The 45,034-nt window shown below is 72.9% G+C and carries 44 protein-coding genes and 1 tRNA gene; 19 read left to right on the top strand and 26 right to left on the bottom strand.

What is annotated here, in order from left to right:
* The 4 genes from ACERUN_RS08625 to ACERUN_RS08640 form a co-directional block, all read right to left on the bottom strand.
* Nucleotides 1–1,264, bottom strand: a 1,264-nt coding sequence (locus ACERUN_RS08625) for a methyl-accepting chemotaxis protein (RefSeq protein WP_370289485.1), incomplete at its 3' end; no start/stop codon positions are given.
* Entirely contained in the window at nt 1,261–1,815 is a 555-nt protein-coding gene (locus ACERUN_RS08630; RefSeq protein WP_370289486.1) for a PAS domain-containing protein, read from the bottom strand. The genes ACERUN_RS08625 and ACERUN_RS08630, both read right to left, overlap by 4 nt.
* 171 nt (nt 1,816–1,986) lie before the next feature.
* On the bottom strand, nt 1,987–3,747 hold the full coding sequence (locus ACERUN_RS08635; protein WP_370289487.1) for a GMC oxidoreductase: 1,761 nt from the start codon (nt 3,745–3,747) through the stop codon (nt 1,987–1,989).
* Complete coding sequence (locus ACERUN_RS08640; protein WP_370289488.1) at nt 3,744–5,222, bottom strand: flavin-containing monooxygenase; 1,479 nt, start codon at nt 5,220–5,222, stop codon at nt 3,744–3,746. Before ACERUN_RS08640 ends, ACERUN_RS08635 begins: the two co-directional genes overlap by 4 nt.
* A 70-nt stretch (nt 5,223–5,292) precedes the next feature.
* Here ACERUN_RS08640 and ACERUN_RS08645 point away from each other — a divergent pair, with 70 nt between their 5' ends.
* Nucleotides 5,293–6,420: an AraC family transcriptional regulator gene (locus ACERUN_RS08645; protein WP_370289489.1), complete on the top strand. Its 1,128-nt coding sequence runs from the start codon at nt 5,293–5,295 to the stop codon at nt 6,418–6,420.
* A gap of 49 nt (nt 6,421–6,469) precedes the next feature.
* Nucleotides 6,470–8,536 (top strand): acyltransferase family protein, encoded by a 2,067-nt coding sequence (locus ACERUN_RS08650; RefSeq protein WP_370289490.1) that lies wholly within the window; start codon nt 6,470–6,472, stop codon nt 8,534–8,536.
* Between the two features lie 9 nt (nt 8,537–8,545).
* On the opposite strand, the gene ACERUN_RS08655 is transcribed toward ACERUN_RS08650, so the two are convergent.
* Complete coding sequence (locus tag ACERUN_RS08655; RefSeq protein WP_370289491.1) at nt 8,546–8,836, bottom strand: hypothetical protein; 291 nt, start codon at nt 8,834–8,836, stop codon at nt 8,546–8,548.
* 136 nt (nt 8,837–8,972) lie between these two features.
* Nucleotides 8,973–9,058, bottom strand: a tRNA-Leu gene (locus ACERUN_RS08660).
* Nucleotides 9,059–9,232: 174 nt separating this feature from the next.
* Between ACERUN_RS08660 and ACERUN_RS08665 the strand changes: the two genes are divergently transcribed.
* A complete protein-coding gene (locus ACERUN_RS08665) occupies nt 9,233–9,517 on the top strand; it encodes a HesB/IscA family protein (protein ID WP_370289492.1) in 285 nt (94 codons plus the stop codon).
* Between the two features lie 42 nt (nt 9,518–9,559).
* Nucleotides 9,560–10,162 (top strand): LysR substrate-binding domain-containing protein, encoded by a 603-nt coding sequence (locus tag ACERUN_RS08670; protein WP_370289493.1) that lies wholly within the window; start codon nt 9,560–9,562, stop codon nt 10,160–10,162.
* 16 nt (nt 10,163–10,178) lie between these two features.
* Here ACERUN_RS08670 and ACERUN_RS08675 read toward each other — a convergent pair whose 3' ends face one another.
* Entirely contained in the window at nt 10,179–10,748 is a 570-nt protein-coding gene (locus tag ACERUN_RS08675) for a nucleosidase (protein WP_370289494.1), read from the bottom strand.
* Between the two features lie 50 nt (nt 10,749–10,798).
* On the opposite strand from ACERUN_RS08675, the gene galK reads away from it, so the two are divergent.
* On the top strand, nt 10,799–11,926 hold the full coding sequence (gene galK, locus ACERUN_RS08680; protein ID WP_370289495.1) for a galactokinase: 1,128 nt from the start codon (nt 10,799–10,801) through the stop codon (nt 11,924–11,926).
* Between the two features lie 25 nt (nt 11,927–11,951).
* Here the strand turns inward: galK and ACERUN_RS08685 are convergent, their stop codons facing one another.
* Both ACERUN_RS08685 and ACERUN_RS08690 read right to left on the bottom strand, forming a co-directional pair.
* Entirely contained in the window at nt 11,952–13,169 is a 1,218-nt protein-coding gene (locus tag ACERUN_RS08685) for an acyl-CoA dehydrogenase family protein (protein WP_370289496.1), read from the bottom strand.
* On the bottom strand, nt 13,169–14,533 hold the full coding sequence (locus tag ACERUN_RS08690; RefSeq protein ID WP_370289497.1) for an acyl-CoA dehydrogenase family protein: 1,365 nt from the start codon (nt 14,531–14,533) through the stop codon (nt 13,169–13,171). Before ACERUN_RS08690 ends, ACERUN_RS08685 begins: the two co-directional genes overlap by 1 nt.
* 100 nt (nt 14,534–14,633) lie before the next feature.
* On the opposite strand from ACERUN_RS08690, the gene def reads away from it, so the two are divergent.
* Nucleotides 14,634–15,227, top strand: coding sequence for a peptide deformylase (gene def / locus ACERUN_RS08695; protein ID WP_370289498.1), 594 nt, complete (start codon nt 14,634–14,636; stop codon nt 15,225–15,227).
* Between the two features lie 35 nt (nt 15,228–15,262).
* Nucleotides 15,263–16,177, top strand: coding sequence for an alpha/beta hydrolase (locus tag ACERUN_RS08700; RefSeq protein ID WP_370289499.1), 915 nt, complete (start codon nt 15,263–15,265; stop codon nt 16,175–16,177).
* Between the two features lie 18 nt (nt 16,178–16,195).
* On the opposite strand, the gene ACERUN_RS08705 is transcribed toward ACERUN_RS08700, so the two are convergent.
* The 4 genes from ACERUN_RS08705 to ACERUN_RS08720 form a co-directional block, all read right to left on the bottom strand.
* Nucleotides 16,196–17,008: a TrmH family RNA methyltransferase gene (locus tag ACERUN_RS08705; protein WP_370289500.1), complete on the bottom strand. Its 813-nt coding sequence runs from the start codon at nt 17,006–17,008 to the stop codon at nt 16,196–16,198.
* A 15-nt stretch (nt 17,009–17,023) separates the two neighbouring features.
* Nucleotides 17,024–18,265, bottom strand: a complete 1,242-nt coding sequence (cobA, locus tag ACERUN_RS08710; RefSeq protein ID WP_370289501.1) for a uroporphyrinogen-III C-methyltransferase — start codon at nt 18,263–18,265, stop codon at nt 17,024–17,026.
* An 84-nt stretch (nt 18,266–18,349) separates the two neighbouring features.
* Nucleotides 18,350–19,501 (bottom strand): acyl-CoA dehydrogenase family protein, encoded by a 1,152-nt coding sequence (locus tag ACERUN_RS08715; protein WP_370289502.1) that lies wholly within the window; start codon nt 19,499–19,501, stop codon nt 18,350–18,352.
* Between the two features lie 89 nt (nt 19,502–19,590).
* Nucleotides 19,591–20,388 carry a PP2C family protein-serine/threonine phosphatase gene (locus tag ACERUN_RS08720; RefSeq protein WP_370289503.1) on the bottom strand — a complete coding sequence of 266 codons (798 nt, stop codon included), beginning with the start codon at nt 20,386–20,388 and terminating at the stop codon, nt 19,591–19,593.
* A 121-nt stretch (nt 20,389–20,509) separates the two neighbouring features.
* Between ACERUN_RS08720 and ACERUN_RS08725 the strand changes: the two genes are divergently transcribed.
* Entirely contained in the window at nt 20,510–21,490 is a 981-nt protein-coding gene (locus ACERUN_RS08725) for an alpha/beta hydrolase (protein WP_370289504.1), read from the top strand.
* Nucleotides 21,491–21,499: 9 nt separating this feature from the next.
* Nucleotides 21,500–21,988, top strand: coding sequence for a DUF4267 domain-containing protein (locus tag ACERUN_RS08730; RefSeq protein WP_370289505.1), 489 nt, complete (start codon nt 21,500–21,502; stop codon nt 21,986–21,988).
* 5 nt (nt 21,989–21,993) lie between these two features.
* Here ACERUN_RS08730 and ACERUN_RS08735 read toward each other — a convergent pair whose 3' ends face one another.
* Together ACERUN_RS08735 and ACERUN_RS08740 are read right to left on the bottom strand one after the other, a co-directional pair.
* A complete protein-coding gene (locus ACERUN_RS08735) occupies nt 21,994–22,791 on the bottom strand; it encodes a sulfite exporter TauE/SafE family protein (protein ID WP_370289506.1) in 798 nt (265 codons plus the stop codon).
* On the bottom strand, nt 22,788–23,597 hold the full coding sequence (locus ACERUN_RS08740; protein WP_370289507.1) for an ABC transporter ATP-binding protein: 810 nt from the start codon (nt 23,595–23,597) through the stop codon (nt 22,788–22,790). The genes ACERUN_RS08735 and ACERUN_RS08740 overlap by 4 nt, the downstream gene beginning before the upstream one ends.
* A 68-nt stretch (nt 23,598–23,665) precedes the next feature.
* On the opposite strand from ACERUN_RS08740, the gene ACERUN_RS08745 reads away from it, so the two are divergent.
* Together ACERUN_RS08745 and serB are read left to right on the top strand one after the other, a co-directional pair.
* Complete coding sequence (locus ACERUN_RS08745; RefSeq protein WP_370289508.1) at nt 23,666–24,421, top strand: hypothetical protein; 756 nt, start codon at nt 23,666–23,668, stop codon at nt 24,419–24,421.
* A gap of 31 nt (nt 24,422–24,452) precedes the next feature.
* Nucleotides 24,453–25,685: a phosphoserine phosphatase SerB gene (gene serB, locus ACERUN_RS08750; RefSeq protein ID WP_370289509.1), complete on the top strand. Its 1,233-nt coding sequence runs from the start codon at nt 24,453–24,455 to the stop codon at nt 25,683–25,685.
* Nucleotides 25,686–25,713: 28 nt separating this feature from the next.
* Here the strand turns inward: serB and ACERUN_RS08755 are convergent, their stop codons facing one another.
* From ACERUN_RS08755 to ACERUN_RS08770, 4 genes are all read right to left on the bottom strand, one after another.
* Nucleotides 25,714–26,220: a histidine phosphatase family protein gene (locus tag ACERUN_RS08755; RefSeq protein WP_370289510.1), complete on the bottom strand. Its 507-nt coding sequence runs from the start codon at nt 26,218–26,220 to the stop codon at nt 25,714–25,716.
* Nucleotides 26,221–26,281: 61 nt separating this feature from the next.
* On the bottom strand, nt 26,282–27,100 hold the full coding sequence (fabI, locus tag ACERUN_RS08760) for an enoyl-ACP reductase FabI (protein ID WP_370289511.1): 819 nt from the start codon (nt 27,098–27,100) through the stop codon (nt 26,282–26,284).
* A gap of 1 nt (nt 27,101) precedes the next feature.
* On the bottom strand, nt 27,102–27,812 hold the full coding sequence (locus ACERUN_RS08765) for a beta-ketoacyl-ACP reductase (protein WP_370289512.1): 711 nt from the start codon (nt 27,810–27,812) through the stop codon (nt 27,102–27,104).
* A gap of 106 nt (nt 27,813–27,918) precedes the next feature.
* A complete protein-coding gene (locus tag ACERUN_RS08770; protein WP_370289513.1) occupies nt 27,919–28,134 on the bottom strand; it encodes a dodecin in 216 nt (71 codons plus the stop codon).
* Nucleotides 28,135–28,194: 60 nt separating this feature from the next.
* Between ACERUN_RS08770 and ACERUN_RS08775 the strand changes: the two genes are divergently transcribed.
* Both ACERUN_RS08775 and ACERUN_RS08780 read left to right on the top strand, forming a co-directional pair.
* Nucleotides 28,195–28,521, top strand: coding sequence for a DUF3099 domain-containing protein (locus tag ACERUN_RS08775; protein ID WP_370289514.1), 327 nt, complete (start codon nt 28,195–28,197; stop codon nt 28,519–28,521).
* Nucleotides 28,514–28,720, top strand: a complete 207-nt coding sequence (locus tag ACERUN_RS08780) for an acetone carboxylase (protein WP_370289516.1) — start codon at nt 28,514–28,516, stop codon at nt 28,718–28,720. The genes ACERUN_RS08775 and ACERUN_RS08780 overlap by 8 nt, the downstream gene beginning before the upstream one ends.
* Before the next feature lie 18 nt (nt 28,721–28,738).
* On the opposite strand, the gene moaA is transcribed toward ACERUN_RS08780, so the two are convergent.
* Nucleotides 28,739–29,731 carry a GTP 3',8-cyclase MoaA gene (moaA, locus tag ACERUN_RS08785; protein WP_370289517.1) on the bottom strand — a complete coding sequence of 331 codons (993 nt, stop codon included), beginning with the start codon at nt 29,729–29,731 and terminating at the stop codon, nt 28,739–28,741.
* 73 nt (nt 29,732–29,804) lie between these two features.
* Here moaA and ACERUN_RS08790 point away from each other — a divergent pair, with 73 nt between their 5' ends.
* Both ACERUN_RS08790 and ACERUN_RS08795 read left to right on the top strand, forming a co-directional pair.
* Nucleotides 29,805–30,674: an SURF1 family protein gene (locus ACERUN_RS08790; protein WP_370289518.1), complete on the top strand. Its 870-nt coding sequence runs from the start codon at nt 29,805–29,807 to the stop codon at nt 30,672–30,674.
* A 94-nt stretch (nt 30,675–30,768) separates the two neighbouring features.
* Nucleotides 30,769–32,148 (top strand): CARDB domain-containing protein, encoded by a 1,380-nt coding sequence (locus ACERUN_RS08795; RefSeq protein WP_370289519.1) that lies wholly within the window; start codon nt 30,769–30,771, stop codon nt 32,146–32,148.
* A gap of 10 nt (nt 32,149–32,158) precedes the next feature.
* Here the strand turns inward: ACERUN_RS08795 and ACERUN_RS08800 are convergent, their stop codons facing one another.
* From ACERUN_RS08800 to glpK, 3 genes are read right to left on the bottom strand one after another with little or no spacing between them, the layout of a single operon-like run.
* Nucleotides 32,159–32,935: an SDR family NAD(P)-dependent oxidoreductase gene (locus tag ACERUN_RS08800; RefSeq protein WP_370289520.1), complete on the bottom strand. Its 777-nt coding sequence runs from the start codon at nt 32,933–32,935 to the stop codon at nt 32,159–32,161.
* Nucleotides 32,935–34,704, bottom strand: coding sequence for a glycerol-3-phosphate dehydrogenase/oxidase (locus ACERUN_RS08805; protein ID WP_370289521.1), 1,770 nt, complete (start codon nt 34,702–34,704; stop codon nt 32,935–32,937). The genes ACERUN_RS08800 and ACERUN_RS08805 overlap by 1 nt, the downstream gene beginning before the upstream one ends.
* Nucleotide 34,705: 1 nt before the next feature.
* Nucleotides 34,706–36,235, bottom strand: a complete 1,530-nt coding sequence (gene glpK / locus ACERUN_RS08810) for a glycerol kinase GlpK (protein ID WP_370289522.1) — start codon at nt 36,233–36,235, stop codon at nt 34,706–34,708.
* Nucleotides 36,236–36,318: 83 nt separating this feature from the next.
* On the opposite strand from glpK, the gene ACERUN_RS08815 reads away from it, so the two are divergent.
* On the top strand, nt 36,319–37,110 hold the full coding sequence (locus tag ACERUN_RS08815) for an ABC transporter ATP-binding protein (RefSeq protein WP_370289523.1): 792 nt from the start codon (nt 36,319–36,321) through the stop codon (nt 37,108–37,110).
* A gap of 1 nt (nt 37,111) precedes the next feature.
* Entirely contained in the window at nt 37,112–39,694 is a 2,583-nt protein-coding gene (locus ACERUN_RS08820) for an ABC transporter permease (protein ID WP_370289524.1), read from the top strand.
* 15 nt (nt 39,695–39,709) lie between these two features.
* Here the strand turns inward: ACERUN_RS08820 and abc-f are convergent, their stop codons facing one another.
* Nucleotides 39,710–41,308, bottom strand: coding sequence for a ribosomal protection-like ABC-F family protein (gene abc-f, locus ACERUN_RS08825; protein WP_370289525.1), 1,599 nt, complete (start codon nt 41,306–41,308; stop codon nt 39,710–39,712).
* 108 nt (nt 41,309–41,416) lie between these two features.
* Here abc-f and ACERUN_RS08830 point away from each other — a divergent pair, with 108 nt between their 5' ends.
* On the top strand, nt 41,417–42,364 hold the full coding sequence (locus ACERUN_RS08830; RefSeq protein WP_370289526.1) for a neutral zinc metallopeptidase: 948 nt from the start codon (nt 41,417–41,419) through the stop codon (nt 42,362–42,364).
* Nucleotides 42,365–42,374: 10 nt separating this feature from the next.
* Here ACERUN_RS08830 and ACERUN_RS08835 read toward each other — a convergent pair whose 3' ends face one another.
* The gene (locus tag ACERUN_RS08835) at nt 42,375–43,307 is read right to left on the bottom strand and encodes a phosphotransferase (RefSeq protein WP_370289527.1); all 933 of its coding nucleotides are present in this window, start codon (nt 43,305–43,307) and stop codon (nt 42,375–42,377) included.
* A 262-nt stretch (nt 43,308–43,569) separates the two neighbouring features.
* On the opposite strand from ACERUN_RS08835, the gene ACERUN_RS08840 reads away from it, so the two are divergent.
* Nucleotides 43,570–44,058, top strand: coding sequence for a GNAT family N-acetyltransferase (locus tag ACERUN_RS08840; protein ID WP_370289528.1), 489 nt, complete (start codon nt 43,570–43,572; stop codon nt 44,056–44,058).
* Here ACERUN_RS08840 and ACERUN_RS08845 read toward each other — a convergent pair.
* Nucleotides 44,059–45,034: HNH endonuclease signature motif containing protein (locus ACERUN_RS08845; RefSeq protein WP_370289529.1), on the bottom strand; the 976-nt coding region annotated here is incomplete at its 5' end.

Raw genomic sequence — 45,034 nt, forward strand, 5'->3', positions numbered from 1 at the left:
AGCGGATCTGCTCGAGGAAGCCCGCCACGTGCATGCGCAGATCGGCCGAGAGGCGGGAGAGCTCGAGCGATGCACCGGTCATCTCCGATGCTCCGGTCGAGGTCGCGATGGTGGCCTCGCCGATCGCGGTGATGTCGCCGCTCACCGCCGAGACCGCGCCGGCCGCCTCGGTGGTGGTGCGGCTTAGCTCGGCGGCGGCCTGACGCTGCTCGGCCACGGCGCCCGCGATGGCGCCCACGTTGTCGCCCATGCTGCGTACCGCGTCGCCGACGGTCGTGATCGCCTGCACGGCCGCACCCGTCGCCGACTGGATCGCCGCCACCTGCTGCTCGATGCGGCTGGTCGCCTCGGCCGTCTCGGAGGCGAGGGTCTTCACCTCGGAGGCCACCACGGCGAAGCCCTTGCCGGACTCGCCCGCGCGAGCTGCCTCGATGGTCGCGTTGAGCGCGAGCAGCCGGGTCTGGCTCGCCACCTGGCCGATGAGGCCCACGACCTCGCCGATCTCCTGCGAGGCGTCCGAGAGGCTCTGCACGGTCGATCGCACGGCCTCGGCCTCCTCCACCGCTCGCGATCCGGCTCGACTCGACTGCTGGGCCTGCTCCTCGATCGCCCGTACCGTGCTCACCAGCTGCTCGACGGCGGCCGCGGCGACGGTGACGGCGTCCGACGCGGTCTGTGACCCCTCGGAGACCTGCACAGCCCGGGCCGCCGTGCCCTCCGCGGTGCTCGCCAGGGTGCGCGAGGAGGCCTCCATCTCGGCGGAGGCGGCCGCCACCTGGTCGGACAGGCCGAGCACGGCCGACTCGAAGGCGTCGGCGAGCTCGAGGCGCCGTGCGCCCTCCGCCGCCAGCTGGTCGTGGGTGTCGGCCATCGCGGAGATCGCGAGGTTGATGGTCTGCGCGCCGGCCCGGAACGATCCGGTCATGCCGCGCACGAGGAAGCGGCGGTAGAACTGCGAGCGGCTCGCGAATTCCAGCGACGCCGACGACTCGCGCACGTAGGCGTCGGTGCGGTCGAGGAGCTCGTTGAGCGCCCCGCGGACGGCGACCAGGTCGACGTCCTCGCCGAGGGGGGCGACCCGCGGTTCGAGGTCGCCGCGGCAGGCGGCCCGCGCCACGTCCGTCACGGCGCGGAGCGCGACGCGGTGGCGCTCCACCTCCGCGCGCAGGCGGGCGATCTCCTGCTCGGCCCCCGTGTCGGCGGGGCCCGCGCCCTCCGAGCCCTCCGCGTGTGCGAGGCGGCGCTCGGGGAGCACGGCGGTCATGCCGCCACCTCCTCGCCGCTGAGCGACCACACGAACTCGTCGTAGGTCGTTCCGAGGACGTCGAGTTGCTCCTGCAGCAGGGCGACACCGGCAGCCACGGCCTCGCGCGCGGTCGCGCACCGCTGCTCGACCGCGCGGATCTCAGTGTAGAGCCGCGTGATCGCGGCGACGGCCCGCGGCTCAGCCGTGCGGCGGTTGGAGTGGAACCCGACGATGGTGCCGGCGGCGTCCTTGGTGGGAGTGACGTGGGCGAGCACCCAGTAGTGCGAGCCGTCGGCGCTCAGGTTCACTACGTAGGCGAAGATCTCCTCGCCGGCCGCGATGCGGCGCCACAGCAGCTCGAACACGGCGCGTGGCATGTCGGGATGGCGGATGATGTTGTGCGGCCGCCCGATGAGATCGCGCTCGGCGTAGCCGCTGATCTCGACGAACAGGTCGTTGACATAGGTCAACCGGCCCTGCGGGTCGGTCTTCGACACGATGATCTGGTCGGGGCGGAAGGTCTTCTCCACCCCGGTGGGCCGGATCCCTCCGGCGGTCGTCACGGACATCTCGGTCCTCCTCGCTCGACCCCGTCCCCTGAGGCCGCTGCTCTGGTGATCGGTCGCCATTCGCTGGCGGGTGACCGACATCGACCAACTGGAGGAGAAGGACCGTGCGAGGAGGGGCCGAAGGTCCTGTTGACAGGATCCGGACCTCCGGCCGCCGGTGAGGCGGAGCTCCTACTCCACCTTGTCGGCCGGGGCCGCTGCGCGCGCACCGGCGCTACTGGGGACGCCCTGGGTGACCGACACGATGGGCAGCCGCAGCGCGCCGGGCGCCTCCTCCGGCACCACCGGACGACGCGGGGCGACCGGCGCGATCGGCCGGTACGCCGCTCCCACGGCCGGCCGGGTGTCGGCCTCCCCCCGGTTGGGCCAGAACGCCAGCGCGCGCTCGGCCATCGCCGTGATGGTGAGCGACGGGTTCACCCCCAGGTTGGCGGCCACGACCGACCCGTCGATCACGTGCAGGCCCGCGTGGCCGTGCAGTCGGTGGAAGGGGTCGACCACGCCGTCGGCGGCGGTCTCGCCGACGGGGCAGCCGCCGACGAGGTGTCCGGTGGTGGGGATGTTGACGAGGTCGGCCCACGTGCCGCCCGGCACGCCGTCGATCTCGTCGGCCACCTCGCGGGCGAAGTCGTGCGCCTGCGGAATCCAGACCGGGTTCGCGTCGCCGCGCCCCTGCTTGGTGGTGAGCACCTTGCCCCACGGGCGGCGCTTCAGGTAGGTGGTGAGGGAGTTGTCGAGGCTCTGCATCACCAGCAGCACGATGGTCTGCTCCGACCAGCGGCGAGGGTCGTGGAGGTGCGGCAGGTCGCGTCGGTTGCGCCACATCTCGGCGAGGCCGGCACGCAGTCGGGCGCCCTTGCGGTCCTCCGCGCCCTCGGGCACGTCGTTGAGCGTGGCCATCAGCAGGCTGAGCAGGTTGCTGCCCTTGGTGTAGCGCACCGGCTCGACGTGCGTGTGGTCGTCGAGGTGGATCGAGGAGCTGATCGCGACGCCCTGCGAGTAGTCGACGTCGCTGCTGCGTGCCCGTACGCCGAGGATGGCCTCGGAGTTGGTGCGGGTGAGCTCGCCGAGGCGTGGCGAGATGTTCGGCAGGCTGCCGCGGTCGCGCAGGCGGTGCAGCAGCCGCTGGGTGCCCAGCGAGGCGGCGGCGAAGACCACCTCGTCGGCGGTGAACGTGCGTCGTCCACGGCGGAGCTTGCCCTCGGTGCGGCGGGTGGTGATCTCGTAGCCGCCGCCCGCGCGGGGGCGGACGTCGGTGACGGTGGTCATCGGGTGGATCACCGCGCCCGCCTGCTCGGCGAGGTGCAGGTAGTTCTTCACCGTGGTGTTCTTCGCGCCGACGCGACAGCCCGTCATGCAGGCCCCGCAGTCGGTGCAGGTGGTGCGCTCGGGGCCCTTGCCGCCGAAGTAGGGGTCGGGCACCCGCTCGCCGGGGCGCTCGCCGAAGAGCACGCCGACGTCGGTGTGGTGGAAGGTCTCCCCTACGCCGATGCGGTCCGCGACGTCGCGCATGACCTCGTCGGAGGGCGACATGCGCGGGTAGGTGGCTACGCCGAGCATGCGGCTGGCCTGGTCGTAGTAGGGCGCCAGCTCGCTGCCCCAGTCGGTGATGCCGGCCCAGTGCGGGTCGTCGAAGAAGGCCTTCGGAGGCTGGTAGAGGGTGTTGCCGTAGACGAGCGACCCGCCGCCGACGCCGGCGCCGGTGAGCACCAGGATGTCCTTGAGCAGGGTCATGCGCAGCAGGCCGTAGCTGCCGATCGCGGGGTTGAAGACGTAGTCGCGCACCTTCCACGAGGTGGTGGGCAGGTCGTCGTCGCTGAAGCGCCGACCGGCCTCGAGCACCCCGACGCGGTAGCCCTTCTCCGTCAGGCGCAGCGCGCTGACGCTGCCGCCCCACCCCGAACCGATCACCACCACGTCGTAGTGCGTCATCGCGCCACCTCCGCCACTCGCTCGAAGTCGTGGACGTCGAAGCGCGACGTCCGCTGCTGGTACTCCCGGACCGTCCCGGGCCAGTTCGTGGTGATGCGACCGCTCGGGTCGCGGTACCAGCTGGCGCACGAGGACCACACGCTCGAGGCCAATCGGCCCTGCATCTCGGTGTCGTAGCCGTCGGCGACGTCTGCTCGCACCTCCAGGGGCCCGCCGTCGCGACGCACCTGCTCGACCGCTTGGACGACGTAGCGGGCCTGGGCCTCGAGCATGTTGATGATCGAGCTGCCGCCGAGGTTGGTGTTGGGGCCGTAGAGCACGAAGAAGTTCGGGAAGTTCGGCACCGCGATGCCGAGGTGGGCGCGGGCGCCGCCGTCCCACTGGTCGTGCAGCTCGACGCCCCCGCGACCGTGCACCGTGATCGAGGCCAGGAAGTCGGTGGCCGCGAACCCGGTGCCGAGGATCAGGACGTCGACCTCGTGCAGGCGCCCGTCGGCGGTGCGCACGCCGGTGGGCTCCACCTCGGTGATGGCGTCGTTGACCACCTCGACGTGGTCGCGGGTCAGCGCGGGGTACCAGTCGTTGGAGAAGAGCAGGCGCTTGCAGCCGAGCGGGTAGTCGGGCACGAGTCGCGAGCGCAGCCGCGGGTCGCGGACCTGGCGGCGCAGGTGCAGCTTCCACGCCAGGTGCAGCGCGTCGGCGAAGCGGCCGTCGGAGTCGAGGGTCTTGTTGAGCTGCTCGGAGAGGTGGAAGACGCCTTCGCGCGCGGCGCGCAGGGCCAGCGGCACGTTCTCGTTGATGTTCTGCTGCAGCTTGGAGTAGGGCCCGTCGGGCTTCGGCACCACGTACGGCGCCGAGCGCTGGAAGACGGTCATCGCGGCGACGTCGTCCACGATGGCGGGCACGAACTGGATCGCGCTGGCGCCGGTGCCGACCACGGCCACGCGCTTGCCACGCAGGTCGACCGAGTGGTCCCAGGTGGCGGAGTGGAACTGCGGGCCGGCGAAGTCGCCCAGGCCGGGGATCTTCGGCACCGACGGTTGCGAGAGCTGGCCGACGGCCGAGACCACGATGTCGGCCTCGAGGACGGCGCCGTCGGTCAGTGTGACGCGCCACCGCCGGTCGTCCTCGCTCCAGGTGGCGTCGACGACCTCGGAGTCGGTGCGCACGAGGTCGCGCAACCCGCTGCGCTGGGCGTGCTGGCGGATGTAGTCGAGGATCTCGGGCTGGCGGGCGTAGCGGTGAGTCCAGTCCGACTTCGGCGCGAACGACCACGAGTAGAGGACCGACGGCACGTCGCAGGCCGCGCCCGGGTAGGTGTTGTCACGCCACACCCCGCCCACGTCGCTACCGCGCTCCAGCACCGTGATGTCGGTGATGCCGGTCTCGCGCAGGTGGTGGGCCGCGGCGAGGCCGCCGAAGCCGGCGCCGATGACGATGACGGACGGCGAGCGCTGCGCAGGGGTGTTCACCATGCCCCCGACGGTACGGCGCTCGACGGCCCCGCCGGAGCGTTCGGCGGACATCCGATCCATAATTCCGGCCATGACCTCCTCCGCGCCCCGGCGCTTCGGCGCCCCCGGTACGGAGACCTGGGACTTCCCGCGCCGCGTGGCCGGAACCGCCCTGCTGGTCGCCGAGGGCGAGAGCGCAGGGATCGACCTGGCGACGCTGTTGGCCGGCACAGGCCTCGGCGTGCGGGACCTGGACGACCACCACCGGGAGGTCACGGCCGCCCAGGAGCTGCGGGTCGTGCGGAACCTCGGCCGCGAGGCGGCGCCCGGGGCGGCCGTGCGGGTGGGGTCCCGCTACCACGCCTCCACCTTCGGCCCGCTGGGTCTCGCGCTGATGAGCGCACCTAGCCTCGGCGCCGCCGCGGAGGTGGCGCTGCGCTACCTCGACCTCAGCTTCGTCTTCACGCTCCCCGATTTCGTCGTCCACGAGCCCGCGGACGACGGCACCATCACCCTCGAGGGCAGCCCGTCGCGGCTCGGGCCGCTCGACCACGCGGTGGTGGCGCTGCACCTCGACGACCGCGACCTCGCCGACGACGTGCGCCGCTTCGTCGTCGAACGCGACCTCGCGGCCTTCTGGACCGTGTTGCGCGAGCTGGCCGGCGGCCGGCCGCGGCTGCGCGCGGTGCGCCTGCCCTTCGCGCCGCGCGAGACCGAGGCCTACCGCGAGACCTTCGGGGTGCCGCCGACGTGGATCACCGGAGGCCGAGCCGCCCTCGTGCTCGACGCGTCCTGGCTCGACCAGCCCCTCCCGCAGTCCAACAGCCATGCCTTCGCGATGGCGCAGGAGCTGTGCGCCGACCTGGTCGCCGACCGCCGCGCGCGCGACGGCGTCGTCCCCCAGGTGCGGGTGCTCGTGGCCCAGCACCTCGAGGACGGCGCTCCGATGGCGGCCGTCGCGGCCCACCTCGGCCTCAGCGAGCGCTCGCTGCGCCGCCGCCTCGCCGATGCCGGCGTCTCCTTCCGCGAGGTCGTGGACGGCGTCCGGCACGAGCGGGCCGACGACCTGCTCACCCGCACCGACCTGGAGGTCGCCGAGATCGCGCTGCGCCTGGGGTACGCCGAGTCGACGAGCTTCTCAGCCGCCTACCGACGCTGGACCGGGACCACGCCGGCGCGAGCGCGCGCCGCGGCGCGCGCGGCCCGCGGGCTCGACTGACCTACGATGACGCGGACCACCCGTCCGGGTGCGCCTACTGGGGATGAGGATGACGTCGACCGAGCGCTCGCAGCACCGTGCGACGTCCTCGTCGACCAGCGGCCGCCAGCACCTCGCTGAGGCGTCGGCGGCGCAGCGCTCGGACATCCAGGGTCTTCGCACGATCGCGGTCGGCGCCGTGGTGGTCAACCACGCCGACGCCGCCTGGCTGCCGGGCGGCTACGTCGGGGTCGACGTCTTCTTCGTGATCTCGGGCTTCCTCATCACCTCCCAGCTGCTGCGCCGCATCGGCGCCGGCGGCACCGCCGCCTCGCCCCGTCGGCGCTGGCTGCGCAGCTTCTACGCCGCCCGCATCCGTCGGCTCCTGCCCATGTCGGCCCTGGTCCTGGTGGCGAGCGTGGTCGCCGCGCGGCTCCTGCTGCCACCGACACAGCTGCCGACCGTGGCGCAGGACGCCGTCGCGACCTCGCTCTACGCCTCCAACCTGTGGTTCGCCCACACCGGCACCGACTACCTCGCGAATCCTGCGCCGTCGCTGTTCCAGCACTACTGGTCGCTGGCGTTGGAGGAGCAGTTCTACCTGTTCTGGCCCCTCCTGCTGCTCGCCGCTGTGCGCATCGGCCGCGGGCGACGGGCGACGGCTGGTGTGATGCTCGCCGTGGTCGCGACGTCGTTCGCGCTCTGCGTCGTCCTCACCGACACCTCGCAGCCGTGGGCCTTCTTCACCCTGCCCGCGCGAGCGTGGGAGCTGGCCGTCGGCGGACTGGTCGCCCTCGCAGCCCAGCCGCTGTCTCGTCGATCGACCCCGCGGGCGCGCCAGCTGCTCGGCTGGGCCGGGCTCGCGGGTATCGCCGCCTCGGTGGTCCTGTTCAGCGAGGACACCACGTTCCCCGGCACGGCCGTCCTGCTGCCGGTGGTCAGCACGGCCGCTGTGATCGCCGCCGCGGTCGAGCGCGGCTCGGTGCTCGGCTCGATCCTGGGGCACCGCGTCGTCCAGTGGGTCGGTGACCGCTCGTACTCGATCTACCTGTGGCACTGGCCGGTGCTGATCCTCGCCTCGATGCGCTGGGGTCCGCTGTCTCCCCTGCCGTTGCTCGGCCTGCTGGCGTTGACGATGCTGCTCTCGGCGCTCTCCTACCGGCTGGTCGAGCAGCCGCTGCGCCGCTCACCCCGGTTGGCGGGCACGCCTCGCACGTTCGCCTTCGGAGGGGCGCTGACGGCGACGACGCTCGCGGCTGCCGCCGTGCTGGCGCTCACGGTCGGGCCCCTCACCAGCGATCGGACGGCGCCGCCGCTCGACACCGCCGAGGTGCCGGCCGAGCTGCCGGCCCCCTCCTTCGTCCCCCGCAACCTGACGCCGACTTTGACCGGAGCCGCCGACGACCTGCCCGCCACCTACGCCGACGGCTGCCACCTCGACTTCGCCGCCACGCGGCCGAAACGGTGCGTCGACGGCACCGGAGCGGGCCTCCGCGTGGCGCTCGTGGGCGACTCGCACGCAGCTCAGTGGTTCCCGGCGCTGCGTCAGATCGTCGCCGAGCGCGGCGGCCGGCTGCTGTCGCTCACCAAGTCGTCCTGCCCGGTCTACGACGTGCCGATCTACAACACCGCCCTCAAGCGGCCCTACCGCGAGTGCGACGCGTGGCGCCCTGCCGCCCTCGCGACGGTGCGGTCCTTCGCCGCGGACGTCGTCGTGCTCGCCGGCTTCGGGGCCGCCTACCAGGACTCCGCATCTGATCCGGCCGCCTTCGCCGCCGCGTGGCAGGCCGGCATCGAGCGCACGATCCGCTCCCTGCCCCGCGGCACCCAGGTCGTCGTGCTGGGTGACACTCCGCGGTGGCCGGAGCCAGTCAACGACTGCGTGGCCCGGCGACTCGAGGACCCCGCCGGCTGCGCGCTTCCGGTCGACCGCTTGGTCCGTCCGTCGATCGTGGGCGCCGAGGAGCGGGCCACCGCCGCGACGGGTGCGCGCTACGTCGACACCGTCCGATGGATCTGCGGCCGACTCTGCCAGCCGATCGCCGGCAACGTGCTCGTCTACCGCGATGTCAGCCACATCACCGCGGCCTTCGCCTCGGCGCTGACCCCGCAGCTCGCGCGGGTACTGCGGGACTGAGCGACGCGCTCAGGCGAAGCGGCGCAGCAGCTGGGCGGCGCGCTCAGCGGCCAGGGCCCGCTCGGCGGCGGTGGCGCGGTCGTCGCCGGCCAGGCGCAGGAGGTGCTCGGTGCGGCGCGAGTCACGGGCCGAGTCGCGCGGGGCGGTGGGCTTCGCGGCCGGGCGGGTGGACCGGACGTCGTCCTCGAGCCGGGGGCGGACGCCGAAGGCGCCCGACGTCCGCGCCCAGTGCTGAGTCCGGGCCACGGTCCACTCCTCGAGCAGGGAGGCCTCGGGGAGGCGGGCGGTGGAGGTGGACATGCCTCTCCAACGACCCCCGGACGGCCGAGGGTACGGGGACCTAGGTCCTCTCTTCGCCGCGATCTCTCAGGGGAAGTCGGGGCCCTCACTGAGAAAGCCGAACGGCCCCCCGCTGCTGCGAGGGGCCGTTCCTGGGTGTCCGAGGGGGGACTTGAACCCCCACGCCCTAATACGGGCACTAGCACCTCAAGCTAGCGCGTCTGCCTATTCCGCCACCCGGACGAGTGCGGGTGAAACCGTAGCAAAGACAGGCCCGATCAGTCGCATCGGCACCCCTGTCGGTCACGAGGACGCGATTCCTCCGCCTCTCCCCCGCTGGGTTTGATCGCGGCGGAGCGGCCTGGCACCGTTGGCGGCCCCCAGTCCGACCGGCCGACCTCCCGAGGAGACCGACCTGTGCTTGCCCTCACCGACAACGCCGCCACCCTCGTCCGCGAGATGACCGACGGCCCCGAGGTGCCCGACACCGCCGGGCTGCGCATCACCGCGGCGGCCGGCGGGTTCGCCGTCAGCGCGACGCCGCGCCCGGAGGAGGGCGACCGCGTCGTCCACCAGGACGGCGTGGTGGTCTACCTCGACGCCGAGGCCGCCGACCGTCTCGACGAGATGACGCTGGACGCCGACGTCGACGCGAGCGGCGACCTGCGGTTCGAGCTGCTCCCCCGGCGCTGGAGCGCCTGAGCCCGCGACGCGCTCGAGGCCCCAGCGTGGGAGGGTGAGGCCGTGGACGAGCTGCGTGTCGGATTCGTGCCGGGCGTGACCCCGGACAAGTGGGTGCGTGCCTGGCGCGAGAAGAACCCGCGCATCGCCCTGCGCGTCGTCCCGCTCGACGAGCTCGAGGGCGACGCCCAGCGGGCGGCTCTTGACGCCGGCGAGCTCGACATGGTGCTGCTGCGGCTCCCGGTCGACCTCGACCGTCCCACCGCGCTGCACTGCGTGCGGCTCTACGAGGAGCGACCGGTGGCGGTCGCGGGTCGTGAGCACTGGCTCGCGGCAGCCGACGCCGACGAGCTGGTCGATCCGAGCGACCTGCGCGAGGAGCAGCACGTGCTCCCCCACCCCGGCGTCGATCCGAGCGTCGAGCAGCTGGCCTTTCCGACCATGACGGTGGCCGACGCCGTCGAGGTGGCCGCCTCGGGCACCGGCATCGTGGTCCTCCCGATGTCGCTGGCGCGCCTGCACCACCGGCGCGACGTCGTCCACCGGCCGGTGGACCTTCCCGGCACGACCATCGGGCTCGTGTGGCGCCGCGAGGACGACGGCCCGGTGCACCAGGACTTCGTCGGCGTCGTCCGCGGACGACGCGTGGGCAGCAGCCGCGGTTAGTGCGCGCGGCGCGCCCTCAGCCGAGCAGGTGCTCGGCGGCCCACCGCCCGAGCACGCGCGCGCTGCGGTCGACGAGGCTCGGCCAGTCGTCGGCGCCCTCGTCCGCGTCGTCCGACACGTGCTTGACCAGGCGCACGGGCAGCCCGAACTCCCGGGCCACGTAGGCGACGGCGTAACCCTCCATGTCGACGAGATCGGCCCGCTCCGCGAGCCGGTCGCGCACCACGGGATCATTGACGAAGACGTCGCCGGAGGCGAGCACGGTCGGGCTCTCACCCAGCACGATGTGCTCGCGCGGGTCGTAGCCGAGCGCGCGGACGGCCTCGGCATTGATGTCGTGGTTGATCACCGCGCCGATCTCGTAGAGGCCGGGGACGGTGCCGGCGCCTCGCGGAGCGGAACGGAGCGAGCCGGCGGTGCCGAGGTTGACCAGCTCGAGGTCGGCGAGGTCCGATCGACCGGCCAGGTGGCGGGCGAGCACAGTCGCGCAGGCGGTCTTGCCCATCCCGGTGACGACGACGTCGAGTCCGGCGGGCAGGTGGGCGACCTCGGCACGGGCGGCCGACACGATGAGGGGGCGAGGCACGACAGCAACCTAGCGACGCGCCTCCTCCGGTCGTGCGTGAGGATGACGCGGTGGACACCTCCTCGAGCGCCGTCGTCGCCCGCGCCCCGGGGCGCGTCAACCTCATCGGCGAGCACACCGACTACAACGGCGGTCGGTGCCTGCCGTTCGCCCTCGACCTCGGTACCACCGTGCGGATCGCGCGACGCGCCGACGAGCGACTGAGCGCGCAGAGCGACGCGGCCGACACCGGACGATGGGAGGCTCGAACGAGCGATCTCGCGCCCGGGGCCACCGACGGATGGGCCGGTTACGTGGCCGGCGTGCTGTGGGCGCTGGAGGCGGCCGGGGTGCGACTCCCCGGCATGGACCTCGAGATCACCTCCGACCTCCCGCTGGGCGGCGGACTGTCGAGCTCGGCGGCCCTCGAGTGCGCGGTCGCGGTGGGCGTCAGCGCCCTCGTCGGCGCCGATCTCTCGCGCGAGCAGCTTGCGGAGGTGTGCCGTCGCGCCGAGACCGAGTACGTGGGCGCCCCGACCGGTGGGCTCGACCAGCTCGCCAGCATGCTCGGCAGCGAGGAGCACGGCGTCCTCGTGGACTTCGCCGACCCCGACGCGCCGACGGCGCGCAGCGTGCCGATGCCGCTGCAGGAAGCCGACCTCGTGCTGCTGGTCACCGACTCCCGCGTGCGCCACTCCCTCGCCGACGGCGACGGCGGCTACGCCCAGCGGCGCCGCGAGTGCGAGGACGCCGCCCGCGCCCTCGGCGTCCAACTGCTCGCCGAGGCGACGGCCGAGGACCTCGCACGCACCGAGCTGCCCCCAGCACTGGCCGCGCGGGCCCGCCACGTGATCACCGAGCAGCAGCGCGTGAGCGAGGCGGTCGAGGCCCTCGAGCAGGGCGCGTGGACGACGCTCGGTGCCCTCATGGACGCCTCCCACGAGTCGCTGCGCCACGACTTCGAGGTCACGGTGCCCGCCACCGACCTCGCCGTGGACGCCGCCCGCTCCGCCGGCGCCCTCGGGGCCCGGATGACGGGCGGCGGCTTCGGCGGCAGCACCGTGGCGCTCGTGCGCGCCGCGGACCTCGACGCCGTGCAGGAGGCGATCGACGTCGCCTTCGCCGCAGAAGCACTGCGGCCGCCGACCCACCATGCGGTGGTGCCGGCGGCCGGAGCGCGCGTGCTCAGCCGGGGCTGAGCGGCTGAGCGGCTCAGTCAGTCGATCACTTGAGCTCGGCGCTCGACAGGTTGAGCACCCGACGGGCCACGATGAGCTGCTGGATCTGCTGGGTGCCCTCGAAGATGTCGAGGATCTTGGAGTCGCGCGACCACTTCTCGATGAGCTCGCCCTCGCTGTAGCCCACCGAGGAGCACAGCTCGACGCACGAGAGGGTGACGTCGGAGCCCACGCGGCCGGCCTTCGCCTTGGCCATCGAGGCTTCGAGCGAGTTGGGCTGGCGGTTGTCGGCCATCCACGCGGCCTGCATGGTGAGCAGGCGAGCGCCCTCCCAGTCGGCCTCGAGCTGCAGGAACTTCGCCGCGGCGGCGTGCTGCAGGTAGGCCGGCTTGTCGTAGTCGACCTCGACACCGGCCTGCTTGAGCAGGTCGCGGGTCAGGTCGAGCGACGCACGCGCCACACCGACGGCCATCGCAGCCACCAGCGGACGGGTGTTGTCGAAGGTCGCCATGGCGCCCGCGAAGCCCTGCTCGACGTTGATCTCGGGCGAACCCAGGAGGTTCTCCTTCGGCACGCGGCAGTTGGTGAAGGTGATCACCGCGGTGTCGGAGGCACGGATGCCGAGCTTCTCCTCGAGACGCTCGACCTTGAGGCCGGGGGTGCCCTTCTCGACGACGAACGACTTGATCGCCGCTCGACCGAGGGACTTGTCGAGGGTCGCCCAGACGACGACGCAGTCGGAGCGCTCGCCGGCGGTGACGTAGATCTTCTCGCCGTTGATGACGTACTCGTCGCCGTCGAGCACCGCGGTGGTCGACACGGCGGCGGAGTCGGAGCCGAAGCCCGGCTCGGTGATGGCCATCGAGGCCCACTTGCCGTCGAATCGCTTGAGCTGCTCCTCGTTGGCCACCGACGCGATGGCCGAGTTGCCCAGGCCCTGGCGCGGGAAGGAGAGCATGAGGCCGACGTCGCCCCAGCACATCTCGAGGATCGAGGTGACCGACGCCATGTTGGAGCCGTTCTTGACCTTGCCGTCGTCGTTCTTCGGCGCGTCGCGACGAACACCCGAGGCGCCGGCGCCGTCAGCGGCACCCGACTCGGAGAGGCCGTCGATCATGGCGGCGAGGACGTCGAGCTCCTTGGGGTACTCGTGCTCGAGCGTGTCGTACTTGCGCGAGATGGGTCGCAGCATGTTCAGCGCGACCTGGTGCGCCTGGTCGATCAGCGCGCGGTGCTTCTTCGGAACTTCCAGGTTGATGGCCATCAGACCAGCACCGTCCCTTCCATGATGCCGATGGCACGCAGGTCGCGGTACCACCGCTCGACCGGGTGCTCCTTGACGAAACCGTGACCGCCCAGCAGCTGGACGCCGTCGTTGCCGATCTGCATGCCCTTCTCGGTGCAGATCTTGCGGGCCAGCGCGACCTCCTTGGTGAAGTCCTTGCCGGCGGCCGCGCGAGAGGCCGCGCGGTAGGTCAGCAGGCGCATGGCCTGCAGCTCGATCGCGATGTTCGCGACCATGAACGCCACCGACTGGCGGTGGGCGATCGGCTCGCCGAACGCCTCACGCGACTTCACGTACGGGGTGACGTAGTCGAGCACCGCCTGCGCGGTGCCGACGGCCAGGGCGCACCAGGCCAGGCGCGAGAGACGCACGGCCTCGGTGTAGGTGGTGCCGTCGGTGGCGCCGAGGACGGCGTCCGCGGGCACCTGGACGTTCTCGAGCACCAGCTTGGTGAGGCCGGCGGCGCGCACACCCATCGCCGGGTCGCTCTCGAGGCTGAGCCCCTCGGTGCCGGACTCGACGATGAAGAGCACCGGCTTGCCGTCGAGCTGGGCACCCACGATGAACAGCTCGGCCTTCTCGCCGCGGGCGACGAGGCTCTTGGTGCCGTTGAGCACGAAGCCGTCGCCGGAGCGGGTTGCCGTGGTGCCGGGGCTGAGCACGTCGAAGAGCACGGTGGGCTCGTTGAGCGCGATCGCCGCAGCGGGGACCTCGTCGCCGGTGAAGGCGGGCAGGTAGGTCTTCTGCTGGGCGTCGGTGCCCCAGAGGCCGATGGCGGTGGCCACCGAGCCGGGGGCGAGCGTGGCGACGGCCAGGCCCATGTCGCCCTTGGCGAGCGCCTCGGCGACGAGCGTGCCGGCCATGGCCGAGCGCTCCTCCGAGATGCCGCCGAGCTCCTCGGGCAGGCCCAGGATCGGCAGGCCGATCTCGAGGCTGCTCTTGAGCACCTCCTCGGGGGCCGCGCAGTTGTTGTCGGCCTCCTGCGCCACCGGGAGGAGGACCTCCGCGGCGAACTCGGTGACGACGTCGACGAGCATCTGCTCGTCCTCGGTGGGCGTGAGGTCGAAGACGCCCGAGGACGACGCCGCGGCCGGGCGCGCGCCCGGCTGGCCCTTGGAGCCGGCCTTGGCGAAGGTGCGGCTGGCCTGGGTCATCGTCTTGAACCCGGTGCGGGTCACGGTGAAGACGGCCTGCTCGGTCTGCTTGCGGAGGCCGACCTTGTCGAGGAGGTCGCTCTGGGCGAGCTTGTTGAGCCCCGCCACGAGGAAGCCGATCGGGTCGCGGCTCTCCTGGCTCGGGACGCCGTACTTGCCGCCCGGCTTGAGGTTGCTGATGAGGGACATGACTCAAATGTAACTGCGAGTTACACATTGCGCTACACCTCGCCCGGAATTGGCCGGGGCGGGTGCGGGAGGTCACACGCGCCGACCTAGGATCGAGCCCATGTCGCAGTCCGACGAGCCTCCCGTCCTGGCCCCGCACGGCCCCCTGCCGCGCGGTGGATCCGCCCGTCCCATCACCCGCTGGGGCACCGAGGTGATGCACCGTCCGCAGCAGCCGGTCACGGTCTTCGACGACGCGCTGCGGGCGCTGGCAGCCGACATGGTCGCCACGATGTACGCCGCCGACGGCGTGGGCCTGGCCGCCTGCCAGATCGGCGAGGACGTCGCGATGTTCGTCTTCGACTGCCCCGACGCCACCGGACGACGCACGGTCGGCGTCGTCTGCAACCCCCGGCTCACCCTGCCCGAGGGCCGCGAGCGCCAGCTCGACGAGGACCTCGAGGGCTGCCTGTCCTACCCCGGCGCCTTCGTCGACTGCGCCCGCCCCGACTGGGCCGCGGTGGAGGGTGAGGGGCTCGACGGCGAGCCGGTGCGCTTCGAGGGCGACGGCCTGCTCGCGCGGTGCCTGCAGCACGAGACCGACCACACCCTCGGCACTGTCTTCGGCGACCGGCTCTCCACCAAGCTGCGCAAGAAGCTGCGCAAGCAGCACGACGCCGCCGCCGCGGAGTTCGGCGAGCACTGGCCGACCTGAGCCGCGCCGCACGGCCCGTGGGCTACGTTGCGAGCATGCCTCTGGACCCGCAGCTCGCGCCCCTGCTCGCCCTGATCGAGAACGGCACGCCGATGCACGCCCTCTCGCCGGCCGAGGCGCGCGCCTCCTTCCGCACCCTCACCGTCGACCTGCGCCCGCCGGGCACGCTCGCCGAGGTCGCCTCGATCGAGGACGTCGAGGTGGCCGGCGCCAAGGGTCCGCTCGCGGCCCGCGTGTTCCGCCCCCACGCCGAGGGGCCGCTGCCCACCGTCGTCCTGCTGCACGGCGGCGGGTTCGTGATCGGCGACCTCGACACCCACGCCGGCATGGCGCGCGCCATCGCCGCCGGTGCGGACGCCGTCGTGGTGTCGGTCGACTACCGGCTCGGCCCGGAGGCCCGGTTCCCCGCGGCCGCGCACGACGCGATCGCCGCGGTGCGCGACGTACAGGGCCGACTGGAGGAGTTCGGCGGCAACGACGTGCTCGCTGTGGCGGGCGACTCCGCGGGCGGCAACCTGTCGGCCGTCGCCGCGCAGAACGTGCCCGGGCTCGCCGCGCAGCTGCTCATCTACCCGGCCACCGACGTGGCCGGGGAGTTCGCCTCCCGCGAGGAGAACGCCACCGGCTACTTCCTCGACATGCCCACCATGGCGTGGTTCATCGGCAACTACGCCGACGAGAGCGCCGACCTCCTCGACCCACTGCTCTCCCCGCTGCGCGGCGAGCTGGCCGGACAGCCTCCCGCCATCGTCGTGACGGCCGAGTTCGACCCGCTGCGCGACGAGGGCATCGCCTACGCCGACGCGCTCGAGGCGGCCGGGGTCGAGGTACAGCACCACACCTACCCGGGGTTGATCCACGGCTTCTTCGACATGGGTCCGTGGTCGCAGGCCTGCCAGGCGGCGGTCGACGACACGGTCGCGCGCTTCAAGCCCCTCCTGCACCGCTGACGCGTCGGCGGTCCTGCGTCAGCGTCGGGCGGTGACGTAGCAGGCGATGGCGCTGGCGGCGGCGACGTTGAGCGAGTCGACGCCGGCGGCCATCGGGATCACCGCCCGCCGGTCGGCGGCCTGCTGCCACCGCGCCGAGAGCCCGTGGCCCTCCGAGCCGAGCACGAGCGCGACCTTGTCGACGCCCGCCACGGCATCCTCCACCGGCACGGCGTCGTCGGCCAGGGTGAGCGCCACCGTGGTGAAGCCGGCCGCCGAGAGCATCGGCAGCGCCCCGGCCCAGTCGGGCAACCGGGTCCACGGCACCGAGAACACCGTGCCCATCGCCACCTTCACCGCACGGCGGTAGAGCGGATCGGCGCAGCGGGGAGCCAGCAGCACGGCGTCGAAGCCGAGCCCGGCCGCGCAGCGGAAGATCGCGCCGACGTTCGTGTGGTCGACGATGTCCTCCAGCACGAGCACCGAGCGGGCGTCGTCCAGGACGTCGGCGACGGCGGGCAGCGGTGTGCGCTCGAGGGAGGCCAGCGCGCCGCGGTGCACGTGGAAGCCGGTGACCTCCTCGATCACCCTCTCCGGCAGCACGAAGCAGGGGGCGTCGGTGGTGTCGAGGACGTCGGCCAAGCCGTCGAGCCACCGCGGCGCCATGAGGAACGACCGGACTGGATGGCCCGCCTCGATCGCGCGGCGCACCACCTTCTCGCCCTCGGCGAGGAACAGGCCGTGCTCGGCCTCGAGGTGCTTGCGCAGCTCGACGTCGCGCAGGTCGCGGTAGTCGGCGAGGCGGTCGTCGTCCACGCCCGCCAGGTCGTCGAGGTGCTCGATGCGCGCCACCGTCGTCAGCGCCGCTCAGCGGGTGGACGAGGCCGCGAAGGCCTGCGGGTGCGCCACCCGCACGACCTCGCCGATCACGATGATCGCGGGCGGTCGCACGTCCTCGGCCTCGATGCGCTCCCCGATGTCGCCCAGGGTGGCGAGGACGGTGCGCTGGGTGGGCATGGTGCCGTCGCACACGATGGCCACCGGCGTGCCGGCGGGGCGGCCGCCCGCGATCAGGGCGGCGGCGATGCGGGGGGCGTTCTCGACCCCCATCATCAGCACGACCGTGCCCTGCATGCGGGCCAGCGCCTCGTAGTTGACGAGGGACTCGGGGTGGTCGGGCGGCAGGTGGCCGGAGACGACGGTGAACTCGTGCGTCACGCCCCGGTGGGTCACCGGGATGCCCGCGATGCCGGGCACCGAGACCGGCGAGGTGAGCCCCGGAATGATCGTGACGGGCACACCCGCCTCGCGGCAGGCCTCGATCTCCTCGAAGCCGCGACCGAACACGAAGTTGTCACCGCCCTTGAAGCGCACCACCCGCTTGCCCTCGAGAGCGCGCTCGACGATGACGCGGTTGATCTCCTCCTGCAGCGCGGACCGGCCGCGGGGCAGCTTGGCGACGTCGACGAGCTCGACGTCGGCCGGCAGGTCGCCCAGCAGCTCGCGGGGCGCCAGGCGGTCGGCCACCACGACGTCGGCCTCCATGAGCGCCTTGCGGCCCTTGATGGAGATGAGCTCGGGATCGCCCGGCCCGCCCCCCACGAGGACGACGCCCGGCGTGCGCTCGCGGTGGTGGGGCGCGGCGATCGAGCCGTCGCGGAGCCCGGCCACGATCTCGTCGCGCACGGTGGTGGAGCGACGGGGGTCCCGGTTGCCCACGACGGCGATGGTCAGGCCCGCCTCGCGGCCGATGGCCGGGGTCCAGGCGGTGCCGAGCGTGGCGTCGTCCGAACGCACGCAGAAGACGCGGGCGGCCTCGCAGAGCGCGGAGATGTGGTCGTTGACCGCGCGATCGTCGGTGACGGCGATGACGTACCAGGCGCCGTCGAGGTCGTCGTCGGCGAACACGCGCTCATGCCAGGTGACCTCGCCGGAGCCGACGAGGCCCTCGATCGCGGGGGTCACCACGGGCGAGACCACGTGGACGTCGGCTCCCACCGCGATCAGCTGCGGAACCCGGCGCTGCGCGACGTTGCCACCACCGACCACCAGCACGCGGCGCCCGGCGAGGCGCAGACCGGAAGGGTAGGGCGGGAAGTCGCTGCTCACCGGAGCATTCTCCCCGTGCGGGCCGGGATCGGCCGAACCCGGGTCGCGTCCCGGACCGTCACCCGCACCGGCGCCGCACCGCTGCTACAGGCCCATGCTCTTGGCGATGATCACCTTCATCACCTCGGAGGTGCCGCCGTAGATGCGGTTGACCCGGTTGTCGGCGTAGAGCCGCGCGATGGGGTACTCGTTCATGTAGCCGTAGCCGCCGTGCAGCTGCAGGCAGCGGTCGATGACGCGGCTCGCGACCTCGGTGCAGAACAGCTTCGCCGACGCGGCGTCGGCGGGCGTGAGGTGACCCGCGTCGAGCGCCTCGAGCGCGCGGTCGGCCACCGCCTGGGCGGCGTCGACCTCGGCCTGGCAGGCCGCCAGCTCGAACTTGGTGTTCTGGAAGGACGCCACCGACGTTCCGAAGACGGTGCGATCGGTGACGTAGGCCTGGGTGAACCGCACGGCTGCGGCCGCCTGGGCGTAGGCCCCGTAGGCGATGCCGAGTCGCTCCTTGGCGAGGTTGTGGCCCAGGTAGGAGAAGCCGCGGTCCTCCTCGCCGAGCAGGTCGTGCGCGGGCACCCGCACGTCGGTGAAGGACAGCTCGGCGGTGTCGGAGGTGCGCAGGCCGATCTTGTCGAGCTTGCGGCCGACCTCGTAGCCGGGCAGCGAGGTGTCGACGGCGAGCAGCGAGATGCCGAAGCGGCGGTCGTCCTCGCGCGGCGGAGAGGTGCGCGCGCACACGATCACGCGGTCGGCCTGGACGCCACCGGTGATGAAGGTCTTCGCACCGTTGAGCACGTACTCGTCGCCGTCCTTGCGGGCGGTGGTCCGCATGCCGGCCAGGTCGGAGCCGGCCCCGGGCTCGGTCATCGCGATGGCCCACATCTCCTCGCCGGCCACGAAGCCCGGCATCCAGCGCTCGAGTTGCTCGGGCGTGCCGAGGGAGAGCAGGTAGGGCAGGCAGAGCGCGACGTGGGTGCCGGCGCCACCGAAGCCGATGCCTGCGCGGGCGGTCTCCTCGTACTGGATGGCGGAGTACTTGAAGGAGTCGATGCCGGCGCCGCCGTGCTCCTCGGGCACCTCGATGCCGAAGACGCCGAGCTCGCCGAGCTTGCGGTAGAGGTCGCGCGGCACCAGACCGGCCTCGAACCACTCCTGGTAGTGCGGCACCACCTCGGCCTCGATGAAGGCGCGGAGGGTGGAGCGGAAGGCCTCGTGGTCCTCGGTGAAGACAGTGCGTCGCATACCGCCACTGTGCCACCGCCTCGGTGGCGGGCGTCACACGGCGTCACATGGCGTCACATGGCGTCACATGGCGTCGATCGGCGCTCGGCTCAGTGCGGGGTGCGCTGGAGCAGCAGCACGGCGCGGTCGTCCTCGCCGCTGGCGACACCGGCCAGGATGCGGTCGGCCGCACCCTCCCACCCCTCGGCGAGGGCGCTGCGAGCGGCGCGACGGAGCCAGTCGATCCCGGCGTCGATGTCGCTGCCACGCTCCTCGACCACGCCGTCGGTGTAGAAGAGCAGGCACTCGCCGGGTTCGAGGCGCCCGCAGCTCTCGACGAACTCGGGGGCGTCGTGGACGCCGAGTGCGGTGCCGCGGGCGTGGTCGACCACGAACTCGCCGCTCGCGCCGACCAGGCGCAGCGCCGGCGGATGGCCCGCGCTGCGCACCACGTAGTCGCCGGTCACGAGGTCGATCTCCACCTGCACCGCCGTGGCGATGCTCTCGCCCGACGGCTGGGAGAGCAGGAAGGTGTTGGCGGCGGCGAGCACCCCGGCCGGAGGGACGACGCTCAGCAGCCCCTGCAGGGCGCCGGCGAGCTGCAGGGCGGCGGGCACCGCGGACTCGCCGTGGCCGCAGGTGTCGACGAGCACCAGCTGGACGTGCTCGCCCTCCGCCGGCTGCGCCGAGATCACGAAGTCGCCCCCGTAGGCCACGCCGAGGGCCGGCAGCATCGCCGACTGGTGGCGCCACCCGGCACCCAGGTCGGGCACCCGGGCACGCTCCTGGAGGCGGGCCCGGAGCTCGGCGAGGACGAGCGCGGTCGGCGGATCGGCCGGCGTCTCGGCAGACCGGCGCTGGCCGTGCCCCTCGGCAGCCGGGTCGGGAAGTGGTGAAATCTCACCCATCGTGCGGACCGTCCTCCACGGGCGCAGCCTACAAGCGCTAACCTTCACCCCGGCCCGGTCCGGCCGACCCCCCTCGGTCGGGCCGGGTCCCTGCACGACGCCGACCCACCCGGGAGCATCCATGTCCGAGGAGTCCGCGATCGTCGACGTGCTGGGCGAGCCGTGGTTCGCCGAGACCATCGACCTCGCCCCCGATGCCGAGGGGCCGGTCGTCACCACGCTGGTCGGCCGCCGGCCCGCCGAGGGCGAGGCTCCGACCGATCGTGCCGTGCTGCACGTGCACGGCTTCTCCGACTACTTCTTCCACACCGAGTTCGGCGAGTGGTGGGCCGAGCGGGGCCACACGATGTACGGCCTCGACCTGCGCAAGTACGGCCGCTCGATGCGACCGCACCAGTCCCCCGCCTACGTCGCCGACCTCGAGGAGTACTTCGCCGACCTCGACGCCGCCTGGGAGCGCATCACCCGACGCGACGGCCACCGGCACGTCGTCCTCTCGGGGCACTCGACCGGCGGCCTCGTGGTGGCGCTGTGGGCCGACGCCCGTCGTCCGCCGGAGCTCGCGGGTCTCCTCCTCAACTCCCCGTGGCTCGACCTCCAGGGCCCGCCGATGCTGCGCAGCGCTCCGGTGGGCTTCGCGCTCGAGCAGCTCGGACGACGCCGGCCGATGGCTCAGCTCGGCCGGGAGGTCAAGGGCTTCTACGGGCGCAGCCTGCACCGCGACCACGACGGCGAGTGGGACTTCGACGTGCGCTGGAAGCCGCTCGACTCGCTGCCCATCCGCTTCGGCTGGATCCGGGCGGTGCGCCAGGGCCACGCCCGGGTGCAGGCCGGCCTGCGGGTCGAGGCGCCCGTGCTGGTGCTGTCCTCGGACCGCAGCAGCTACCCGAAGGAGCTCGACGAGCGCGTCTTCAGCACCGACATCGTGCTCGACGTGCGCCAGATCCGTCGGTGGTCCACCGCCATCGGCCGGCACGTCACCTACATCGCGGTGCCCGGCGCCGTGCATGACGTGGTCCTCTCGCGCCGACCGGCCCGCGCGCGGGCCTACGAGGCGATCGAGCAGTGGCTCACCGGCTTCGTGCTGGAGCCGACCCACTAGTCTCCGGGCATGGATCCTGTGACCGGCCTCTCACTCGGCCGCATCGCCATCGGCACCGGCGCGCTCATCGACCCCGACGCGACCGCGCGTCTCTTCGGTCTCGACCCCGAGAACAACCCGCAGCTGCGCGCCATGAGCCGCATGTTCGGTGCCCGGGAGGTCGCGCTGGGAGCGGTGACCCTCGTGGCGCGCGGCCGGCTGCGCCGCAACCTCGTCCTCGTCGGCATCGCCGTCGACGGTGCCGACGCCCTCACCGGCGCCCTCGAGCTCGGCGAGGACGACGTGCCGCGCTCGGCCGCCGGTGTGCTGTCGGCCGTGGCGCTGGGAGCCGTCGGTTCCGGCTTCGCCTCCCTCGCCCGCGGTCGCCGTGCGGCGAAGGCCGCTGCCGCCGCCGAGTCGGGCAAGGCCGCGAAGGCCGCCCGGAAGGCTCGCAAGGCGGCCAAGGCCGCGAAGGCCGCGAAGGCCGTCAAGGTCACCAAGGTCGCGAAGGCGGCCTGACCGGCTCAGCTGACGACGATGACGGCGACCGCCGTGAGCCCGACGACCACGATGGTGGCGCGGAGGGCGAGCGGCGGGAGTCGTCGTCCGACCGCTGCTCCGAGGAAGCCGCCGATCACCGCCCCGACGGCGATCACGGCCACGAGCAGCCAGTCGACCTGCGCGTCGTCGCCGAGGTCGAGCAGCCCCGAGAGGGCGATGAACAGCACGCCGGCGACGCCGTTGACCACGGCCACCAGCACGTTCTTGATGCCGTTGAGCCGCTGCAGCGACTCCGCGACGCCGATGCCGAGCACGCCCATGAGCAGCACGCCCTGGGCGGCACCGAAGTAGCCGCCGTAGACGCCGGTGGCGAAGGCGGCCGCCGGAACCCACCAGGCGGTGTCGCCCTGGCCGGGTGTCGTGCCGCGCCGCTCCGCCCGAGCGGCCACGGCTCGCGCCAGGCGGGGCTGGAGGATCACCAGCGCCACGCCCAACAGGATGAGCACGGGGACGACGGCCTCGAAAGCTCCCGGCGGCAGCAGCAGGAGCAGCACTGCACCGAGCACGCCGCCGGTGGTGGAGAAGACGAGCAGGCGCAGCACGCGACGCCGCTGACCGGCCAGCTCGGCCCGGTAGCCCCACGCGCCCGCGACCGACCCCGGCACGAGGCCGAGGCTGTTGGACATGTTGGCCGTCACCGGCGGCACCCCGAGCGCCAGCAGGGTGGGGAACGTGATGAGGGTGCCCGAGCCGACGACGGCGTTGATGGTGCCGGCGCCGATGCCGGCGAGGAAGAGCGCCAGCAGCTCGAGGGCGCTCACGCCCCGCCTCGGCGCTGGCGACGGCGAGCTGCGTAGCGGCCGTCGTGGTGCTCGAGCACCAGCGGCATGCCGAAGGTCGCCGAGAGCGCCTCGGGCGTGAGGGTCTCGGCGATGGGGCCGGAGGCCACGACACCGCCTCCGCGGAGCATCAGCACGTGGGTGAAGCCGGGCGGGATCTCCTCGACGTGGTGCGAGACCAGCACGGTGGCGGGCGAGGCCTGGTCGTAGGCGAGCACCGACAGCGTGGACACGAGGTCCTCGCGCCCGCCGAGGTCGAGACCGGCGGCCGGCTCGTCGAGCAGCAGCAGCTCGGGGTCGGTCATCAGCGCTCGGGCGATCTGCACGCGCTTGCGCTCGCCCTCGCTGAGGGTGCCGAAGGTGCGGTCGGCGAGGTGGGTGACGCCGACCTCGCGCAGCAGCGCGTCGGCGCGGGAGTGGTCGACGTCGTCGTAGCTCTCGCGCCAGCGGCCCAGCACCGCGTACGAGGCCGAGAGGACGACGTCGCGCACCGTCTCGCCGCGCGGGATCTGCTCGGCGAGGGCCGCGCTCGACACGCCGATGCGCGGGCGCAGCTCGAACACGTCGACGGTGCCGAGCAGCTCGCCGAGGATGCCGACCGCTCCCGAGGAGGGGTGCAACTGCGCGGCGGCCACCTGCATGAGGGTGGTCTTGCCGGCGCCGTTCGCGCCGAGGAGCACCCAGCGCTCGCCCTCGCGCACCACCCAGCTGACGCGGTCGAGCAGCGTGGCCCGTCCGCGGCGCACGGAGACCTCGGCGAGCTCGAGCACGGGGGCGGCTGTCGGCATGGCCTCACCCTATCGAGGGGCGCCGGTGCCCCCGCGGGGCCCATGGGGGCGCCCGTAGGGTCGTGGCCGTGAACCAGCGCGCTGCGGACGACGGTCTGCCCGACTCCGCACGGCTCGCCTGGTGGGGCACCGCGTGGCTGCAGGGGCGGGTCGGGCCGGACGACGTGGTCGACGCCCTGCTCTCCCCCGGCGACGTCCCGCCGCTGGTGCTCGGTGACGGCCCGGACGACGGGCCCTCGCCCATCCTGGTCGAGCTGGCCGCCGCCCGCACCGCCGGCGCCACCGCGGTGGCGGCGTCCTTCCCCGCCACCGGCGACCCCGTCGGGCTCCGCGGACCTCGCGCCCTGAGCGCGGCGGCCATTGAGGCGGGCCAGTGCGTGCTGCTGCTCGGTATCGAGCGCGCGCTCGTGCCTGCGCGGGTCGGCCGGGTCGTGGAGTGGACGCCGACGCCCGCTGCGCGTCGTCCACCGCTCGATCTGGGCGAGGCCGACCGTGAGCTGCGCGCCACGCTGCTCACCGCCGCCGACGCCCTGGCCGCGCTCGATGTGGCCCGCTGGCGCCCAGAAGTGGCCGACGAGCTGATGGACCTGCGCTCCGGGACGCCCCTGGAGGCGCCGCCGGGTGTGCCGCCCCGCTGCGTCGACCTCGCCGGGCGCGCGCTGCGCCTGTGGTCCGTGGTCGACCTCGCCCTCGAGGACGACGGTGCGGCGGTGTCGGCGAGCGAGGCCGCGGCGCGGCGCGGTGCCCTCGAGCCGCTGGAGCGGGCCGTACGCCGGGCGCTCACGGCCGCCTGCTCGCCCGACGCGTGGCCACCGGCCGACTGAGGGCGGAGGCGGGAGTAGCCTCACCCCCGCCATGAGCACACATCACAGCGAGGCGCCCGTCGGCGACACCCTGCTCATCACCGTCACCGGCCGCGACCGGCCCGGCGTCACGTCGGCGGTGCTCGGCGCCGTGGCCCACGTCGGCGTCACCGTGGTCGACGTGGAGCAGATCGTGATGCGCGGTCAGCTCGTGCTCGGCGTGCTCGTCACCGCGCCGCGCGACGCCCGGCGCGTGCTCGACCCCGTCGAGGACACCGTGGCCCGCCTCGGCATGAACGTGACCATCGAGCGCGGGCAGGGCGACAACCGGGCCCGCCCCGAGCAGCGCGCCCACGTGACCCTGATCGGCGCCCCGCTCAAGGCGTCCGCGCTCGCGGCCATCAGCGGCCGCATCGCCGACTGCGGCGGCAACATCGACCGCATCGAGCGCATGGCGCGCTATCCCGTGACGGCCATCGAGCTCAAGGTCTCCGGCGCGGCCCCCGACCGGCTGCGCACCCTGCTGGCCAAGGACGCCGCCGAGCTGGGGGTCGACGTGGCCGTGCAGCCGGCCGACCTGCTGCGCCACGGCGTGCGGCTGATCGTCATGGACGTCGACTCCACGCTCATCCAGGGCGAGGTCATCGAGATGCTGGCCGAGCACGCGGGGCACGGCGAAGCCGTCGCGGAGATCACCGAGCGTGCGATGCGCGGGGAGCTCGACTTCGAGCAGTCGCTGCGCGAGCGCGTGCGCCTGCTGGCCGGGCTCGACGCGAGCGTGCTCGAGGAGGTGTACGGCCAGATCGTCGTCAACCCCGGTGCCCGCACGCTCGTGCGCACGCTGCGGCGCCTGGGCTACCGCTTCGCCATCGTCTCCGGAGGGTTCAGCCAGATCACCGATCGGCTGGCCGCCGACCTCGGCATCCACCGTGCGCGCGCCAACACGCTCGAGATCGTCGACGGTCGCCTCACGGGCGAGGTCGTGGGCGCCGTGGTCGACCGCGCGGGCAAGGCCGAGGCGCTGCGCGAGTTCGCCGCCGACCTCGGTGTTCCGGAGGCGGCGACGATCGCGATCGGCGACGGCGCCAACGACCTCGACATGCTCGCCGCCGCGGGCCTGGGGATCGCCTACAACGCCCGCCCGGTGGTGCGGGCCGCGGCCGACACCTCGCTCAACGTGCCCTACCTCGACGCGATCATGTACCTGCTCGGCATCACCCGCGAGGAGATCGTGGCCGCGGACGCCGCCGACGGCATCGTCACCCCCACGCCGCCGCTTCTCTAAGCCGCCTCTGCCCTGCGCGACCGTCCGCTCAGGAGCGACCGACGTGGAAGTCGGCCAGCCGGGCCGAGGCCGGTGCCACGTCGTCCCACTCGCCGTCGAACTCGAGCACCGCGGCGGCCGACGTCGGGAAGCCGGTGAGGGCCGCACCGGTGTGATCGCCCTCGCCGTCGTCCAGCCACTGCACGAGCGACCCCATGGTCGGGTTGTGGCCGATGACGACGAGGGTGGTGTGCGCGTCGTCGGCGGCGCGCACGATCTCGAGGACGCCGTCCTCCTCGCAGCCGTAGAGGTGGGCGTCGATGTGCGGGGTGAGCGCCCATCCGGCGGCGGCCGCCACCTCCGCCCAGGTCTGCCGGGTGCGGACGGCGTCGGACACGTGGGCGGCGTCGGGGATGATGCCGATGTCGGCGAGCCAGCGGCCCAGCTCGGCGGCGTCAGCGCGGCCGCGCTCGGTGAGGGCGCGCTCGGCATCGCTGGCGGCGAAGGCCTCGGCCTTGGCGTGGCGGACGAGGACGAGACGTCGACTGCGGTGCACCCCTCGATCGTAGGCAGACCCGGCGTCGGTGCCCGGGTGCCGCTCCGATGTGCCGGACGTCTCAGGCGCCCATCGCGTGGAAGCCGCCGTCGACGTGGACGACCTCGCCGGTCGTGGCTGGGAAGAGGTCCGAGAGCAGGGCGCAGACCGCACGAGCGGTCGGCTCCTGGTCGGTGTTGTCCCAGCCCAGCGGAGCGCGCGTCGTCCACAGCGACTCGAGGTCCTCGAACCCCGGGATGGCCTTGGCGGCCAGGGTGCGCAGCGGGCCGGCCGAGACCAGGTTGACCCGGATGCCCTCGGCGCCGAGGTCGCGCGCCCGGTAGCGCGCGCAGGACTCCAGCCCGGCCTTGGCGACGCCCATCCAGTCGTAGACCGGCCAGGCGACGGTCGCGTCGAAGGTGAGACCCACGACGGAGGACCCCGGGACCATCAGGGGACGGGCCGCGACGGCCAGGGACTTGAGGGAGTAGGCCGAGACCTCCAGGGCCTGGGCAACGTCCTTCCAGGGGCCGTCGAGGAACTTGCCGCCCAGGAGCGTCTCGGGGTTGCCGTAGGCGATCGAGTGGACGACGCCGTGCAGCACCGCGTCGGCGCCGAGGTGCTCGCGCACCGCCTCGGGCAGCGACGCGAGGTGCTCGGGGTCGGTGACGTCGAGCTCGAGCACGGGCGGCTCGACCGGGAGTCGGCGGGCGATGCGCCGGGTGATGCGCAGGGCCTGACCGAAGTTGGAGATGAGCACGGTCGCGCCCTGCTCCTGGGCGAACTTCGCCACGGCGAAGCCGATGGAGGTGTCGAGGGTGACGCCGGCGACCAGGATGGTGCGGCCGGCGAGGATGCCGCTCCCCTGCTCGGTCGTCTGCTCGTTCGTCTGCTCGGTCATCTCAGTGCCCCATCCCGAGTCCGCCGTCGACGGGGATCACCGCGCCGGTCACGTAGCCGGCCTCGGGCGAGGCCAACCAGCGCACCGCCGCCGCCACCTCCGCGGGATCGGCGTAGCGACCGAGCGGCACCTGCGCCCGGATCGCCTCCTTCTGGGAGTCGGTGAGCACCGCGGTCATGTCGGTGTCGACGTAGCCCGGAGCGACGACGTTGGCCGTGATGGAACGCGGACCCAGCTCGCGCGCCAGCGAGCGCGCCATGCCGACGAGGCCGGCCTTGGAGGCGGCGTAGTTGACCTGGCCGGGAGAGCCCAGCAGGCCGACGACGCTGGAGATCAGGATGATCCGTCCGCGACGCGCGCGCACCATGCTCTTCGCGGCGCGCCGGGCCAGGCGGAAGGAGCCCGTCAGGTTGGTGTCGACGACGCGGTCCCAGTCGTCGTCCGACATGCGCAGGAGCAGGGTGTCGGCGGTGATGCCGGCGTTCGCCACGAGCACCTCGACGGGCCCGTGGGCCTCCTCGGCCTCGGCGAACGCGCCGTCGACCGCTGCCTGGTCGGTGACGTCGGCCTTGATCTCGAGGGCGCCCTCGGGCGCACCCCCGCTGCGCGTGGTGACGGCGACCCGGTCGCCGGCGGCGAGGAAGGACTCGGCGATCGCGCGGCCGATGCCGCGGTTGCCGCCGGTGACGAGGACCGAACGTGGTGTGCTCACGTCGGCGACGCTAACGAAGCGGGCGGGGACTCCTCGCGCCCCGCGAGCACCAAGATGCCGCGTCGACGTTGTGGGATCCCTACAAGCGGGACCCGGCAGGAGCGACCTACTCGTCGTCCTCGAGGCGGAAGCCGATCTTGAGGGTGACCTGGAAGTGCTCGACCTCGCCGTCCTTGATGTGGCCGCGGACCTGGGACACCTCGAACCAGTCGAGGTGGCGCAGGGTCTGGCCCGCTCGGGAGACGCCGTTGCGGATCGCCTGGTCGATGCCGTCGGGCGAGGTGCCGACGATCTCGCTGATGCGGTAGGTGCGGTTCGACATGCGCCGCAGCCTACTCACGGACCACCGGCGAACCTTGGCGGCCCGGCGTAACCTGGCTCCATGAGCACCCGTCCTGGTCGATCGCGAGAGCAGGACGCGATCCGGATCACCACGGCCGGCGAGGGGCCCCAGGCCGACCTCGCCCGCCGTCAGCGCAAGTACGTCATCGCCATGACGATCCGCACGCTGTGCTTCGTCGCCGCCGCTGCCACGGGAGCCGCGGGCTGGCACTGGGTGTGGCCGTTCTTCATCGCGGGGGCGGTGTTCCTGCCCGGCTTCGCCGTGGTCATCGCCAACGTCGAGGACACCCGCTCCACCGACCTCCCGCTCACCGGCGGCGGCAACGCCCAGCGCCAGCTGAAGGCCGGCCCCACGCCCCGTGACTGACGTCGGGCCCGCGACGCACACGTGCTCCTCCCGCGGCTGCCGCGCGGATGCCGCATGGGAGCTGCACTGGAACAACCCGAAACTCCACACGGCCGACCGGCGCAAGATCTGGCTGGCCTGCGAGGAGCACCGAGGCGCTCTCGGCGACTTCCTGGGTGCGCGGGGGTTCCTGCGCGAGACGCTCCCGCACGCGCCCTGACGCATCGCGACCGGGCCCTCAGCCTCCGATGGCCGACATCGGCCGGCCCGGCTGCAGGAAGGTGGGGTCGTCGATGCCGTGCCCCGGCGCCTTGCCGATGACGGCAGCGCGCCAGCGCTCGGCGAGCTCGGCGTCGGTGGCGCCGGCGCGCAGCGCCGCCCGCAGGTCTGACTCCTCGCGCGCGAAGAGGCAGTTGCGCACCTGGCCGTCGGCGGTGAGTCGGACGCGGTCGCAGTCGCCGCAGAACGGACGGGTGACCGAGGCGATCACACCGACCGTGGCCGGGCCGCCCTCGACGCGGAAGAGCTCGGCCGGGGCGCTGCCGCGCGGCTCGACGGCCGGCGACAGGTCGAAGCGCGCCTGCAGGGACGCCAGGATCTCGTCGGCGGTGACCATCTCGTCGCGCTGCCACCCGTGCTGGGCGTCCAGCGGCATCTGCTCGATGAAGCGCAGCTCGTAGCCGCGCTCGAGGCACCACGCCAGCAGCTCGGGCGCCTGGTCGTCGTTGACGCCGCGGATGAGCACGGCGTTGACCTTGATCGGTCCGAGGCCGGCGGCGTCGGCCGCTGCGAGGCCCGCCACGACGTCGTCCAGCCGGTCGCGGCGGGTGAGCTCGGTGAAGGTGTCGCGGCGCACGGTGTCGAGGCTGACGTTGACGCGGTGCAGGCCGGCCTCGGCCAGCGCGGTGGCGGTGCGGGCCAGGCCCAGACCGTTGGTGGTCATGGAGAGCTCGAGACCGGGATGCGCGGCGTGCACCTGGGCGACGATGTCGACGAGGCCGCGTCGCACCAGCGGCTCGCCTCCGGTGAAGCGCACCTCCTCGACCCCGAGGTGAGCCGCGGCGACCCCGACGAGACGCACGACCTCGGCGTCGGTGAGCTGCTCCTCGGTGGGCATCCAGTCGAGGCCCTCCGGCGGCATGCAGTAGGTGCACCGCAGGTTGCAGCGGTCGGTGAGTGAGACCCGGAGGTCGGTGGCCACCCGGCCGTGGCGGTCGATCAGGCGCTCCATCACATCATCCTAGGCAGACGGTCGCGACCGGCCCGGATGCGGGGCGGTACCACCCGCCGCCTACCGTTGTGGTGTGGGTTCGAGCTTGACGTCGTGGCGCTTCCTGCTGAGTCGTCGCTGGGTGCTGTTCTTCTTCGCCGTGCTCCTCATCGGCTACGGCACCTGGTGGCTCGGCGAATGGCAGTTCGGGCGCCTCGCCGATCGCCGCGAGCGCAACGCGATCGTGGAGACCAACGAGAAGCAGCAGCCCGTGCCGGTGGGCGACGTCCTCGGCGTGGGCAAGCCCGTCGCCGAGCGCGACGAGTGGCGTCTGGTGAGCGCCGAGGGCGAGTACGACGTCGCTCGCACGGTCGTCGTCCGCTACCGCACCCGCGATGGCGCTCCGGGCGTCGAGGTGGTCGTCCCGTTCGTGACCGAGGGCGGCGAGACCTTCCTCGTCGACCGCGGGTGGTTCGGCACCGACGACCCCGAGATCGGGCCGGACAAGATCCCGGCACCGCCCTCGGGCGAGGTGACCATGACGGGCTGGGTGCGCGACAACGGCACCGGCGAGTCGACGGCCGTCGACAGCGACCGTTCGACGCGCGCCATCGCCAGCGGCCCGATCGGACGCGCCATCGACCGCGAGCTGCTCAACGGCTTCGTCGCCCTGCGCTCGGAGTCGCCCGAGCCCGCCACTGCGCTGGAGCCGGTCGAGCTGCCGGACCTCGGCGAGGGTCCCCACTTCTTCTACGGTCTGCAGTGGTGGTTCTTCGGCCTGCTGGCCACCTTCGGCTTCGGCTACCTCGCCTGGGACGAGCGCCAGAACGGCCCGCGCAAGGAGCGGGTCGCCGCCAGGGAGCCGAGCGAGCGTCAGAAGCGCCGCGAGATCCGACGTCGCCAGATCGCGATGACGCAGGAGAAGGCCCGCGCCGAGCGGGCCGAGGAGAAGGCCCGCGGCTGACGTCGGCCCCTGCTGGGTCGGCTGGGACCGAGTTGGGACCGATCACGTCGGCGCCTGACGAGTCGACGACGGCCCGGAGCCCTAGGGTCGGGCCATGGCCACTCGACGACGAACGGGTGGCGCCCTCGCGGCACTCGCCGTGACCGCCGCCCTGCTCTCCCTCAGCGGCATGCGGACGACGCCCGCCGAGGCCGCCCCGAGGCGAGCCGACCTCGTCGTCGCCGCCACCACGCCCGGCAAGCTGGTCGCCGCCTCCGGCGGTGCGATCAGCACGAGGGTCTCGGTGCGCAACCGCGGACGCGCGACCGCCGCGCGGTCCCTGCTCGCCCTGTACCTCTCCCGCGACGCCCGGCTCGGGAGCGGCGACCGCTTCCTGGCCTCGGGCGAGGTGGCGGTGCTCGATCCCGGCGAGACCGCCGTCCGGGCGATGATCGCGAAGCTCCCGACCCCGCTGGCCACCGGCACCTGGCGGGTGCTGGCGTGCGCTGACGCCAACCGCAGGGTTACGGAGTCGTCGGAGACCAACAACTGCCGCGTCCACCGCAGCTTCGACGTCGCCGCCCCGGCCCCACCGCCTTCTGGGCCCAGTGGCGGCGCGGCGTCGGTGTGCGGCGGCTCGATCATGCCGTACCCCCAAGGGACGACGCCTCCCCCCGGCGTCCGCTTCGAGGTGACGCCTGCGAGCCCTGATGGCGCGCTGGCCGTGACGGCCGACCCGGTGGGAGCCGAGTTCGAGCAGATCGACCAGTACGCCCAGACCATCGTCACGGTCACCAACGTCGGCACCGCCACCTCCCCCGGCATCGCCTACCAGGCCCTGTCCTGCGTCCCGGCCCGCGGAGCGCCGGGCCACTGGGGGTCCCTCGACGCCTGGGACGACGGAATCGATCCCGGCCGGCGGTGCGGTGCCAACGGCCAGTTCGGTGCCGTCCTCCCGGGTCAGTCCTGTGACATCGCCCTGTATGCCTCCGACGTGGTGCGCGGCGGCTCCAATCCCGGCTACCTGCGCCTGCTCGCCGGGAACGACGTGCTCGCGGTGTTCCCGGTGGTCGTCGATGCGCTGAGTCGCGGCTACCTCGCACTCGAGACCCTCCCGGGCAGCGACGACCTCCGGAACAACGCCCCGGGCCGGCATCGTGAGCGGCTCGTCAAGGCCACCAACATCGGCGACCGGGACGCCGTCCCCTCCTTCGGCTTCTCCGACTGGGCGGGCGTCTTCGAGATCGACGACACCTGGACGCCGCCGGCGGGCCTGCGTCGCTGCGAGGTCACCTACTCCGGTGCGAGCGGCACCTACGTCGGCGCGCTCAGTCCGGGGGCGTCCTGCGCGGTGCGGGTCGATGTCTGCAGTGCGCTGCCGAACGTCGACTACACCACGAGGCTCTACGCCAGCCGCATCGACGGGGCGCGGCAGTCCGACGACCTCACGCTGCGCTACACGACCACCGCGGCACCCGCTGAGCAGAGCTGCTAGTCAGAGCGAGTCACAGCGAGCGCGAGAGGCCGCCGTCCACGGGCACCATGGCGCCGGTGACGAAGGACGCCGCGGGCGAGAGCACGAAGGCGGCGACTCGACCGAACTCGTCGGGTTCGCCGTAGCGGCCGAGCGGGATGCGCGCCTCGTTGGTGGCGCGAGCCGCTGCGGCGTCGCCGGTGGCGGCGTCGAGCTCGGCGACGCGCTCGGTGGAGACCCGGCCGGGCAGCAGGCCGTTGACGCGCACGCCGCGCGGGCCGAGCTCGTCGGCGAGGTCCTTGGCGACCATGCCGAGGCCGGGGCGCAGGCCGTTGGAGACGGCGAGCCCGGTGATCGGCTCACGCACGCTGGTCGAGAGCACGAGGGCGAGCGACCCGCCGCCGTGCGCGGCGAGCTCGAGCCCGACCTCGCGCAGCAGGCGCACGGTGCCGAGGAACACCGCGTCGAATGCACCCTGCCATTGGATGTCGGTGATGGCGCTCGGCGGCCCGGGCGGCGGACCACCGACACTGACCAGCGCGCCGTCGAGGCGCTGCCACTGCTCGCGGGCGGCGGTGATGAGGCGCGCGGGGGTGTCGGGCTCGCCGTTGTCGGCCACCACGCCGAGCGCACAACCCTCCCCGCCGATGGCCTCGAGGTCGGCGACGACGGCTTCCACCGCCTCGGGGCCGCGGCCCGTGACGACCACGTGGGCGCCGTCGGCGACCAGGGCGGCGGCGGTGGCGCGACCGAGGCCGCGCGTGCCGCCGGTGACGAGGTAGACGCGACCGGCGAGGTCGAGGTCCATCAGGGCTCCTGACTGGTGGGGCTGGACGATGCGGGCTCGCCGGCGGCCTGCGACACCGGGACGACGTCGGGCGCACCCTTGCGGGCCGCGTCGGCGGTGAGGTCGTCGGGCTGGCGCTGGCTCTCGCGCTCGGCCTCGACCCGCTTGAGGTAGTGGTCGACCTCGCGCTGCAGCTGCTCGGCGTCCCAGCGGAGGTGACCGCGCACCAGCTCGGCCACGTGCGGTGCCGCGCCCACCCCGCGGTCGAAGGTCTCGAACGAGACCCGCATCCGGCGGGTGAGGATGTCGTCGAGGTGCCGGGCACCCTCGTGGGTCACGGCGTACACGGCCTCGGCCTGGAGGTAGTCCTCCGCACCGGGCAGCGGCTCCGCGAGCTCCGGCTCCGCGGCGATGAGGTCGAGCACCTCGAGGGTGAGCGATCCGTAGCGGTCGAGCAGGTGCTCGATCCGGCTGACCGTCAGACCCGACTGGGCGGCCAGCGTGCGGCGCTGGTTGACGAGCGCCTGGTAGCCGTCGACCCCCACCATCGGGATCCGATCGGTGACGCACGCACCCACGCGTCGTCCGAGCACGGACTCCAGGCCGTGCACGGCCTCGTCGACCGCGTCGGCGGCCATCACGCGGTAGGTCGTGTACTTGCCGCCCGCCACCACCACCAGGCCGGGCACGCTGTGGGCCACCGCGTGCTCGCGCGAGAGCTTGGACGTCGCGTCCGACTCCCCCGCCAGCAGCGGCCGCAACCCGGCGTAGACGCCCTCCACGTCGTCGCGGGTCAGCGGCACCTCGAGCACGCGGTTGACGTGGTCGAGCAGGTAGTCGATGTCGCGCGAGCTGGCCGCCGGGTGGTCCTTCGACAGCGCCCAGTCGGTGTCGGTGGTGCCGATGATCCAGTGCCGCTTCCACGGGATCACGAAGAGCACCGAGGTCTCGGTGCGCAGGATCAGGCCGGTCTCGCCGCGGATGCGGTCGCGCGGCACCACGAGGTGGATGCCCTTGGAGGCGCGCACCTTGAACTGCCCCCGCTCGCGCGCCATCGACTGCGTCTCGTCGGTCCACACGCCGGTGGCGTTGATGACCTGGGAGGCGCGGATGGTGAACCGGTGGCCGGTCTCGAGGTCGACGACCTCGGCGCCGACCACGCGCTCGCTCTCCTTGACCAGTCCGAGCACGCGGGTGCGCGAGGCCACGGCCGCGCCGTAGGTGGCAGCGGTGCGCGCGAGCACCATGGTGTGGCGGGCGTCGTCCACCTGGGCGTCGTAGTAGCGGATGGCGCCCACCAAGGCGTCCTTGCGCAACGAGGGGAACGCCCGCCGAGCACCGCGGCGGGTGAGGTGGCGGTGCAGCGGCACGCCGTCGCCGTAGCCGCTGGCCCGTGACATCGTGTCGTAGAGGGCCACGCCGGCGCCGGCGTACCAGCGCTCCCAGCCGCGACCGTTGAGCGGGTAGAGGAAGGGCACGGGCTTCACTAGGTACGGCGCGAGGTGCTGCATGAGCAGCCCGCGCTCCTTGAGGGCCTCGGCGACGAGGCGGAAGTCGAGCATCTCGAGGTAGCGCAGCCCACCGTGCACGAGCTTGGAGCTGCGGCTCGACGTGCCGGAGGCAAAGTCGCGGGCCTCGACCAGGCCCACGGTGAGGCCGCGCGTGGCGGCGTCCAGGGCGGCACCGGTGCCGACCACACCGCCGCCGATCACGAGGACGTCGAGCTGCTGCGAGCCCATCCGCTTCAGCGCGGCGCTGCGCGAGCGCGGCGAGAGGGGTGCGGGGTTCATCTCAGTCGACCTCCACCCAGTCGAGGGTCCGTTGCACGGCCTTCTTCCACCGGGCGTACGCCGATGTACGCCGTTCGTCGTCCCACTGGGGCTCCCAGCGGACGTCCTCGCGCCAATTCTCGCGCAGCTCGTCGGTGGAGGCCCAGTAGCCCACCGAGAGGCCTGCGGCGTAGGCGGCGCCCAGCGCCGTGGTCTCGGGGACGACGGGCCGGCTCACCGGCACGCCGAGCACGTCGGCCTGGATCTGCATGCACAGGCTGTTGAGCGTCACGCCGCCGTCGACCTTGAGCACCTCGAGGTGCACACCGGAGTCAGCACACATCGCCTCGACCACGTCGCGGGACTGGAAGCAGATCGCCTCGAGCGTGGCGCGCGCCAGGTGGGCGTTGGTGTTGAAGCGGGAGAGGCCGACGATGGCGCCGCGGGCATCTGAGCGCCAGTACGGCGCGAAGAGGCCGGAGAAGGCCGGAACGAAGTAGACGCCGCCGTTGTCGTCGACCTGCCGGGCGAGCGCCTCGGACTCCCCCGCCCCGCTGATGATGCCGAGCTGGTCGCGCAACCACTGCACCGCCGAGCCGGTGACCGCGATCGACCCCTCGAGGGCGTAGACGCAGGGCTCGTCGCCGAGCCGGTAGGCCGGCGTGGTGAGCAGACCCGCCTGCGAGCGCACGATCTCGGTGCCGGTGTTGAGCAGCATGAAGTTGCCGGTGCCGTAGGTGTTCTTGGCCTCGCCCGGCGCGAAGCAGACCTGGCCGACCGTGGCGGCCTGCTGGTCGCCCAGGATGCCGGTGATCGGCACCTCACCGCCGAAGGGGCCGTGCAGCCGGGTCACGCCGAAGGGGCGACCCGCCACGGCGGAGGACTCGCGGATCGTCGGCAGCATCGCGCGCGGCACCTCGAAGAACGACAGCAGCTCGTCGTCCCAGTCGAGGGTCTCCAGGTCCATCAGCATGGTGCGCCCGGCGTTGGTCACGTCCGTGACGTGGACGCCGCCGTCGGGACCGCCGGTGAGGTTCCACAGCAGCCAGGTGTCGGCCGTGCCGAACAGCGCGTCCCCCGCCTCCGCGGCCTCGCGCGCCCCGGGCACGTTCTGCAGGATCCACTGCAGCTTGCCGCCCGAGAAGTAGGTGGCGGGCGGCAGGCCGGCGCGGTGGCGGATCACGTCGCCGCGCCCGTCGCGGTCGAGCGCCGCCGCGATGGCATCGGTGCGGGTGTCCTGCCACACGATGGCGGCGGTGAGCGGACGCCCGGTGTGACGGTCCCAGACGAACGTGGTCTCGCGCTGGTTCGTGATACCGACGGCGGCGAGGTCGTCGGCCTGGAGGCCGGCCTTGGCCAGCGCGGTCTGGATGACCGCCGAGGTGCGCTCCCAGATCTCGATCGGGTTGTGCTCCACCCACCCGGCCCGCGGCAGCAGCTGCTGGTGCTCGAGCTGGTGGCGGGCGACCTCGCGGCCGGCGTGGTCGAAGACCATGAAGCGCGTGCTCGTGGTGCCCTGGTCGATCGCGCCGACGAAGCGTGGCTCAGCCATGGGGCTCACCCTACGGAACCCCCGGGGCCGCGCCAGGGAGATCCCCGATGCGGGGAGTCGGTGGGCGCTGGCACGCTGGTGACATGACGACCTCCCCCGCGCCCTCCCCCGTCGCCGCGGCGCGCGCGATCGATCTCCGCAAGACCTACGGCCGGGGAGACTCCGAGGTGCGCGCCCTCGACGGCGTGAGTCTCGACGTCGAGGCCGGCCGCTTCACGGCGATCATGGGCCCGTCGGGATCGGGCAAGTCGACCCTGATGCACTGCCTCGCAGCACTCGACTCCCCCACTTCCGGGCAGGTGATCATCGGCGAGACCGATCTGTCGAAGCTGCGCGACAAGGCGCTCACCGCCCTGCGGCGCGACCAGATCGGCTTCGTCTTCCAGGCCTTCAACCTCGTGCCCACCCTCACCGCGCGCGAGAACATCCTGCTGCCGCTGAGCCTGGCGGGTCGTCGTCCCGATGCGGAGTGGTTCGACACCGTGGTCGACACCGTCGGGCTGCGCGACCGGCTGGGCCACCGCCCCTCGGAGATGTCGGGCGGCCAGCAGCAGCGGGTGGCGTGCGCGCGGGCGCTGGCGAGCCGACCCTCGATCGTCTTCGCCGACGAGCCCACCGGCAACCTCGACAGCACCTCAGGGGCCGAGGTCCTGAACTTCCTGCGCCGCAGCGTCAGCGAGTTCGGCCAGACGATCGCGATGGTCACCCACGACGCCGTCGCGGCCTCCTACTGCGACCGGGTCGTGTTCCTCGCCGACGGCCGCATCGTCGACGAGCTGCGCGCCCCCGACCGCGAGACGATCCTGGCCCGCATGTCGGCGCTGCAGGCGGCCGCGATCGCCTCCGCCTCGCCCGCACCCGGGTCGGCGGTCTGAGGTGCTGCGCCTGACCCTGCGCAACCTGCTCGCCCGCAAGGTGCGCCTGGTGATGAGCGGGCTCTCGGTGATCCTCGGCGTCGCCTTCCTCTCCGGCGTGCTGGTCTTCAGCAACGGACTGTCGTCGACCTTCGACGCGATCATCACCGGCTCCACGCCCGACGGCGTCGTGCGGCCCGTCGGGTCGGCCGAGTTCGACGGCGGGTTCTCGGGCCAGAGCGACCTGACGCTGCAGCCCGAGGTGGTCGACCGCCTGGCGGCGCTGCCCGAGGTCGCGCGCGCCGACGGCGACGTCGACGGGTTCGGCATGAGCCTGCTCGGCAAGGACGGCACTGTCGTCGGCGGCACGGGCGCCCCGACGCTCGCCTTCAACCGCACCGACGCCCCCACCATGGACGGCCGACAGGCCCTCACCCTCACCTCGGGCCGATGGCCCTCGGAGGCGGGCCTGGCAGCCGACGGCAGCGCCGAGATCGTCCTGGACGACGCAGCTGCGAAGGCGGGCGACTACCGCGTCGGCGACGAGGTCAAGCTCGTGGCGCCCTTCGGCCAGCTGCAGCGCACCGCGCGACTCGTCGGCACCGCCGAGTTCACCGCGGGCGGCACCGCGGGCGCCACGCTCCTGGTGTTCTCCACCCGCGCGGCGCAGCAGATCTTCCTCGGCGGGGCCGACGCCTTCACCCGCATCTCGCTCACCGCGGCACCAGGCGTCAGCCAGGCTGCTCTGGTGAGGGCCGCCGACCGGGTGCTGCCCGAGAACTACGAGGCCGCCACCGGCGACACGGTCGCCCAGGAGTCGCAGGACGCCATCGGCACCTTTCTCGGCGTCATCAACACCTTCCTGCTGGTGTTTGCGATCATCGCCGTGCTCGTGGGCGGCTTCATCATCGTCAACACCTTCTCGATCCTGGTGGCCCAGCGCACCCGCGAGCTGGCGCTCCTGCGCGCGCTCGGCGCCGGACGCGGCCAGGTCACGCGATCGGTGCTCGTCGAGGCACTCGCCATGGCGCTCGTCGCCACGACCGCCGGCGTGGGCATCGGCTGGCTGCTCGCCCGTGGACTGGCGGCGATCTTCCGCTCCTTAGGCCTCGACATCTCCAGCGACGCGCTCGACCTCACCGCCCCCGCGCTCATCGCCTCCTACGCGGTGGGCGTCGGCGTCACGCTGGCGGCCGCCTACCTGCCCGCCCGGCGCGGGGCCAAGGTGCCGCCGGTCGCTGCGATGCGCACCGACACCGCTGTCGAGCGGCCCCTCGGACGACGCACGCTCGTCGGCACGATCGTGATCGCCCTCGGCGCGGGGCTGGTGATCACCGGCCTCAGCGGCGCCCCCGGATCGGACGCCGCGTGGGTCGGCACCGGCGCGGTGCTCTGGATCCTCGCGCTCATCGGCACCAGCTCGGTGCTCGGTCGCCCCGTGCTCCTCGGCTGCCGGGCCCTGTTCTCCCGTCTGCTTGGCACGCCGGGCCGGCTCGCGGCCGAGAACGCCCTGCGCGACCCGCGGCGCACCGGCGCCACGGCGTCCGCGCTCATGATCGGTCTGGCACTGGTGTCGACCATCGGCGTCCTGGCCGCCTCGCTCAACTCCTCCATCGACGACCTCGTCGACGAGCAGTTCACCGCCGACCTCCTCGTTCGCGACTCCACGTTCCTCCCCTTCTCCACCAGCGTCGGCGACGCGGTGGAGAAGGTGCCGGGCATCGGCACGATCAGCCGCCAGCAGCGGGTCGACGCGCGGGTCGACGGGGCCGACGGCGCGCCCCGCCCCGGCACCGTCGACGTCGGCGGCGTGAGCGGCACCTACTCCGAGATCTACCGCCCGGACGTCGTCGCCGGCACCGCCCGGTTCACCGGTAGCGAGGCGGTGCTGGCCCAGGGCGAGGCGCGCAGCCTGGGGCTCGGCGTGGGCGACCGGCTGCGGCTCTCCTTCCAGGGCGGCAAGCGCCTCGACCTGCGGGTGGTCGGTGTCGTGAAGGACGCCGAGAGCCTGCCCGACGTCCTCGTGCCCCTGGAGCGGCTGGCCGATGCCGGCCTGCGACGCCAGGACACCTCGATCAGCATCCTGGTGGCCCCGGGCAGCGACGTCGCAACGGTGCAGAAGGCCGTGGACGACGCCGCCAGCGTCGTGCCGACCGTCGGGGTGTTCGACAAGGTCAGCTTCGCCGAGGACCTCCGCGGACAGGTCAACCAGCTGCTCTACCTGATCTACGCGCTGCTCGCCCTGGCGATCGTGATCGCGGTCATCGGCATCATCAACACCCTCGGACTCAGCGTCATCGAACGCACGCGCGAGATCGGACTCCTGCGGGCGATCGGGATGAGCCGCGCCGCGCTGCGGCGGATGATCACGCTGGAGTCCATCGCGATCGCGGTGCTGGGTGCGGTGCTCGGGCTCGGACTCGGCGTGCTCGTGGGCGTGCTGCTGCAGCGCAGCCTGCAGGCCGACCTGACCAGCCTCGGCGTCCCGCTGGGCCAGCTCGCGGTCTTCCTGGTGCTGTCGGTGGTCGTCGGCGTGGTGGCGGCGGTGGTGCCCGCCATCCGGGCCGCGCGGCTCGACGTGCTGCGGGCGATCGCCACCGAGTAGCGCCCGCGGCTTCGCTCAGGCCAGGCTGATGAGGTCGGCGTAGTCGGGGTTCCAGAGGTCCTCGACGCCGTCGGGGAGGATGAGCACCCGGTCGGGTTCGAGGGCGTGCACGGCGCCCTCGTCGTGGGTGACCAGCACGATCGCGCCCTCGTAGCGGCGGATGGCGCCCAGCACCTCCTCGCGCGAGGCGGGGTCGAGGTTGTTGGTGGGCTCGTCGAGCAGCAGCACGTTCGCCGCGGAGACGACGAGCGAGGCGAGGGCCAGGCGGGTCTTCTCGCCGCCCGACAGCACCCCCGCGGGCTTGTGCACGTCGTCGCCGGTGAACAGGAACGAGCCCAGCACCGATCGCGCCTCGGTGTCGGTGAGCTCGGGCGCGGCCGACTGCATGTTCTCGAGCACGCTGCGCGAGACGTCGAGGGTCTCGTGCTCCTGCGCGTAGTAGCCGACCTTGAGCCCGTGGCCGGGCACGACCTCGCCGGTGTCGGGCTTGTCGACTCCCGCCAGGATGCGCAGCATCGTGGTCTTGCCGGCGCCGTTGAGGCCGAGGATGACGACTCGTGAGCCCTTGTCGATCGCCAGGTCGACGGCGGTGAACACCTCGAGCGCGCCGTAGGACTTCGAGAGGTCCTGCGCGGTGAGCGGGGTGCGTCCGCAGGGCGCGGGGGTGGGGAACTTGATCGCCGCCACCTTGTCGGCCTGGCGCTCGCCCTCGAGGCCGTCGAGCAGCTTCTCGGCGCGCTTGAGCATCTGCTGCGCTGCGCTGGCCTTGGTGGCCTTCGCCCGCATCTTGTTGGCCTGGTCGGTGAGCGTCTTGGCCTTGTTCTGCGCGTTCATCATCTCGCGCTTGCGACGGGCCTCGTCGGTCTCGCGCTGGGTCAGGTAGTTCTTCCAGCCCATGTTGTAGATGTCGACGACCGAGCGGTTGGCATCGAGGTGGAAGACCTTGTTGACGGTCTCCTCCAGCAGCGCGTTGTCGTGGGAGATCACGATGAAGCCGCCGCGATAGGTCTTCATCCACTCGCGCAGCCACACGATGGAGTCGGCGTCGAGGTGGTTGGTGGGCTCGTCGAGCACCAGCACCTCGGCACTCGAGAACAGGATGCGCGCGAGCTCGACCCGACGGCGCTGGCCGCCCGAGAGCGTGCCGAGCGGCTGGTCCATGAGCCGGTCGGGGATGCCGAGGCTCTGCGCGATCTGCAGCGCCTCGGTCTCGGCCGCGTAGCCACCGCCGGCGTCGAGCTCGTCCTGCGCGCGCTGGAACTTGCGGAAGGCCTTCTCGCGCTTGTTCGCATCCTCCGAGGCCATCGCGACCTCGGCCTCGCGCAGGCGGCGCACCGCGTCGTCCAGGCCGCGGGCGGAGAGGATGCGGTCGCGCACGATGATCTCGGGGTCGCCGACGCGCGGGTCCTGCGGCAGGTAGCCGAGCTCGCCGGTGCTGGTCACGGTGCCGCCGGCGGGGAGCAGGTCCCCTGCCAGCACCTTGGTGAGCGTCGTCTTGCCGGCGCCGTTGCGACCCACCAGGCCGACCTTGTCGCCGGGGCCGACACGGAAGCTGACGTCCTCCATGAGGAGGCGTGCACCGACGCGGACTTCGAGCTGGTGCACCGTGATCATGACCGGGGAATCCTCCCACGGCGCGGTGATCGCCCGGAAAACCGCAGGACCGGAGCGACGCCGGTCACACCGCCGCCGCAGGCGTCCGCGGGCCCTAGGGTGGAGGCCGTGGTGCGCTTCAATCCCAAGGCCCGGCTGGACACCTCGCGCATGCGCCAAGGCGGCTCCGGCCGATCGGGCAGCGCCGGCGGTCGCGGCCTGCCGATCCCCTCGGGCGCCGTGGGCCGCGGGGGCATCGGGACGCTGGTGGTCGTCGTCCTGCTCTACGTCGCAGCGCAGGCCCTCGGCCTCACCGGCGACGACCCGGGTGATGCGGGCGCGTCGTCCTCGGGGCTGACGGACCTGAGCCGCTACGACGGCTGCACCACGGGCGAGGACGCCAACAGCAGCCTCGACTGCGCCCGCGTGGCGATCGAGAACTCGCTGAGCGACTACTGGGCCGGCGCCTTCGGCGACCTGCGCGGCTACCGAGGCACCGGCAGCGCCCGTTTCGAGCCGGTCACCTCGCTCTACACCTTCTCCCGGTCCGTCGACACCGGGTGCGGTCCGGCCGACTCCAGCGTCGGCCCGTTCTACTGCCCCAGCGATGCCTCGATCTACCTCGACACCACCTTCTTCGACGACGTGCTCGAGCGTCAGCTGGGCGGCCCCGACGGGGCGTTCGTGGAGTTCTACGTGATCGCCCACGAGTACGGGCACCACATCTCGAACCTCCTCGGCTCGATGGGCCTCGTCACCAGCCAGGCCACGGGCCCGCAGAGCCAGGGAGTGCGCCTCGAGCTGCAGGCCGACTGCTTCGCGGGCATGTGGGCCGCGCACGCCACCCGCACCCGCGACGCCGACGGCCAGGTGCTCGTCGAGGACGTCACGAAGTCCGACCTCGACCAGGCCCTCGCTGCAGCCGCTGCCGTGGGCGACGACCGCATCGAGGAGCGCACCCAGGGGCGGGTCACCCCGGAGTCGTGGACGCACGGCTCCGCCGAGCAGCGTCAGGCGTGGTTCACCCGAGGCTTCGAGGGTCGCGGCTGCGACACCTTCGCCGCCCGGCGGGTCTGATCCCCCGCGCTCAGAGCTCGAGCAGCGCCTCCATGTGCCCGAACGTGCGCTGCAGCGCCCGCAGGTGGGGGGCCACCGCCGGATGGCGGTACTTGCCCGCCAGTGCGCCCTCGCCGCCGGCCACCCGGGCGAGCGCCCACTCGGCGCGGCTCATCGCGGTGTAGACCGCGGCCACGCGAGCGCCGAGGAGAACCTCCTCCATGCTGGCCGTGCCGTCGGGCAGCCCCATGAGGTAGGCGTCGAGGAGCGGCTCGAACTCCTCGCGCGAGGAGAGCGAGAGGTAGCCGAGATCCGCTCCGACCGGCCCGGTGCCGAGGGTGCCCCAGTCGATGGCCAGGACGTCGTCGCCCAGACGTCCCGGCAGGTTCTGCGCGGTCGGGTCGCCGTGCTGGGCGACCTGCGGCAGGGCCTCGAGCCGGCGCAGCATCGCTGCGCGGCGCGACCACAGGTGCTCGGCGAGGTCCGCCACCGACGTGCGCGCGAGGGTGGGCCATCCACCGCGGCGCTCGACGCGTTCGAGGCGGTCGGCGAGCAGGTGCGCGGCGAGGAAGGACTGGGAGCCGAGCTCGGCGCCAGCGAAGCGTCCCAGCGCGTGGGCGAGGAAGAGGCCGGTGGTGGCGGCGTCCTCGACCCAGTCGCGCACGATGGTGACGCCGGTGTCGTCCTCCTCGACCGATGCGGTGACGCCGCGCAAGCCCGGGGTGTCGTGGGTCAGCGCGCAGATCAGGACGTCAGCCTCACGCCGCCAGTACCCCACGTTGCGGCACGCCGACAGCTCGGCCGGGTCGCCGGGCTGCGGTGCCGCGAGACGCTTGACGACCACCGGTCGCTCGCCGAGGGCGGTGCGCCAGACCCCCACCGTGGAGGTGCCGGTGCCGCCGGGGAGCGTCACCCAGTGCGGCTCCGGCTGCCAGGGCGCGGACGGCCCCGAAGGCACTGACATGGCCCGAAGGTAGCCGACCGCCCGGGTGGATCGTGGGAGATGCGCTCAGCCGATGTCGCGACGCCGCACGGCCGCCGCCCCCGCACCGAGGACGACGAGCGCCACCGCGCTCAACCCGACGGCGCTCCCCCAGCTCCACGCGGCGGCGGGGACCGCGGGGACGTGGGGGGTAGGGCGAGCAGCACGAGCACCGCGATCGAGGTCGGCATCAGCACCCGATCGGTGCGCAGAGCGCAGCGGACGAGCGGCCATGATGGGTCCCATGGCCTCGCTCGACGGTGCTCCCGGCGCCCTCACCATCGCCGACGACGACCCGCGCAGCTCCGACGTGCTGGCCCTCCTCGAGGAGCACCTCGCCGACATGTACGCGACCTCGCCCGCCGAGAGCGTGCACGCGCTGGACCCCGACGCGCTCGCAGCACCCGGCATCCACTTCGTCGCCGCCCGCGCGGACGACGGCACCCTGCTCGGCTGCGCCGCGCTCAAGGACCTCGGCGGTGGCGAGGTGGAACTCAAGTCGATGCGCACCACCGCGGCTGCACGTGGACGCGGCGTCGGCAGGGCGCTGCTCGAGCACCTCATCGGCCTCGCCACGGATCGCGGCCTGCGCCGGATCAACCTCGAGACCGGCACCGAGGACTACTTCGCTCCTGCGCGCGCCCTCTATCTCTCCCGCGGTTTCCGGGAGTGTCCACCGTTCGCCGACTACGGCCTCGACCACCACAGCGTCTTCCTGACGCTCGAGCTGTGATCAGCGGCGTCCCCCGTCGTCGGTGGTTCCTTCGGGGTGGACGTCGAAGCGGTAGCCGTGGGGGCTGACCCACCGGTAGTGCCCGGGCTGGTCGGCGATGAGGTCGACCCGCCACCCGGCGTGGGTCTTGGCCCGGTGGTGACGCCGACACAGCGGCTGGAGGTTGCACGCGCACGTCACCCCACCAGCCGCATGGGAGACGCGGTGGTCCAGGTCGCAGCGGGCAGCGGCCTGCTCGCACGAGGGGAAACGACAGCCGTGGTCACGCAGCTCGACCTGACGCCGTATCCGGTCGGGGATCTCATAGGCCTCCACCGGATGATGCGCGGCCAGGTCGATGACCGGCTGCACACGGATCGTGGTGCCCGGCTGCAGCAGCCACTCACGCACCTGCCCGATCAGCACCGGGACCCGCCCCTCCTCCCACCGCGCCACCGGATTCCCACCTTCAACACCGACTGCGAGTGACTCCGGGGTGAGGTGGACGTTCAACGTCACCCGCCGCCCAGGATCGGACGAGACGACCTCCCCGGTGGTGGGGTCGGCGATCAGCACCTCCTGGCCCAGTGCGATCCGGGCGATCACGCCCAACGCCCGCGCCCGCCGCACCGCGATGGGCGAGGTGTCGCCGCTCCGTGCCAGGGCCTCGGCCTGGCGACTGACCGCCCGCTCCAGATCGGCCGCATCAGCGGCATCGAGCACCGCCTCCACCGCAGCAAGCCCCTCACCACACGACTGGGTGCGCACCACCCGCGCCTCGGCTGCCCGCAGACGACGTGCCTCGGACAGGTCGGGGTCGAACCTCATCACCGCCTCATCCACCAGCTGCCCGAGCCGCTTCCACCCCACCACACCCGTGGCGACCGCAGAACCCAGCCGCTGGTCCACGAACCCGGCCGCCTCAGCGTTCAGCGCGGCCGTGTGGTCCGCGATCCGCGCCGCCCGCCAGGGTGCCAACCGCCCCGCCACCACCGCC

Origin of the sequence: Nocardioides sp., from assembly GCF_964229035.1 — a bacterium.
GTDB lineage: Bacteria > Actinomycetota > Actinomycetes > Propionibacteriales > Nocardioidaceae > Nocardioides.

What these genes read in the sequence shown, in the direction of transcription:
- ACERUN_RS08630 (WP_370289486.1), bottom strand. Translation starts at nt 1,815, where the DNA reads ATGTCCGTGACGACCGCCGGAGGGATCCGGCCCACCGGGGTGGAGAAG.
- ACERUN_RS08635 (WP_370289487.1), bottom strand. Translation starts at nt 3,747, where the DNA reads ATGACGCACTACGACGTGGTGGTGATCGGTTCGGGGTGGGGCGGCAGC.
- ACERUN_RS08640 (WP_370289488.1), bottom strand. Translation starts at nt 5,222, where the DNA reads ATGGTGAACACCCCTGCGCAGCGCTCGCCGTCCGTCATCGTCATCGGC.
- ACERUN_RS08645 (WP_370289489.1), top strand. Translation starts at nt 5,293, where the DNA reads ATGACCTCCTCCGCGCCCCGGCGCTTCGGCGCCCCCGGTACGGAGACC.
- ACERUN_RS08650 (WP_370289490.1), top strand. Translation starts at nt 6,470, where the DNA reads ATGACGTCGACCGAGCGCTCGCAGCACCGTGCGACGTCCTCGTCGACC.
- ACERUN_RS08655 (WP_370289491.1), bottom strand. Translation starts at nt 8,836, where the DNA reads ATGTCCACCTCCACCGCCCGCCTCCCCGAGGCCTCCCTGCTCGAGGAG.
- ACERUN_RS08685 (WP_370289496.1), bottom strand. Translation starts at nt 13,169, where the DNA reads ATGGCCATCAACCTGGAAGTTCCGAAGAAGCACCGCGCGCTGATCGAC.
- ACERUN_RS08690 (WP_370289497.1), bottom strand. Translation starts at nt 14,533, where the DNA reads ATGTCCCTCATCAGCAACCTCAAGCCGGGCGGCAAGTACGGCGTCCCG.
- def (WP_370289498.1), top strand. Translation starts at nt 14,634, where the DNA reads ATGTCGCAGTCCGACGAGCCTCCCGTCCTGGCCCCGCACGGCCCCCTG.
- ACERUN_RS08700 (WP_370289499.1), top strand. Translation starts at nt 15,263, where the DNA reads ATGCCTCTGGACCCGCAGCTCGCGCCCCTGCTCGCCCTGATCGAGAAC.
- ACERUN_RS08715 (WP_370289502.1), bottom strand. Translation starts at nt 19,501, where the DNA reads ATGCGACGCACTGTCTTCACCGAGGACCACGAGGCCTTCCGCTCCACC.
- ACERUN_RS08720 (WP_370289503.1), bottom strand. Translation starts at nt 20,388, where the DNA reads ATGGGTGAGATTTCACCACTTCCCGACCCGGCTGCCGAGGGGCACGGC.
- ACERUN_RS08725 (WP_370289504.1), top strand. Translation starts at nt 20,510, where the DNA reads ATGTCCGAGGAGTCCGCGATCGTCGACGTGCTGGGCGAGCCGTGGTTC.
- ACERUN_RS08730 (WP_370289505.1), top strand. Translation starts at nt 21,500, where the DNA reads ATGGATCCTGTGACCGGCCTCTCACTCGGCCGCATCGCCATCGGCACC.
- ACERUN_RS08740 (WP_370289507.1), bottom strand. Translation starts at nt 23,597, where the DNA reads ATGCCGACAGCCGCCCCCGTGCTCGAGCTCGCCGAGGTCTCCGTGCGC.
- serB (WP_370289509.1), top strand. Translation starts at nt 24,453, where the DNA reads ATGAGCACACATCACAGCGAGGCGCCCGTCGGCGACACCCTGCTCATC.
- fabI (WP_370289511.1), bottom strand. Translation starts at nt 27,100, where the DNA reads ATGACCGAGCAGACGAACGAGCAGACGACCGAGCAGGGGAGCGGCATC.
- ACERUN_RS08770 (WP_370289513.1), bottom strand. Translation starts at nt 28,134, where the DNA reads ATGTCGAACCGCACCTACCGCATCAGCGAGATCGTCGGCACCTCGCCC.
- ACERUN_RS08775 (WP_370289514.1), top strand. Translation starts at nt 28,195, where the DNA reads ATGAGCACCCGTCCTGGTCGATCGCGAGAGCAGGACGCGATCCGGATC.
- moaA (WP_370289517.1), bottom strand. Translation starts at nt 29,731, where the DNA reads ATGGAGCGCCTGATCGACCGCCACGGCCGGGTGGCCACCGACCTCCGG.
- ACERUN_RS08795 (WP_370289519.1), top strand. Translation starts at nt 30,769, where the DNA reads ATGGCCACTCGACGACGAACGGGTGGCGCCCTCGCGGCACTCGCCGTG.
- ACERUN_RS08800 (WP_370289520.1), bottom strand. Translation starts at nt 32,935, where the DNA reads ATGGACCTCGACCTCGCCGGTCGCGTCTACCTCGTCACCGGCGGCACG.
- ACERUN_RS08805 (WP_370289521.1), bottom strand. Translation starts at nt 34,704, where the DNA reads ATGAACCCCGCACCCCTCTCGCCGCGCTCGCGCAGCGCCGCGCTGAAG.
- glpK (WP_370289522.1), bottom strand. Translation starts at nt 36,235, where the DNA reads ATGGCTGAGCCACGCTTCGTCGGCGCGATCGACCAGGGCACCACGAGC.
- ACERUN_RS08815 (WP_370289523.1), top strand. Translation starts at nt 36,319, where the DNA reads ATGACGACCTCCCCCGCGCCCTCCCCCGTCGCCGCGGCGCGCGCGATC.
- abc-f (WP_370289525.1), bottom strand. Translation starts at nt 41,308, where the DNA reads ATGATCACGGTGCACCAGCTCGAAGTCCGCGTCGGTGCACGCCTCCTC.
- ACERUN_RS08835 (WP_370289527.1), bottom strand. Translation starts at nt 43,307, where the DNA reads ATGTCAGTGCCTTCGGGGCCGTCCGCGCCCTGGCAGCCGGAGCCGCAC.
- ACERUN_RS08840 (WP_370289528.1), top strand. Translation starts at nt 43,570, where the DNA reads ATGGCCTCGCTCGACGGTGCTCCCGGCGCCCTCACCATCGCCGACGAC.